This window comes from Duganella sp. GW821-FHT07F09, from assembly GCF_059418705.1.
The window spans coordinates 343,348-398,926 of the sequence record NZ_JBWKQJ010000004.1; the positions used below are offsets into that span (position 1 = coordinate 343,348).

Genomic DNA, 55,579 nt, shown 5'->3' on the forward strand with positions numbered 1-55,579 from the left:
GCATTTCCTCGACGTGGCCGATGAAGTGGGCCTGTACGTGATCGACGAGTTGACCGGCTGGCAGAAATTCTACGACACCGATGTATCGACTCCGCTGGTAAGGGAACTGGTGACGCGCGATCAGCACCACCCGTCGATCGTCTTCTGGGCCAACGGTAACGAGGGCGGCTTCAATCACGATCTGGACAAGCTGTATCCGCAGTGGGATACGCAGAAGCGTCCCGTCATCCATCCATGGGCGAATTTCGGCGGCATCGATACCGCCCACTATCCGACCTACAACTGCTGCGCGGCGTCGCTGTTCCATGGGCGTGATGTCTTCATGCCGACCGAGTTCCTGCATGGGCTGTACGATGGCGGCGCCGGTGCGAGCCTGGACGACTGGTGGAAGGATATGCTGTCCAATCCGCTCAGCGCCGGGGGCTTTATCTGGGCGTTCGCCGACGAGGGTATCGTCCGCGATGACAAGAATGGCGCCATCGACGTCGCCGGCAATCTGGCGCCGGACGGCATCGTCGGTCCTTACCGCGAAAAAGAGGGCAGCTTCTTCGCCGTGAAGAAGATCTGGACGCCGGTATATCTGCCGTTGTCGGAGATGGCCTTCCTGCCGCCTAGCTTCGACGGCAAGATCACGCTGGAGAACCGTTACGATATCGGCAATCTGAATCAGGTGAAGTTGAGTTGGCAGTTGGTGAAGTTCGGCAGCGAGGCGGGCCACAAGGTCGTTGCGAAGGGCAGCGCCAAGGCGCCGGATGTTGCCGCCGGCATGCGCGGCACCACCAGCATCGCCTTGCCGGCCGACTGGGCGCGGCAGGATGCGTTGTACTTCACGGCGACGGACCGCGATGGCCGCGAGATCTACACATGGTCGTGGATGATCGCCAGCGCGCAGCAGGTTGCGCAGCGGATGCAGCCGGCGGGGGTGGCGCCAGGTGCGGCCACGGCGATCGAAGCGGACGACGGCTTCCAGTTGCAGGCTGGCGCGCTGAATGCCGTTATCGACAAGAGCACCGGCTATCTGCGTTCGCTGAAGAAGGGCGATGTGGTGGTGCCGTTGACGAACGGCCCGCGTCTGGTGGCGGGGACGGCTACTTTGAAGAGCATCGCCGCACGACGCGACGGCAACGACGTGGTGGTGCAGGCGGAATACACGGGGAACCTGCGCAAGGTGAACTGGCGCCTCAATGCGGCGGGCACGTTGAGCGTGAACTACGCGTATGGCATGGAGGGCGGCAAGCCCGCCGATGCGCTGGGCGTGACCTTCGACTATCCGGATGCGCAGGTGCAGTCGATGCGTTGGCTGGGACGCGGTCCTTATCGCGTATGGAAGAACCGCACGCAGGGTGTGGAGTTCGATGTGTGGCAGAAGGATTACAACGACACCATCACCGGCTTGTCGTGGAATTATCCGGAGTTCAAAGGCTTCCACGACAAGGTGTATTGGGCGGAGCTGGCAACGAGGAATTTGCCGATCAGATTCGTCAACCATAGCGACGATATCGCTTTGCGGGTGTTCACGCCGAGGGAGGCCAGTGGCGAGGGCTTTGAGCCGAAAGGCACGCATATCGATTTCCCGCCGGGTGATATCTCGTTCCTGAACGCGATTCTGCCGATCGGGACCAAGTTCAATCCGCCGCACGAACTGGGACCGTCGGCGCAGCGGGGGCGCACGCCCAACCTGGGGGCGTGGTTCGAGAATACGATCGATATCGTAATCGGGGACCGTTAAACGATGCGATATCGGACCGTAGGGCGGATTAGCGTAGCGTAATCCGCCATGAGCCGCCGACGGAGCTTGGCGGATTACGGCGTTCCGCCTAATCCGCCCTACGTGTCTCCCAGGTGAATTTTACGTCGCTACAGGGTTTTGGCCAGCCAACTGGCGGTGATGTCGATCACCCGCTTTGCCGCCGGACTGTTGGCCTCGAAAACGTTGAAGACGTGATCCGCGCCATCGATCATCTCCGCCTGCGCCGGTTTGCCCGGCGCGATCCTGATCAAGTCAAAATCGCGCTGCGGCAGATAATCCTTGCTGCCCCGGACCGTCAAAAACGCGCCCCGGTATCCAGCCAGCGCCTTGTCCAGATCCACACCCTTGAAGCTCTCGTAGAATTCCCGTTTGGTGGTGATGGTCTTCCAGCCCGGGATCACCTCCGAGGCGACGCCATCCCGCACCGCCTTCCGCGGCGTCGGCTTCGACATGAAGTACTTATACAAATCGCCGCTGGGCGTCGACCACACCACCATGCTGCGGAACCATTCCGGGTGCTTGCTGCCCACCACCATCGCGGTGGCGCCGCCCAAACTCCACCCCAGCACCGCGCTGTGCGCGATCTTGACGCCGGCCTGCTTCTGCAGGAAGGCGTACGCCGCTTCGGTGTCCGCGACCCGCGTGTCGAGCGTCGAATCGATGTCGCTGCGCATGCGCCCACCCTCGCCACGGAAATTAATCCGCAACGAGGCGATCCCCATTTCCGCCAGCCGCGTGGACATGCGCTTGCTCAGGTCTCCGGCGCCATTCAGGTCGTCGGCGAAACCGTGCAGCATCAGCACCGTGCGTCCGTCCCAGGCGCCATCGGGCGTGACCCATTCTCCGGTGACCTCCGGCGCCACGGCCACCGGCTTGACGGCGGCATGCGACAGGGCGGTAATGCCGCTAAACGCCAGGGCCAGCAAGCCGCGTTGAATGAGCGAGGGGACGCCGCGCGATGGGAGATTGGTTTGCATGTCAGCCTTGGGTCAGGTCTTCACCGCGCAGGAAGGCGGCAATGGTGGGGTTGATCGCGTTGCCGTGGGTGATCGGTCCCATATGGCCGCCGCGCGTTTGCAGCGCGCGGGCGTTGGGCAGCGCGGCCGCCAGTTGCGCGGCCAGCGATCGCGTCGAGGCGGGACTGTGCTGGCCGGACAGCACCAGCGCCGGCATCGTCAGCACGGCCAGATCGGCCAGGGAGACCGGCTCGCCCAGCAGCGCCTGGAAGTCCAGCTTGACCTTGGCGATCTGCGCGACCATCTTGTCCTGGGCCGATGCCGGCGCGGCGTCGAACGCGCCCGGACGGTTCCAGTAGTCGATGAAGATGCGGGTGGCGTCACGCTCCGTGGCGCATGCCATGATGCCGCCGACGACGGTGACGATCTCCACCCGCGCCGCGTCCCGCTCCGGCAATAGGTGGAAGGCGACCGGCTCGAACAATGTCAACGTGCTCACGCGCTGCGGCATGCGGCGCGCCAGGTGCAGCGTGGCGACACCGCCGAACGAATGGCCGACCAGGTGGAAAGTTTCGTCTGGCGCAAGTTGCGCGGCGATGGCCTCGGCGATGGCGTCCGCTTCGTGGGCCAGCGTATGGGTGTATGCTTCGCCCTGGCCGGCGCCCGGCGGATAGGGCGCGGCGCCGTAGCCAAGCAAATCAACTGGGATGCAGCGGAAATCGGGCGTGAGCTGGTCGACAAGTGTCGCCCATTGGGCCTTGGAACTCATGGAGCTGTGCAGCAGGACGATGGCCGGTTTCATAGAGGGCGGGAGAGCGAAACGAAGCGCCGATTATACCGGTTCGCCCCCTTGCCTTGAGAAACCGGCGGCCCGCCCGCATTTAAAGTTTGCCACGGGAAAATGTATTTGTACGCTGGCGTACAGCGGAGAGTCAAGACGAGGGTAAAGTAGAGGGATGGACAATTCAAAAAAAGTCGCCGGTCTGGCCGGCATCGTCAGCGTGTTGTGGATGGGGTTGACCGCCGCCGTCGCGGCCAACCAGAAACGCCTGCTGTTTAACCCTCTCGGCAGCCGCCGCGAGGTGCTCAAGCCTTACAGCACCGGCCACCGCACGCGCCCCATCGTGGTTCGCGCGAAGGACGGCACCCGTCTGTCCGGATGGCTGATGACGCCCCTGGTGGCGGGACAGACGCCGGGCGTGGTTTATTTCGGCGGCCGCTCCGAGGAGGTCTCGTGGGTGGCGCGCGACGCCGGCAAGCTGTTTCCCGGCATGGCGGTGCTGGCGGTGAATTATCGCGGCTACGGCGATTCGCACGGCGATCCGGCCGAGGCCCACTTCGTCGAGGATGGCCGCATGCTGTTCGACTGGCTCAGCGAGCGCCATCACGTCGATCCGGCGCGCATCGCCGTCGTTGGCCGCAGCCTCGGTTCCGGCGTGGCGGTGCAGGTGGCGATGGAGCGCGAGGCCAGCGCCATTGTGCTGATCACGCCCTACGATTCGATCCTGGCGATCGCCAAGCGAAAATTCAGGACGCTGCCGGTGGAGTATGTGCTGCGGCATAAATTCGAGTCGGTGAAGTACGCGCATCAGCTGAAGGCGCCTACCTATGTGCTGCGGGCGGCTTTCGACGATGTGGTGCCCCATTCGCATACCGATCTGCTGGTGCAAAAACTCGGCACCTTGCATGCGGACGAAATCGTGCCCGATTCCGACCACATGAACATTCCGTATCTGGAGGCGACGCAGCAGCGCATCGCCACCTTCCTGGCGAGCCGCTTCAGCGGCCAATTGCCGCAACCGGTCCAGCCGGACCCACCCGGCCAGCCGGTCACCGTCCAGTTGTGATCAGGCGGCGTGGCGCTGCGCGGCCGTCGTGCCGCGCGCCGTCAGCTGCTTGTGCACCCGGCGTAGTCCCATCCACACGGCCAGGATCACCACCGGGACCGCGACGCCTTGCAGGATGTCCGGATTGACCGGCAGGCCGCCGGCCTTCATCGCCTTGCCGGCGTAACCGATCAATCCCAGCGTGTAGTACGAAATCGCCACCGCCGACAGGCCCTCGACCGCCTGTTGCAGCCGCAGTTGCTGGGCCGCGCGCGCGTCCAGCGATTGCAGGATCTTGCGGTTCTGGCGTTCCTGTTCGATGCCGACGCGGGTGCGCAGCAGGTCGTTGCTGCGGGCGATACGCTTGGCCAGCGCTTCCTGCCGCTGCGAGACCGAGGTGCAGGTGTGGATCGCCGGCGCCAGCCTGCGGCCCATGAATTCTGCCAGCGTCGGAATGCCGGTCATGCGCACTTCGCGCAGCTCGTGGATGCGCGCCTGCACCAGGCTGAAATACGCCTGCGAGGCGGCGAAGCGGTAGCTGTTGTTGACCGATAGTTTTTCCAGCCGCGCCGCCAGGCTGGTGATACGGTGCAGCAGGTTCTGTTCCTCGTGCGCGTCGGGGCCGCGCGCGTCCAGCGACTGCGGCATGTCGGCCTGCACCAGCGTCGCGGTCAGGTCGGCCAGCTCGTTTTCGATGCCGTTCAACAGCGGCTGCGAAGCTTCGGCGTGCGGCAGGCCGAGCAGGGCCATCATGCGGTAGTTTTCGATCTCCAGCAGGCGCCCGACCAGGCGGCCGGCCTGGAATTCGCGCAGGCCCAGATCGCGCACGATGAAGCGGCTGAAGCCGTCGGGCTGGATCAGGAAATCGGTCCAGACCTCGGCGCCGCTGCCTACGCTGCTGCCGACCATCGATTTACCTTGAAACAGTTCGGCGATGGCTTGCTCGTCGGCGCCGGCGCTGTCGCCGTTGCGCAGCACGACATGCGAGGCGACGATGATTTTCCCGGCCAGGCCGGCCAGCCATTCCTGCGGCACGTGCTGCAGCGGCATGCTGTCGAACGCCGTGCGGAAGTCCAGTCCCGGCTCGCCGCGCTCGACGAAGGTGTAGGTGGCGAACTCGGTGTGGCATTCCCACTTCAGGCGAAAACGCCCGAAGTCATGGAAGAAGTAGCGCGCCTGCGGATGCGGGCCGGCCACGCCGTAGTGGGTGCACAGCTGCTGCAAAATCTGGTGCTGCGTGCCGCGATGGTATTTTTGGGAGGGCTGATCCTGCTGCACGTAGAGCGCGAAATGGGTCAGGCTTTCCGGTGCCTGCAATTGCAGGAAGGGGCGTGAGTGGATCTCCGCCGACAGCGGCACCCGCATCGGGTGGTTCAATTTGGCGAAATCGGCGGTGGCGCGGTAAGCGAGGGACATGACCTTCTCCGGTGGATCGATATTATTAGTTGTAGAAAAGCCGGATTGTTGCAGTGCAGTATAAGCCAGGCGCGGCGCGGCCACAACCGCGCAGTGCGCATGTCGGTTATGCGTATCGGCGATGTCACCCAAGATGTTACCGGGGAAAACGCTTCCGGGTGATCACTTTTTTGAGGATTGCGATGCTAAGTCGGCGGCGCGTGGGCGGCCAGCGCGTTGGCCGTCGGCTCGCCCTGCATGAAGGCGATCAGGTTGGCGAAGGTGACGGCGGCGATTTCGCGCATCGCTTCGATGGTGAAGAAACCCTGGTGGCCGGTGACCAGCACATTCGGGAACGTCATCAGCCGCTGGAAGACGTCGTCGTCGATGATGTCGCTCGAATGGTCGTGGAAAAACAGGTCGCTTTCCTGCTCGTAGACGTCGATCGCCAGCGCGCCCAAGTGCTTGGACTTGAGCGCGGCGATGACGGCCATCGTGTCGATCAGCGCGCCGCGCGAGGTGTTGACCAGCATCGCGCCGGGCTTCATCAGCGCCAGGCTGGCGGCGTTGATCATGTGGCGCGTGGCGTCCACCAGCGGGCAATGCAGGGAGACGATGTCCGATTGCGCCAGCAACTGTTCCAGCGTGACGCGGGCGGCGATGGCGCCCAGTTGCAGCTGCAACTGCGGCGCCGGATCGCTGACCAGCACCGTGCAGCCGATGCCCTTGAAGATACGGGCGGCGGCGGTGCCGATCTGGCCGGCGCCGACGATGCCGACGGTCTTGCCGTGCAGGGTCATGCCGAGCAGGCCGTCGAGCGCGAAATTGCCCTCGCGGACGCGCGCGTAGGCGCGGTGCGTGCGGCGGTTGAGCGTCATCACCAGCGCCAGCGCGTGTTCGGCCACCGCTTCCGGCGCGTAGGTGGGTACGCGCGCCATGAACATGCCGAGCCGCTCGCCGGCCTGTACGTCGACGTTGTTAAAGCCGGCGCAGCGCAGCAGCACGGCGCGCACGCCCAGCGCATGCAGGGCTTCCAGCACCTCCGCATCGAGGATGTCGTTGACGAAGACGCAGACCACGGCGCAGCCGTGCGCCAGCGGCACCGTGTCGATGGTCAGGCGGTTGGCGAAGTAGACGGCGTCGATCGGCGACGCCGGCGTGGCTTCCACCGCTTCAAGCCGGGCCTCGTCGAGGAAGCGGCGGTCGTAGGGCTGGGCGCTGTAGACGGCGATTTTCATGGACTTGTCGGTTCCAGGTCGGGTACCCACAGCAGCAGGTCGGTGACGCCGATGTCGACGCCCGCCTGGGTCAGCAAGGTGCTGGCCTGACCCCGGTGGTGGGTCTGGTGATTGAAAAAGTGCGCCAGCACGCTGCCGAAGTGCTTGCGGTAGACGTCCCCCTTGGTGCTGCGGTACTCGAAGCTGTGCGCCAGGTCGGCGGCGGCGAGCTGCGGCACCCAGGCGCTGATGATAGCGTCCAGTTGTTCCCGGTGGCGGCGCAGGGTGGGAAGGTCGTCGCTGAAGCTGTGCGACAGCCCGCCGGGCTGCGGCATCCCGCCCATCGCGGACAGCGCCGGGAAATTGGCCGGGTGCGCGGCGAAGCGTTTGAGCCAGATGGTGTCGCCCGCCAGCAGGTGGTTCATGGTGCCGGCGATGGAGCCGAAGAAGGCTTTGCGGTCCGCCGTCAGTTCGCCCGGCGGCAGTTTGGCCGCCGCCGCGTAGAGGTTGCGGTTCATGTCGGCGTTATACCGCGCCAGCAGGACGAAATGTTCGGGCGTGCTCATATGCTCATTCCGCGGCAATCGCGTCGGGATTCGACTGCAGGAAGATGGCATCGTTCACCTTGGACAGCATCTGCGCGCGTTCGAAGTCGCCCATGGACTGGCCGCCGTCTTGCGGGTCCAGCGTCGGCAACAGGTCGCGCGTCATCGCTTTGCCGGATGGCGTGGTGTGGTCGTCCTTCAGCTTGCCGAACATGTACTCCAGTACCCGCGTCGAGCGGCTGGCCTGCATCTCCAGCGAGGCCTTCACCAGCTTGCCCCGGTCGTATTCGATGCTGGTGGTGCTGCTGGCCGATTCGTCGATCATCATGTATTTGTAGTTCTGCGATTGCGGCTCCAGGTCCAGCGCCAAGGTGGCGGTTGGAGAGACCGGCGCGTGGTAGCGCGCCTTCAGGTGCGACTGTTGCTGCTGCGAGAGCGCGAGGTCCATTTGCGAGCGGCCGGAGATCCTGGTTTTTTGCGACAGCTCGTAGGCGAAGCTGTCCTTCTCGGTGGACTTGGCGGGATTGGACGCCACCTCGGTTTGGGTGACGGAGGCGGTGAAGTCGGCCAAGCCGGTGGTGGTCGCGCGATCGCGGTCGGTGAGCAGCATGTCGCGCGGCGCCACCGGCGGCGTGCCGTAGTCGCTGTTCATATCGACCAGCGCGTCCTTGAACATGGTGAGCATGGCGGCGTTGCCCTGGCCGCGCATGCCGGCCTGGTCGACCTGCTGTAGGTAGCGGTTAAGCGCCTTGGCCTGCTGTTCCTTGTTGCCCCAGCTGGCGGGCTGGCTGAGGTCCACGCCGATTCTGGCCACGCCATCCGGACCGCTAAAACTCACCGTGCGCTTGCCGCTGTCGGCATGGAATTCAAGCCGCTGCGTTTCCTTGGGATTGAGCTTGATCTCGCCCTTCAGATCGACCGATGACAGGACCGCGCTGTCGAACTGCGTCAGGCCGGCCAGGTCGACGCGTGGCGGATCTTCTGTCAGGCCATCGACCGCTTTCTGGAAGGCTTCCGACAGCTTGCCCAGCGCTTTGCGTTCCACTTCGTTGAGTTTGCCGCTGCTTTTGGCTTCGACGGCGATGCTGTTGTCGCCGGCGTCCAGCGACAGTTCGACCGTGACGCCGCTGCGGGTGGTGATGGTCAGCCCGATGCGGTTGTCGCCCATGCCGTGCTGCGACACCTGCGACGGCGATACCAGCATGTCGTAGGTATCAGCTTGCACGCCGGTGGGGGCCTGCTGGATCGATTGCGAGAAATCCTCGCCGTCGTAGGCGATCTGTTTCAGCAGCTCGCCGCCGAGGCCCTTGAGGCGTCCCGCCGGCGGCTGATCGGCGAAATTCCGCGCCATCATCGTGCTGGAGGTGCTGCGGGTGCGGTTCTCCCAGACCACCGCCCTGGGCTGCTGCGCATCCTGGCCGCCGCTGAGCGATACGGTGGTCGACGCGCCACCATTGCGGGTGCCGGAGGCCGGGCCGCTGGCGGTCGGGGATGTTGAGCGGGAGGCGGATGCGGTAACGCCAGCCGCCGCATTAGCGGCCGTGTCCCGGTTGAATGGAGTGATGGTGGTCATGAACCCATTATAGAACGGTTCCCCGGCGTTGGACACCGGGGAAGACCGGGCCTCAAACTAGTGCAATCGCACCGGCGGCAGGATTTTTGCGCGCAGCCAGTCCACCAGCGTTTGCGCCGCCATGCGCAAGCCGCCGTGCAGCTGCAACAGGTGTTTTTGGTACATCAGCGCATACAGCAAACTGGCCGCGGCGCCGCCGACGCGGATGCTTTTGCCGGTGAGGGCGCCGGTCAGCACGCCGACCGCCGCCTGCGGTCCGAGCGAGACCAGCGAACCGTAGTCGTGGTAGCGAAACTCCGGCCGTGGCCCGTCGTCGCGGCGCGACAGCAGCTCGGCCAGGAACATCGCCTGCTGGTGCGCGACCTGCGCGCGCGGCGGCGCGGCGCCCTTGATCGGGCAGACGTAGCTGGCGCAGTCGCCGAAGGCGTAGATGCGGCTGTCGCAGGCGGCACGCAGGCTGGAGTCGACCACGATCTGGCGGATGTGGTTGAGCGTCAGGCCAAGCGTCGCGCATAGTTCCGGCGCTTCGACGCCGGCGGCCCACAAGGTCAGGTCGGCGCGATGGGCCGCGCCGGTGGTGTCGATCACCGCGTTGTCGGTGACGTGGGCGACGGCGGTCGCGGTGCGCACGTCGATGCCGAGCGAACGCAGATGGTTGGCCGCGCGCTGCGATTGCAGCGGGTGCAGGTGCGGCAGCAGGTTCTCGCCGCGCTCGATGACGGTGATGCGGATGTCGCGCTCCGGATCGAGCGTGTGCACGCGGTAGTCGGCCAGCGCGCGGGCGCTGTTGCTCAGCTCCGCCGCCAGTTCGACGCCGGTGGCGCCGCCGCCGACGATGACGACGTTGAGTTGTTCCTTGCGCTCGCCGGCGCGGATGCAGCCGTCGACGAAGCGGCGGCGGAAGGCTTCGGCGTCGGCCACGCTGTCGAGGCTCATCGCGTGGCGGGCGGCGCCCGGGACGCTGTAGAAGTTGGTGACCGCGCCGAGGGCCAGCACCAGCTTGTCGTAGCCGATGGTGCGGCAGACGCCGTCGTCCTGCCGGCCGCCGCGCGGGGTGAGGGTGATGGTTTGGTGGGCGCGGTCCACGCACAGCACTTCGCCTTGCAGGAATTCGAAGTCGTGGTCCAGGGCTTGCGCGGTGAAGGCCAGTTCCGTGACCTGCGGGTCGCATTTTCCGGAGGCGACGGTGTGCAGCAGCGGCTTCCAGAAGTGGCCCGGCGAGCGGTCCACCAGCAGGATGCGGGCGCGCTTGCTGGCGCCCAGTGTGTCTCCAAGACGGGTGGCGAGTTCCAGTCCGCCCGCACCTCCCCCTACGATGACGATCGTTTCCATTTTTTTCTCCAGGTTGGTGAGTCGATTGGTGACCGTGGCGGAGCGTGGCCGATTACGGCGTTCCGCCTCTTAAGGCCTACCGGCTAGGTAGGCCGCCTCTTCGATGGGCCCCCGGGGCGGATTGGCGGGCCTCGCCCGCTAATCCGCCCTACGTGCCTCCGTGGTCATGCTGCTTGCTGCTGGTCTTGCTGCTGGTCGGGGGTGTAGGGACTGGAGCGCAGTTCGTTCAGCGCTTCGAAGGTGATGAATTGGCGCGGGCGGACCACGTCGGCGCCGTACGGGGCGACCGAGACCGTCCACAGGCCGGCTTCCTCCGCCGCGCGCAGGCTTGGCACGGCCGTGTCGATGGCGATGGCGTCGCCCGGGCTCACGCCCATCGCGTGCAGCGCCTTGGCGTAGGGGCCGGTGCCGGACGGGCCGTCGAAACCGGCGCCGCCGGTGACGACCGTGAACACGCTGTTGACATGCGCGCCGAAGCTGCTGGCCAGCAGCGCAGAGGTGGCCGGCGCCGGCAAGTCGGTCAGGATGCAGATCTTGCAGCCGGCGGCGATGGCGTCGTCGATCAGCGTGAGCGCGGCCGGCAGCGCCACCGGCGGAGCGTCGACGATCGCCTGGTGGAACTGGCGGTGCTTGTCGGCGTACAGCTCGGCCGCGCGGCCTCGGTCTTTGCTGCGGCCGAACAGTTCGCGGGTGATGACGGTGCCGATGGAGCGGGCATAGCCGTGGGTGGCGGCGGCCGCGCGCAGGGCGGGCGCGGTCCAGCGTATCGACAGGCCGGCGTTGGCGAAGGCCGCGTTGCAGGCCGCCAGGTGCAGCGCTTCGGTGTCGAACAGTACGCCGTCGAGGCCAAGGAAGATCACGTCTATGCTCATATCGTTCCCTCAAAATTTGATCTATCGCATTGACGTAAATATAACGGTAGAATCTACAAAAGAAAAATTAAAGATATTCGATAGTTGATAAGGGAGAGCTTATGTATCACGCCAGTTTCCGCCAGCTGCAATCGCTGGTGTTGGTGGCCCGCCACGAGAGCGTGTCGCGCGCGGCCGAGGCGATGCACGTCACGCAGCCGGCCGTCTCGCTGCAACTGCGCACGCTGGAGGACATCGCCGGCATCGCGCTCACGCGCAAGGTGGGGCGCAACATCCAGCTGACCGCCGCCGGCGAGGTCATGGCCACCTTTTCGGAACGCATCCTGCGACTGCTCGAACAGGCCGGCGACGAGCTGGCGGCGCTGCAGGGCGTCACCAGCGGTACCTTGCGCATCGGCGCCGTCACCACCGCCGAGCATTTGCTGCCGCCGATGCTGGTGCCGTTCACGATCAAGCGGCCGGACGTGCGCCTCAAACTACAGGTGGGGAACCGCTCGGAGATCGTCAACATGCTGGCGCGCCAGGAGATCGACCTGGCGATCATGGGCACGCCGCCGCGCGAACTGCGCACCAACGCGGCCAAGTTCGCGCGGCATCCGATGGCGTTTGTCGCCAGTCCCGCGCACCCGCTGATGAAGAAGAAAAAGATCACGCTCAACGACGTCATGGCCGCCAACCTGATGGTGCGCGAGCGCGGCTCCGGCACCCGCACGGCCGTCGAAAAGCTGCTGCGCGAGGCCGGGCACCCGGCGGAATTCGGCTCCGAGGTGTCGAGCAACGAGGCGATCAAGCGCATGGTATCGGCCGGACTGGGGCTGGGCTTCCTGTCGGTGCACGCCTGCGGGCTGGAGTTCGAGGCCGGCCTGCTGGCGATCCTGCCGATGCAGGAAAATCCGGTGGAGGCGGACTGGCACATCATGCACCTGAGCGGCCAGCCGATTCCGAAAGTGGCCGCGTCGTTCCAGGATTTCGTCATCGAGAACGGCCAGGACCTGGTGCGGCGGGAGCTGGAGAGTTTCTACAAGCTGTTGGGCGGCCAGCGCAAGCCGGCGCGGGCGGCGGCAAAGGCGAGGACGCCCAAGGTCGTATCGGCCAAGTGACCAATACACGTGGGTGCATAGTGTGTGTAACTGTACTGGTACGCGCCAGCACAGTTGCGTCTACAATAAAGCACTGATTCCCACCATCGATTGTCACTGGAAAATTTATGTCGCCCGAACTCTTGCTGCCTTTGTGCACCTTCGCCGCCGTCACGTCGATCACGCCGGGACCGAATAACGCGATGATCATGGCCTCGGGATTGAACTATGGGTTCAAGCGCTCGCTGCCGCATCTGTTCGGCATCACCTTCGGTTTCGCCTTTATGATCTTCGCCACCGGAATGGGCTTGCACGCGGTGTTTGTCCAGTTCCCGATGTTGCAGCTGATACTGAAGTATGTCGGCGCGATTTACTTGCTGTGGCTGGCGTGGAAGCTGGCCAACGCGGCGCCGATGAACGCCGAGCAGGCGGCGCGGTCCAAACCCATGGGGTTTGTCGGCGCGGCAGCGTTCCAATGGGTCAATCCCAAGGCCTGGGTCATGGCCATCAGCGCGATCACCACCTATCTGCCGCAGGGGTTCGGCGCCGTCGATGTGGCGCAGCTGGCGCTGGTGTTCAACGCGGTCGGCACGTTCGGCGTCGGCGCGTGGGCGATGTTCGGCGTGGCGATGCGCCGGCTGTTGCAGGATCCGCGCTCGGTGCGCATCTTTAACGTGGTGATGGCGCTGCTGTTGGTGGCCACGCTGTATCCGATTCTCGTGGGCTGATACCATGGCGGCTTGATTCGAATTTTGAGGAATGCCCATGTCTCGCCGTCTCGTTTCCTCCTTTGTCCGCGCCGCCTTGCTGGCCGCTTCCGTGCTCGCCGCCAATGCCGGTGCCGCCACCTTGCCATCGAACCTGATGTTGCCCGACCCTGTGTTGGCCGCGCGCGGCGTGGCGGAGCGCTGGGTGTTCAGCGTCAAGCTGGAATCGTTTGATTTGAAGGGCCTCGAGCCTTGCCGTCAGATCCTTGCCGAGCGTGGTTATGCGCCGGTGCTGTCGAAGACGGCCAGTTCCACCATGCCCGATCTGCATTTCAAGATCGAGGGTGCCAGGGAATATGCGCTGGCGAGCGAGGAGGCCGACGATACGTTGGCGGCGGTGGTGCGGGCCAAGTGCACGGGTACGCTGGCCTGGACGGTGACGTCGAAGCCGGTCCCGGCCGCGAGCGGCACGGCGCGGTAGGCTGATGCGATAACTAGTGCGGCAGCTTGAGGTGGTGCAAGGTGTCGCGGATCTGGTTCAGGTCGACCGGCTTCTGCGACTGCAACGCCTGCAGATAGCCGCGCGCGTAGCCGATGGTGTCGGCCGCGTCCGGATGCTGCTCGGCCATTTCCTGCAACAGCCGGTCGGCGATGATCAGGTCGTTGTGTTGACCGAGCTCGGACTGGATCGCCGCCAGCGTCTTCAAGTATTGGCGCGAGCCTTTCTGCCGGTACAGCGAGTGGAAAAACTCCAGCGCATAGCGGGCGCGCTTGGCGGCGATGCGGGTGCGGTGGATGGCGTCGGCGTCATCGTCGTCCATGCGGTTGGCGCGCTTGATCAATTGCTTGTGCAGCCGTTGCATCGTCGAGTGGACGAACTTCGGCAGCGGACTGTCGGGCACGTCCGTGGCGATGTGTTGCATCCATACGCCCATCGACAGCAATAGTTGCGTGTAACGGGGCGACAACAGCGCCTTGGCGGCTGTTTTGCGGTAGCCGCGCGCGGCGGCCAGGGCCAGCGCTTGTAGTTCCCGCAGCCCGTTCTTGCCGCCGGGGTTGGACTGGATGCGCGGCAAGGTCGACATCAGCAGCACGTCGGCGTCGCGCGCGGCGCCCAGTTCCGCGCCTAGCCAGGCGATGTCGGCCGCCAGCGTTTCCGGACAGGGCGCGACGTTGTCGAACAGTTTTAGCGCCGAACGCAGGCGGCGCAGGCCGACGCGCATCTGGTGCAAGGTCTCGGGATCGTCGCCGTGGATGACGGCCTCCTCGTTGCGCTGGATGTGTTGCAGGCAGTTGTCGAGGATGGTCTTGAGCGCCTCGCCGACGGTGTTGTCCGGGTCCAGGCTCAGGGCCTGGGCGCGGTAGGGCGCGGTGCCGGTTTGGCGGCATAGCAGATAGCCCCGTTCGGCCTTGCTGATGTTGCTGAGCCGAAGGGGGATTTGCTTGTGCAGTTCCAGCGCGAAGGCGTACAGCGCGGCCGGTTCGCCTTCCTTGAGTTCCAGTTCGATCTCGTTGATGTCGATTTTGCGGCCGTGGCGCTCGATGTGGCCCTGGTCGAGCACCAGCTCGATCGAATTGCCTTCGATTTCCAGATCCCAGGTGTGACGCTCGACCTCCACCAGAAACAGCGGCTCCAGCCGTTCCTTCAGGTCCGGCAGGTCCAGCATGTCCCGCCACTGCGGATCGTTGCCGATCAGCTTGCGCAGGCGGCCCAGGCGCGGCCAGGCACGGTCCACCGGGCATTCCCACTCATTGCGGCTATGCAAGCCGCTTTGCACGCTGCCGCCGGCCTTCATTGTCTGTATCCATTCCTCGCCGACGTTGCGCACGCGCAGGCCGGCGCCGTGGTGCAGGAAATGCAGGTCCGGCGTATCGAAGTAGCGCGCAGTCATCTGTTGCGCGCGCGCGGGACCGCTGGCGTGGGCGGCGATCAGCGGGTGGCGCATCAGCGCCTCGTTGTCGGCGGGGGCGAGTAGTAGTTTGAGTTCGACTTCCATGGCGCCAGTGTAGATGAAAAATCCGGGCTGGCGGCGCACGGCTCTTCCGGGCTTGAGCGAGGTCGAGACTACCGCGAAATAGGCGGATTCCGCAGAACTTGTGCCCAGGCCGGGGTGGCTGCCCGCCAGAAGGCTTCGATCGTGTCGGCCTGGAAATCCATGCCGAGGAAGCGCGCGGCCGGCAGCAGCGCCTGTTGCAGCAGCAAGTCCGGCGGCGCGCCGTTGTCGAAGGCCAGGGCGCCGGTCTGCTTGGATAATTTTTCGCCCAGCTCGTTGACCACCACCGGCACGTGCAGGTAACGCGGCTGCGGCAGGCCGAGCGCCTGTTGCAGATAGATTTGACGCGGGGTCGAGTCGAGCAGGTCGGCGCCGCGCACGATGTCGGTCACGCCCTGGTCGCCGTCGTCGACCACCACCGCCAGTTGATAGGCCCAGAAGCCGTCGGCGCGCTTGATGACGAAGTCGCCCGCCTCGTCGGTCAGGTCCTGGCCGACGCGGCCGGCCCAGCGGTCGTCGAAGCCGATCACGCAGTGCGGCGATTGCGGCACTTTCAGGCGCAGCGCGCGGGCGCTCTTTCCGGGCGCCAGGCCGTGGCGACAGGTGCCGGGGTAGATCAGCGCCTGCGCCTGCCTGCCGGTCAGGCTCAGTTGCGAATCGGCGATTTCCTTGCGGGAGCAGCCGCAGGGGTAGATCAGGTCGCCGAGCCGCGCCAGTGCTTGCTCATACAGGCCGGTGCGGCGGCTTTGCCAGGTGACCTCGCCATCCCAGCGCATGCCGCAGCGTTCCAGCGAGGCCAGGATGTGCCGGTCGGCGCCGGGGACGTTGCGGTCGCCGTCGACGTCCTCGATGCGCACCAGCCACTGGCCGTTGTGTACTTTGGCGTCCAGATAACTGGCCATGGCCGCCACCAGCGAACCGATGTGCAGTGGGCCGGTGGGCGAGGGCGCGAAGCGGCCAATGTAGTTGTCAGCAGTAGCGATGCGGTCGGTCATGACGCCATTTTAACGCGGCGGACTATGCTGCGCTGCGCAATGGATGGCGTTCGGCGGCCTCGGCAAATGTCTTACAATGTGCGCGCGCTAAAGTTAGCCGCATTCTTTAGCCGCCTTCATCATCCACGCCTTCAGGACATCATGCAAAAAATGACCCCATCCTTTGTTGCCTCCGCCTTGGCCATCAGCCTGGCGCTGGCTTTCCCCGCACACGCGGCCAGCGGCAAAACCGCTGCCGTGGTGCAGGAAGCCCCCCTGCGCGCGCACCTCGCGTTCCTGTCCAGCGATTTGCTGGAGGGCCGGGGCACCGGCCAGCGCGGTGCCGACCTGACCGTTTCCTATCTGGAAACGCAGTCGCTGGCGCTGGGCTTGAAACCCGGTAACGGCGACAGCTATCGCCAGGCGGTGCAGATCGCCGGCGTCAAAACGCTGCCGGCGGAAAGCACGCTGAAACTGGAAGCGGGCGGCCAGGCGCTGCCGATCAGCTTTGGCAAGGACTGGGTGTTCGCGCCGGGCGACGCGACCGCCGCGCACAGCTTCAACGCCGACCTGGTGTTCGTCGGCTACGGCATCACCGCGCAGGACGAGCAGTGGGACGATTTCAAGGGCGCCGACCTCAAAGGCAAGATCCTGGTCATGATGGTCAACGATCCGCAGCCGAGCGCCGAGCAGCCGAACCGTTTCAACGGCAAGGGCCTGACGTATTACGGCCGCTGGACCTACAAGTTCGAGGAAGCCAAGCGCCGGGGCGCCGCCGGCGTGCTGCTGATCCATACGACGCCGACCGCGTCGTACGGCTGGAGCGTGATCCAGAACAGCTGGTCCGGCGTGGAGCGCTTCCAGCTGGCGGCCGGCACCCTCGGTACCGAGCTGCAGGGCTGGATCACCGACGACACGGCGCGCACCTTGTTCAAGGCCGCCGGCCAGGATCTGGACGCGCTGCGCACCGCCGCCGAGCGCAAGGACTTCAAGCCGGTGCCGCTGGCCGCCAAACTGAGCGGCGAAATGAAGGCTGCCGTGCGCAAGGTCGAGCAGTTCAACGTTGCCGCCGTGGTGCCTGGCACCGATCCGAAGCTGAAGGATGAAGTCGTCATTTACAGCGCGCATTACGATCACCTGGGCAAGCAAGGCGACACCGGCGACACGATCTTCAACGGGGCGGTAGACAACGCTTCGGGCACGGCCGGCTTGCTGGCGATGGCGCAACAGGCGGTGCGCGCGCCGGCCAAGCGCAGCCAGATGTTCCTGTGGGTCGCCGCCGAAGAGCAGGGCCTGCTGGGCAGCGCCGCGTACGCGACGGCGCCGTTGTGGCCACTGGCGAAGACCGCCGCCAACCTGAACCTCGATAGTCTGAATTTCGTCGGCGCCACGCGCGACATCGGCACCCAGGGCAGCGAGCGCACCGAACTGGGCAAGATGGCCGAGGCCGCCGCCAAGGCCATGGGCATGCACATCGCCAAGGCTGAACCGGATCTGGCCGGCGGTTATTTCCGCAGCGACCACTTCAGTTTCGCCAAGCAGGGTGTGCCGGCGTTTTCGATCGACGGCGGCCGCGAATACATCAAGGATCCGGCCGGCTCCAAGCTGAAGGCGGACGCTTATGGCAAGCGCTACCACCAGGTCAGCGACGAATACGACGCCAACTGGGATCTGTCTGGCATGGTGCAGATGGCGCAGTACACGCTGAACCTGGGCCGCATGATCGCCGACAGCCCGAAGCTGCCTGAATGGAAGGCCGGCGACGCATTCGCCAAGCCGCGCAACGTCAAGTAAGCGCTGGATGTTTTACAGGGAAGCGGCCTTCGGGCCGCTTTTTTTATGGCAGAACTCAATAAAGTTATATCTCGGCGGTCATTATCAGTTTTACCATTGTCTCAATAAGAATATTGGAGACTTCATGAAAACTATCCTGGCCACCGTGCTGCTGGCAGCGAGCGCCTGCGCAAGCGCGCAAACTTTGCTGACGAAGAATTTCGCAGCCGATCCATCGCCGCACTTTTTCGCCGGACAGTACGTCGTCTACGCGACCGACGATCAGAACAACTCGGGCAAGTATTGGGACTCGACCTCATGGCGCGTGCTGACGTCCCCCGATTTGAAGAACTGGAAGGATCACGGTCCGACTTTGCCCGCCAGTATTTTCAAGTGGGCCAGCGCGGATGCCAAAGCATGGGCGCCGGAAGCGGTCGAGCACGGCGGCAAATACTATTTCTTCGCGCCGGTCGGTGGCAAGCAAATCGGCGTGGCCGTCAGCGATAGCCCGATGGGGCCGTTCGTCGATTTGATCGGCAAGCCCCTGGTCGAGACGCCGCGCGACGCCAATGCCGGTGACGAGCCGATCGATCCCGCCGTGTTTATCGATAAGGACAAGCGTGTTTATTTGTACTTTGGCACGCGCGTGCCGAAGGTGGTCGAGCTGTCCGCCGACCTCAAGAGCGCGGTGGGCGGCATCAAGAATGTGGTGGTGGACAAGTTCCCGGCCAAGACCGCGTACGGCGAGGCGCCGTTCCTGCATCAGCACAAGGGTCTGTATTACTTCTCGTTCTCGACCGGCTGGCCGGGGCAGATCGTCTACGCGACCGGCAAGTCGCCGCTGGGGCCGTTTGAGTATCGCGGCGTGCTGATCGACTTCCTGAAGATATCGACCAATCACCAGGCGATACTGGAGCATGGTGGCAGGACGCTGCTGTTCTACCACGACAATGTGCTGCCCGGCGGCGGCGACCATCGCCGCTCGATCCTGATGCAGGAAATCGAATACAGCGCCGACGGCAAGATGCACCGTAAATAAAGCCCAGAAACGTCGAATAACCCCGGAGACACGTAGGGCGGATTAGGCGGAACGCCGTAATCCGCCACCGAGCCGCCAATGTCCTAACCGTCCAGCCCGTGTAGCAATGGTGGACCTGACCCCGGGCTCGCGGGTTCGCGTCGTTAGCGTCCAGCCCGTGTAGCAATGGTGGACCTGACCCCGGGTTCGCTGGCGAAAACGCATAGCGCCACCAGCGGAAACACCAACCCCGCCCACAACACGCCGCGCCATCCGTGCGCGGCGAACATCCAGCCGCCCAGCGACGAGCCGATCGCTCCTCCCATGAAGAACAACGCTATGTAGAGCCCGTTCAAACGCGCGCGTATCTCCGCCGGCAACGCGAAGATCGCCCGCTGCCCCGTCACCAGGCTGGCCGAGACGCCCATGTCCAGCAAGATCGAAGTGAGCACCAGCACGCCCAGATCGACGATACGGTTGGCGTGTATCGCCAGCGGCAGCAGGAACGCCACGGCTCCCAGCGAGAACGCGATAAACGTGGTCGACAGGCTTTTGCCCTGGTCGGCACGCTTGCCGGCGATCGGCGAGGCGACCGCGCCGGCGACGCCGACCAGCGCGAAAATGGCGACGCCGGTTTGGCTGAGGTGGAAGTACGGCCCCGTCAGCTCGAGCGAGACGCTGGTCCAGAACAGGCTGAAGGCGCCGAACATGCAGGCCTGGTAGGCGGCGCGCCGGCACAGGATGGGGGTGCTCTTCAGCAGGTGCCACATCGAACCCAATAGTTCAAAGTAATGCAGGCCGGAGTTCGGATGGCGCTGCGGTAGCCGGGCGCGCAGCAGGAAGGCGAGGGCGGTGGTGGTGACGGCGGAAATGACAAACACGGCATGCCAGTTCAAGGCGTCGGCGATCAGGCTGGCGACGGGACGGGCGAGCATGATGCCCATCATCAGGCCGCTCATGACCTTGCCGACCGTTTGGCCGCGTGTTTCGGGACGCGACATGTGGGCGGCGAACGGCACGACGATTTGCGCGGCGACCGTGCCGAGGCCGATGCAAAAGGCGGCCAGCAGGAACAGGCCGGGATCGCTGATGGCGGAGGTGGCCAGCAAGGCGACCGCGCTGGTCAGCAAAGCGATGAAGATCAGGCGGCGGTTTTCCACCAGGTCGCCGAGCGGGGCGATAAACAGCAGTCCGGCGCAATAGCCGACTTGCGTGAGGGTGACGATCAGGCCGGCGGCGCTTGGGGCGAGGCCGGTGGCGCGGCTGATCGGGCCGATCAGGGTTTGCGCGTAGTACAGGTTGGCGACGATCAGACCGGTCGCGACAGCGAACAGCCAGACCATGCCGGGGGAGAGATCTTGCTGGGCGTGGGACTGGCTCACGGGTGCTCCTTCATTTTGCAGGCGGCAATTCTACCGGCGATCGCAAAATGTTGCTGAGCAAGCTGAAATTGTCATGGAGACACGGACACACGTAGGGCGGATTAGGCGGAACGCCGTAATCGGCCATCGATGTGCCGTCGGCGGCTCATCAATGGCCGATTACGCGCTGCGCGCTAATCCGCCCAACGTGGTTCCTCATGGAATCTACCGTCTATGCCCTTGCTTAAAGGCCGGCCTCGGCGCGCTTCAGTGACTGGTGCACTTCGGCGGTGATTTCATACGAACGCAGCCGGTGCGCGTGTTCGAAGATCTGCGAGGTGATCATCAGCTCGTCGGCACCGGTGCGGTTGATGAACTCCTGTAACTGGCGGCCGACCGTCTCCGGCGCGCCGATCGCGCTGCACGACAGAACGGAGTCGAGCATCGCGCGCTCCGGCAGCCCCAGCGATTCCAGATAGCCCGGTTGCGGCGGCTGCAGCCGCGATGGCTTGCCGGTGCGCAGGTTGACAAAGGCTTGCTGCATCGAGGTGGCGCGCAGGCGTGCCTCCTCGTCCGTGTCGGCGGCGAAGACGTTAAAGCCCAGCATGACATAAGGTTTGGCCAGTTGCGCCGAGGGTTGGAAATTGGCGCGGTACAAGGTCAACGCTTGCATCATCATCTGCGGCGCGAAGTGCGAGGCGAAGGCGAACGGCAACCCCATGTGCGCGGCCAGTTGCGCGCCGAAGGTGCTGGAACCCAGTATCCACAGCGGCACCTTGGCACCTTTACCGGGCACGGCCAGCACGCGCTGGCGCGGCGAGTCGGACATGTAATCTTGTAACTCGAGCACGTCCTGGGGGAAGGCGTCCGCGTCCGTTTCCAGGGTGCGGCGCAGTGCGCGGGCGGTGGTCTGGTCGGAGCCGGGCGCGCGGCCCAGTCCGAGGTCGATGCGGCCTGGATACAGCGCTTCCAGGGGGCCGAACTGCTCGGCGATCACCAGCGGCGCGTGGTTGGGCAGCATGATGCCGCCGGCGCCGACGCGGATGGTCGATGTGCCACCGGCCACATGGGCGATGACCACGGCGGTCGCGGCGCTGGCGATGCCCGGCATGCCGTGGTGTTCTGCCAGCCAGTAGCGCTGATAACCCCAGCGCTCGCCGTGTTGGGCGAGGTCGAGTGTGTTGCGGAACGATGCGGAAGCGTTGCTGCCTTCGGCGATCGGGGCGAGGTCGAGTATGGAAAATGGGATCATGATTAACATATCGGGCCAATCGCACAGCTTTCAATGAAGCCCTTGGCGAGCATGTGGTTTTAGTGAACCCATGTTAAAGCGCCAATATCTTTATTTTTGCACAGCTTTTTTATTATTTCCCTGCTATTTAAGTGTGTTTAATTTGCCGACAGTCGCGCCAAATTTCACAAAAAGTTTTTCTCCAGCGCCTTCCTGATTTACTATTGGAAACAGTAAAGCGCCACGCCGCGCTGCTCCCACTCCTCTTAAATAATGTTATTTCGATGGCATCTCCTGCTATCGTCGGGAATTCGCATGCCTAAGAAACTTGTCATCTTGTTTGCATTGTTGCTCAGTTTTGTCAGCGAAGCCGTGTTCGCGGCGGGTGTGAGCGAGACAAGTTCGCAGCGTCGCGGTCAGTTGTACCGGATTAGTCATGAAGGTAAGGTAAGTTATTTGTTTGGCACCATCCATGTCGGCAAAGATGGTTTTTACCCGCTCGACGCCGAGGCGTCGCGGGCGCTGCTGGCTTCTAACACTTTGGTGATCGAACTGGACATTCGCCAGGATTTGCCGTTCCAGAAGGCGTTGGCCCGTCATGGCCGCTATCCGGACGGCGATGTCGTTCAGAACCATCTGAGCCCGGCCACCTTGAACAAAATGGTCGGGGCGCTGGCCAAGGCGGGCTTGTCGCTGCAGTCGGTGCAGCACTACAAGCCGTGGCTGATCGCCAACCTGCTGGTCGGGTCGGAGCTGGACCTGCACGGATACCGGCGCAGCCAGGCGGTGGAATACGCGCTGCTGGCGGCCGCGCAGAAGCAGGAGAAGACCGTGCAGGAACTGGAAAGCGCCGAATATCAGCTGGGCTTGTTCGACATGCTGGACGCGCGCCAGCAAGAGCAATATTTGGTGGAAAGCCTGGCCGACCTGGCCAGCGGCTCGTCGTTGAAGAAGTCGCAGGCGTTGATCGACGCGTGGAGTTCCGCCGACGCGCCAGGCATCAAGGCGGCATGGCACTCGGCCACCACCGGCGATTCCATTTCGGCCGGCTTCATGCAGCGGGTGCTGCTGGGCAAACGGAATCCTGAAATGGCCGCCAATATCGAACGCATCATGCAGCAGGACAAAGTAGCCTTTGTCGGCGTTGGCCTGCTGCATCTGGTTGGTGACGATGGCCTGCCGCAGTTGCTCAAGCGGCGCGGCTACCAGGTAGAACAGTTGTATTAATAGGGCGTCAGGGTGCCGTTGCTGTAGCGGACCCGGTCCCCTATTTTGTAGCCAGGCATGGAATCGACCACTACCAGCTGACTGCTGCCGTCTTCCATCCGTACGGTGACGCGGTACACCCGGTCGGTCGGCGAACCGCCCATGGTGCCGCCCGCCGCCGCCGCGCCCACCGCGCCCGCGCCCACATCCTGGCGCTGCATCTGATCGATGGCCTGCACCGTTCCGTACGAGGTTTGCGCGGAGCTGGTGTCGCCGGCGGTGCTGCCCATCGTTCCCGTGCTACCGCTGCTGCCGGTAGTCCCCATGCTGCCCGTGCCGGTTCCAGCGGTGCTGCTGCCGGTTTCGCCGGTGCTTGACGTTGCCGTGGTGCCCGGCGCGGTATAGCCGGTGTTGGCACTGGACGAGCTGTCGGACATCCGGTCCGAAGCGCATCCCGCCAACGCCGCCATGCATACAACTGCAACCCATTTATTTTGCCTGGTGATGTACATTTTTTGCCTCCCCGTTGGTTAATCAAAGTGGCCAGCCACTTGGGTGAGAGAGGCGCGATGCTTTTTTGTTCCAGACTATCCCGCCACAATTGATGTACATCAATTGAAACATGCTACCTACAGACAATAATTGTTCGGTATCACTTTAAAGGATATCGATATGTTGACACGCGTGACAGACACTATTATCGAAGAGTTAATCACTCTAGCCTGTGGGGAAAAGCAGGATCCCCGCTGCAGGCATTTGCTCACTCATGCATTGCACGGATTGGTACGCGTGGCCCAAGCCGAGCAACTGCAGCAAATGCGTTTGGATGTGGAGTCGGCGACCGGCGGCGGCAGAAGTTTTCCCGCCGATGTCAGTCCCGATCTTAAGCTTGCGGCTGGGTACGGAAACGCGTCCACAAGGCCCACATGACCAGCGAAGTCAGGAGGGCGGCGTTACAGTCGACCAGCCAATCGGAAACAGCGCCATGGCGGTAGGGCAGGAAGCTTTGCACCAGCTCGTCCACGGCACCCATGGCCGCGATGGTGAGAACGGCCTTGCCGCCGCGTTGTGCCGGGCTGCCCGTGCCGCCGGTAAAGATCAGGAAGGCCAGGCCCGCATAGGCGATCGAGTGCAGCAAGACGCCGGACGCGACCTCGCCGATATCCTGGCGGGCGCCGGGAATCGAGCCGAAAATCAGAATCAGCAGATACAGGAAGATGGCGGTTCGGTAGCGCAGTTTGGCGTGGGATGAAGTCAGAAGTAATTGCTTGATCATAAACCAGACAATACCACGCACTGCGCGAAATGGGGAGTGGTGCACCAGGATCCCGGTGCACCTTTCTTCAGTCATGCCTATCGGTTGCATGTACTTAAGATGTAATGAGTATAGGGCGGCAATATGACGCGGCCATGACAAAAAACAATACCAGCGAAAAAAGGGCAAAAAAAAGCCCGCTGGTTAAAGCGGGCTTAAAACTATTTTCTTGGAGGAGAATAGTGGAGACAGGTGTAATTATGGGCCTGCGTCAGATATGTGTCTAATTGTTGTTTCAGATACCAGACATCAGGCAGGCGCATAACTCTCCATTTAAACGATTTATTTAACGGGGACGGTGTAATTCAAGGCCAGCCGGCCACCGTCGACATACAGCGTTTGTCCGGTCATATAGCTGGCGTCGTCGCTGGCGAGGAAGGCGGCGATCGATGCCACTTCCTCCGGCTCGCCGCAGCGGCCCATCGGCGTGCGCGACAAGATGGTGTTGCGCGCTTCCGGACTGGACATGACCGCTTTCTTCGCCAGTTCCGTCAGGATGGTGCCGGGGCCGATGCCGTTGACGCGGATGCCGTGCGGGATCAGGTTCAGCGACATCACCTTGGTCAGTTGATTGATCGCGCCCTTGGACACCACGTAGGGCACCTGGTTCGGGATCGCCAGCTCGGCGTTGACGCTGGACATATTGATGATGCAGCCGCTTTGCTGCTTGACCATCTCGCGCGCGACCGCCTGGCCGCACAGGAACATCGATTTCAGGTTGATGCGCATGACGCGGTCGAAATCGTCCTCGGTGACATCGAGGAAATCGGCGGCGTGGGTCACGCCGGCGTTGTTGATCAGGATGTCGATACGGCCGAAGGCGGCCATGGTGGCGGCGACCAGCGCGTCGACATCGGCCTTCTGGCTGACGTCGGCGGCGAAGAAGCGGGCCTGCCCGCCCAACGCGGCGGCGGCTTGCTCGCCCTCCGGTTTGATATCGACCAGCATGACTTTCGCGCCTTCGGTGATCAGGCGTTGGGCGCACGCCAAGCCTATGCCTTGGGTGGCGCCGGTCACGATAGCGACTTTTTGGGATAATTTCATAGGAGTGCTTTCTGAGCGTTCGGGGATGGAGGCCAAATTTTAACAGCCCGCCGGTGGCGCGTTACAATAGAGGGTTTGCAACAGATTAAAAGGTGCGTCGTGAATTTCATCAACAAATTGTCTGCCGCGTGGACGGCCAACGACTCCCTGCTGTGCGTGGGCCTGGACCCGGACATGGCCAAGCTGCCGGCCCGGTTCCAGAAGGACCCGCAAGGTATTTATCATTTCTGCCGCGAGATCATCGACGCGACTGCCGACCTGGCCTGCTCGTTCAAGCCGCAGATCGCCTATTTTGCCGCCCTGAGCGCGGAAGACCAGCTGGAAAAAATCTGCGCCTATGCGCGCGAGAACTATCCGCATATTCCGGTGATTATGGACGCCAAGCGCGGTGACATCGGCGCCACCGCGCGCCAGTACGCGCGCGAGGCCTACGACCGTTATGGCGCCGACGCGGTCACCGTCAGCCCGTATATGGGTTCGGATTCGGTTGAGCCGTATATGGAGTGGGCGGATCGCGGCATCATCGTGCTGTGCCGTACCTCGAATGCCGGCGGTTCGGATTTGCAGTTCCTGAACGTGGACGGCAAGCCGCTGTACCAGCACGTCGCGCGCCTGGTGGCGGAGAAGTGGAACGCCAATGGTCAGTGCGCGCTGGTGGTGGGGGCGACCTTTCCGGAGGAGTTGGCGCAGGTGAGGGCGATTGTTGGCGATATGCCATTGCTGGTGCCGGGCATCGGCGCGCAGGGCGGCGATATCGCGGCCACCGTTAAATCGGGCAAGACGGGGGCTGGCGCTGGCATGATGATCAACTCGTCGCGCGCGATTTTGTATGCGGCGCCACAGGCGGGCGAGGATTTCGCGTCCGCCGCGCGCCGTGTGGCGCTGGAGACGCGGGACGCCATTAATCTGCATCGCGGGTGATTGTTGTCGTGGCTATGCGTGCGTCGCCGCGACGCATGCATGGCCGATTACGCTTCGCTAATCCGCCCTACGTGATTTCCCGCGTTTCTGGTGATTCAATCCGTTTTGGGCAATGTTTCCGCCGGCTTCGCCAGGCGCGAGGCGATGAAATCCTCAAATCCCTTCTGTACCAATTCGTAGGTCTTGTCGATATTGCTGGCGACATCGCCACCCAGCACTTTCAGTCCCTCCAGTACATCGCGCGCCTCGCCGAAGCCCTGGTCGACACCCTTTTTCAAGGTATCGACGAACTTGTTGAGCAGCGTCTCTTCATCCACACCCGGGTTCTGCTGCTTGAACGCGTCGTAAAATGCCGTCGACAGCGATACAATGCGGCTCGCGGTGCCTTCCGGTGTATTGTCCTGCGACACGGCGTTCTGGATGGCGTTGTCGCCGAAGTCGTCCTTGAGCGCCTCGTTGATGCCGGTCAGCGCCGTTTTCAGCACGACCGACATCGGTTCGTTGGAAGATTTCAACGATACCGTCAAAGAAGCTTGTACGATGGAAGCGTTAAGTTGCGCCTTGGCCTTGGCGCCGACCGACATCGTGCTCTCGTCCTTGGCCTGGACGTCCTTTGTCTGGAGTGGTGCGGCCTTGGCGGCCGTGCTGCCTGCTGTAACTGAGACGGGAGTAGCCATGATATTGCTCCGGTTGGAATACCCTTGAATTATCGGCAGTTTTTAGAATAACTGTAGCCCCCCTGAATGCGCCTTTATGACCACACAGACTTTTCTCTGGCACGACTACGAAACCTTTGGCGCGCAGACGCGTCGCGATCGCCCGGCGCAATTCGCCGCGATCCGCACCGACGCCGACCTCAACGAGATCGGCGACCCGATCATGTTGTATTGCAAGCCGGCCAATGACTTCTTGCCTGATCCGCAATCTTGCCTGATCACCGGCATCACGCCTCAGCAGTGCCTGGAATGGGGCGTACCGGAGCATAAGTTCGCCGCCACCATCGAGCAGGCGTTTGCCAAGCCGGGCACCGTCGGTGTCGGCTACAACACGATCCGTTTCGACGACGAGATCACCCGCTTCATGTTCTGGCGCAACCTGATCGATCCCTACGCGCGCGAATGGCAGAACCAGTGCGGCCGCTGGGACCTGCTGGACGTGGTGCGGATGACGTATGCGCTGCGTCCGGAAGGCATCGAATGGCCGAAGAAGGCCGACGGCAAGCCCAGCTTCCGGCTGGAGGACCTGGCCAAGGCCAACGGGCTGCTGCACGAGGCGGCGCACGACGCGCTGTCCGACGTGCGCGCCACCATCGCGCTGGCGCGCTTGATCAAGCAGAAGCAGCCGAAACTGTTCGACTTCTGCTTCGCGCTGCACAAGAAGGACCGCGTGGCCGACGAGATCGGCATGCACCTGGCGCCGCAGCTGCGCGCGCCGTTCCTGCACGTGTCGGGCATGTTCCCGGCCGAACGCGGCTGCATCGCGCTGGTGTGGCCGCTGGCGACGCATCCGACCAACAAGAACGAAGTCATCGTATGGGATTGCACCTACGATCCGACCGAACTATTTACCCTGGATGCGGACACGATCCGCACCCGCATCTTCACGCGTGCCGACGCGCTGCCGGAGGGCATGACGCGGCTGCCGGTCAAGAGCATCCATCTGAACAAATCGCCGATGCTGGTGTCTAACCTGAAGACGCTGTCGCCGGCCATGGCGGCCCAGTGGGGTATCGATCTGGAGCAGGGCAAGGCGTATGCCGCGCTGGCCGCGGCCGGGCGCAATATGGATATCGAGTGGGAGCAGGTGTTTTATCGTCCCCCCGGCGCCGAGCTCGATGTCGACGAGGATTTGTATAACGGCTTTATCGGCAAGGAGGATCGCCGTTTGCTGGAGTCCTTGCGCAAGGAGGCGCCGGCGAAGTTGGCGGTGGCGTCACCTTCGTTCGACGATGCGCGCCTGGTTGAATTGCTGTTCCGCTATCGCGCGCGTAATTTCCCGGAGACCTTGTCCGAGCCGGAGATGGAGCATTGGGAACAGCATCGGGCGGCGCGGTTTTACGATGGGGCCGCCGGCGCGCGCAGCATCGATCAGTTCTTTGGCGAGATCGACCATTTGCAGCAGGATGCGGATGAGCGGGCCGAGCAGATTCTGGCCGAGTTGTACGAGTACGTGGAGCTCATCGCCCCGGCGCAGTAAAGACTACGCCAGTTCTTCCTGTACTACCTGATTGCGGCCCAGTTCCTTGGCGCGGTAAAGCGCGGCGTCGGCGGCGGCGATCAGGTCTTGTTCGTTCTGTTGAGGCTGCAATATCGCGACGCCGAAGGAGGCGGTGATGTGCGGCAGCGGCGCGCGCATGTCGCTGAACACCACCGCTTGCTGCATCCGCTCGCACAAGCGCTCGGCGACCGCCAGCGCCACCTTGCGCTGCGTGTCCGGCAGCAGCACCATCATTTCCTCGCCGCCGTAGCGCACGGCGAAATCGGTCGGGCGCAGCGCGCCGCTCAGCACCTGCGCCGCCGAGCGCAAGGCCTGGTCGCCGGCCAGGTGGCCGTGGCTGTCATTGAAACGTTTAAAGTGATCCAGGTCGATCATGATCAGCGCCAGCGGCGAGTTCGAGCCGTGCGCGGTGGTGATCATCGTAGGCAGCAGGTCGTTGAGCCAGGCGCGGTTATACAGGCCCGTGAGGCCGTCGATCATCGACAACTGACGGTAGAACTCGCCCAGTTTCTGGCGCCGGCGCAATTGGGCGTTGGCGGCGCGGATGCGGAACGACAGCAGACGCAGCAGATTGCGTGCCAGCACGTTCGATTCGTCGATCAATTGCCAAACGATCTCCGCTTCGATCACCAGCACATCGCTTTCCTCCAGCGCGGTGATGCTCGACAGATTGGCTTCCTCGTCGAGCACGGATTGCTCGCCCACGCTTTCGCCCGGCAGGATCTTGCTGACGGTGCCGTCGGCCATGCCGGTGCGGGTGTCGGTGGCAACCGACAGCGCGCCGCGCAGCACGATGTAGAGCCGCGCCTTGCTCGAGTCCGTGACCGCTTCGTCCGCTTCCAGCCGCATGATGGGGCAGTGCGCCAGCAGTTTGGCGATGGCGGCGTCATCATTCGCATTGCGCAGCAGCTGCAAGTCGCCGATCTGGTGGGTGGAGGTGCCGAAGGTGCTGATCTGTTTCAAGATAATCTTTCAGTAGCGCAGCGATTTATGCTGGCAGGCATTCTTATGATACTCAAACATCATACCCAAACGAGGGAGCCGGGTCACGTAGTTGTTGCGTGTTGTGGTGTGGAGTGCTTCAATATTGCCATTGCTATCAAGACGGAAAACCTCATGACTTATATCGATGCGCTTGGCACCGAGCACCGGGCGGACCCGAACGCGCGCATCGTCTCGCTGGTGCCGTCGATTACGGAGTTGTTGTGCGATCTCGGTCTGGGCGGGCAACTGGTGGGGCGCACCGGCTTTTGCATCCATCCCGCCGACATTGTGCAGGCCATTCCCAAGGTGGGCGGCACCAAGGATGTCAACGTTGAAAAGATCCGCAAGCTGGCGCCGACGCATCTGGTGGTCAATATCGACGAGAACGAAAAGCCGACCGTCGAGGCGCTGGCCGAGTTTATTCCCAATATCGTCGTCACGCATCCGCTGCGGCCGCGCGATAACCTGGCGCTGGCGCGCTTGATGGGCGGGGTGTTCGGCAGGGAGGAACCTGCCGAGCGCTGGTGCGCGGCGTTCGAGGCGGAGTATGCGTTGTTGCAGGCGGCGCCGAAAGGGCCGCCGCAGACGATGTTGTACTGTATCTGGCAGGACCCGTGGATGACGATTTCGCGCGATACCTATATCGCGCGCATGCTGGAGGAGATCGGCTGGAGCGTGCCGGATCTGGGCGAGGTGCGGTATCCGCAGTTCGTGTGGTCTTCGGAGCTGGTGAACGGTATCGACGGCGTGCTGCTGTCGAGCGAGCCGTATCGATTCACGGAGGCTCATGCGTTTGCGCTGGAGAAGCAGCTGGGCAAGCCGGTGCTGCTGGTCGACGGGGAAATGATGTCGTGGTATGGCAGCCGGTCGGTGCGGGGGCTGCGGTATTTGCGCGAGTTGGCCACGGGCGGGTGAAACACTCTAAAACACGTAGGGCGGATTAGCGCGCAGCGCGTAATCCGCCATGAGCCGCCGACGGAGCTTGGCGGATTACGCTACGCTAATCCGCCCTACGTGTATCCGGGGTGGCGCACCAGCCCCGGGGCGATTACTCGTCTTCGTCCGTATCCGCCGTGGCGACGACCGGATCGGCCGCGTGGCGCTTGTCCTTGTCGTGCAGGCGGCCGAGGGCGCTGTCGAGCGCGCGTTTGAGCTTGTCGGCGGCGCCGCCGATCGATTGGTGCAGGGTGGCTGCGTGATCGCTCACGGCGATAGGCTTGTATCCGGTAACCCGTGCTTCCATCAGGACGCGGTTGTCGCCATCCACTGATTTTTGACCCACGTTGTCGCTCAGGTGCACTTCCACACTGGTGATCTGCTCACCAAAGCGATGAAGCGCGTTGTTCACGACTGATTGCACATGCTCGTCCAGACCCGCGTTGCGATCGATGGTTTTGTCGGAATTAATATTGATCTGCATATGCTTTGCTCCTGTGTTGTTGAACTGCGAATCAATATTACTCCTTTTTGCCTTAGGTTCTCGTTAAGTAGCTAACCGTTGATGAGAGACGCTGCGATATTGATGGAAAGACCGAGAATCGCCAGGTTGTAGAAGAAGCACAGCACCGACTGGCCCAGCACCACCTGGCGCATGCGCCGGCAGCGCACCGTCACGTCCGAGGTCTGCACCGCCACCGAGATCGTGAACGAGAAATACAGGAAGTCCCAATAGTTGGGTTTCAGGTGGCGGTCCGGGAAGCCCAGCGCCGGCTCGCCGCCGGGATGGGTGTAATACAGGTGCGCGTAGTGCGAACAGAACATCACGCCCACCATGAACCAGGAGCCCGTCAAGGTCAGTACCACGAAGCCGTAGTGCATCGCCAGATCGGCATGCGGCGCGTCCTTGAGCGTGGTGAGCTGGGAAACGATGGCGGCCAGGCTGATCATCACGGCGATCGACAAGGTCGCCAGGATCACCGGCCCCTTCTCGTCCTGGCGGCAGGCGGCCCGTTTGATGTCGTGCTGGTCGGCGCGCAGCATCATCCATCCCATCGTCGCCAGGTAGACCCAGACGACCACGTCCCATGCCGTCAGCACGCGGCTGAGCCAGTGCCAATGGCCGGGCAGCAAGGGCAGCACCACGGCCCCGATCACGATGGCCAGGGTCAGGTGGGGGCGGCTATGCGCTATCTTGGGCAGGAATTTCATTTTTTATCCTCGTGCGGGAAGCGGTCCATGCGCGACAGGACCGGGAACAGCCAGGCCCATAGTCCCGTCACGGCCAGGGTGGCGGCGCCGCCGAACAGGATGGCGCGCGTCAGGCCCATCCAGCCGGCGGTGACGCCCGATTCGAACTCGCCCAGTTCGTTGGAGGCGCCAATGAACACCGAGTTGACGGCGCTGACCCTGCCGCGTATCGCGTCCGGCGTTTCGTATTGCACCAGCAGGTGGCGCACGTAGACGCTGATCATGTCGCCGGCGCCCATCAGGAACAGCGCCACCAGCGCGACGATGAAGGTGGAGGTGGCGCCGAGCACCAAGGTGCCCATGCCGAACACCGCCACGCCGCCGAACATCCACATGCCGACCCGGCGCGTGATCGGGAAGAAGGCCAGCGCGATCGAGCACAGCGCGGCGCCGGCGCCGGGCGCGGTGCGCAGCATGCCGAGGCCGGTAGGACCGACGTGCAGCACGTCGTGCGCGAGCGCGGGCAGCAGCGCGGTGGCGCCGCCGAACAGCACGGCGAACAGGTCGAGCGAGATGGCGCCCAGCACCACCGGGCGCGAGCGCACGAAGCGCAGGCCTTCGAGCACCGTGTGCCAGGTGGCCGGTTCGCGGTTGCTCGGCTGTTTGACCGATTTGACCATGCACATCATGACCACGGCTGCCACCAGCAGCGCCGAGGAAATGATATACACCGTTTTCGGCCCGGCCAGGTAGAACAGGCCGCCCAAGGTCGGCCCGAGGATGACGGCCACGTGGAAGCTTGACGAGCTCAGCGCGACGGCCTTGCTGAAGCTTTCCGGCGGCACCAGGTTGACCAGGATGGCCTGCGTGGCCGGCCCCATGAAGGCGCGCGCGCTGCCGAACAGCACCAGCACGGCGAACACGGGCCACACGGTGCCCAGGCCGGCCATGGTGAAGGCGAGCAGGGTGAGCCCGCACAGCAACTGCGCGGCGAGCGCTATGGCGATCAGGTTGCGGCGGTCGTAGCGGTCGGCGGCGTGGCCGGCGATCAGGATCAGCAGCAGGAAGGGCGCGAATTGCGCCAGGCCGATCAGTCCGAGGTCGAACAGATTGTGCGTCATCGAATACACCTGCCAGCCGATGGCGACGTTTTGCATCTGGACGGCGAGGGTGGCGAGGGTGCGGGCGCTTAAGTACAGGGTGAAGTTGCGGTGACGCAGAACGCTGAAACCATTGCTAGCGTTTGAAGAGGCGGTACTGTCTGACATTGGGGCTTTCTGGGAGCGGTGTCCTGGGACTCCGCATCCCAGGCCGCTCCCGGTTGGATGCTGTTACGGTTTGTTGATGTCGGCTTCTGTTGTAAAGGCGTCGGCGTAGAATTCCTCCTCCGGCAAACGGCATTGCGCGACAAAGTCCTGCTTGGCCGAGTCGACCATCACCGGCGCGCCGCAGGCGTACACCTGGTGGCCGGACAGGTCGGGCAGGTCGGCCATGACGGCCGCGTGCACGTAGCCGGTGCGGCCGTTCCAGTTGTCCTCCGGCAGCGCGGCCGAGATCACCGGCACGTACTTGAAGTTGGGCAGGATCGCTTCCCACTGGCGGCATAGCGCGTCCATGTACAGGTCTTGCGGGCGGCGGCCGCCCCAGTACAGGGTCATCGAACGCTGCGAGTCCTGCGCCCGCAGGTGCTCGACGATGGCTTTGATCGGCGCGAAACCGGTGCCGGAGGCCAGCAGCACCATCGGCTTGTCGGTATCCTCGCGCACGAAGAAGGTGCCCATCGGGCCTTCGAAGCGCAGGATGTCGCGTTCCTTCATCGTCGTGAACACTTGGTCGGTGAACAGGCCGCCCGGCATGTGGCGGATGTGCAGGGCCAGCGGCTGGTCCTGGTCCGGTGGCGAGGCCAGGCTGTAGCTGCGGCGCTTGCCGTCGCGCAGCATGAATTCGATATACTGGCCGGCGCGGAATTTCAGCGTCTCGTTGGCCGGCAATTGCAAAGTCATCACCACCACGTCCGGCGCCACTTTTTCCAGGGTCGCGACGCGCGATGGCATCTTGCGGATAGGATAGTCGTCGCTGCCGGCCACTTCGCGCGCTTCGATCACCAGGTCTGCGTGTGCGGTGGCGCAGCAGAACAGCGAGTAGCCGGCCGCTTCGTCTTCCTTGCTCAGCGCGCGCTCCTGGTGGGCCTTGTGCGTGACAGAGCCGGACAAAACCTTGCCCCGGCAGGAACTGCAGGCGCCGTTCTTGCAGCCGTAAGGCAAGCCGACACCGGCGCGGATGGCGGCCGCCAGGACGGTTTCGTCTTCCTCGCAGCTGAATTGGTGGCCGCTAGGCTGTACAGTAATTTGAAACGTCATACAATCCTTCAGATGAAAAACATCAAGCTAATCAATCACGAACTACATTCCCACGCATTCAACCGGCCGCGTCTGCTGATCGTCGGCTGCGGCGACGTCGGCATGCGTCTGGTGCCGCTGCTGCGGCGCCATTTCCGCGTATTCGCCACCACCAGCCAGCCCGAGCGCCGCGCCGAATTGCGCGCGCTGGGCGCCGTGCCGCTGGTGGCCGATCTCGACCATCCCGCCGGCTTGCGGCGCCTGGCCGGGCTGGCCCGATACGTGGTGCACCTGGCGCCGCCGCCGGCCGAGGGCGCGCTGGACCGCCGCACGCGTAACCTGACCGCCATTTTACCTGAGCAAGGCCGCATGGTTTATGTCAGCACCACCGGGGTGTACGGCGATTGTGGCGGAGCGTTGTTCGACGAGAGCCGTCCGGTGGCGCCGCGCAACCCCCGGGCCACGCGCCGGGTCGACGCCGAGGCCGTGCTGCGGCGCTGGGCCGTGCGTGCCGGTTCGGACTTGTCCATCCTGCGCGTGCCGGGGATTTACGGGGCCGAGCGGCTGCCAATCAAGCGCTTGCAACAGGGCACGCCGGCCTTGCTGGCCGCCGAGGATGTGTATACCAACCATATCCATGCCGACGACTTGGCCACGATCATCGTCAGCGCTCTGTTTGGCGGCTTGCCAAACCGTATCTACCACGCCGTCGATGACAGCGATATGAAGATGGCGGAGTATTTCGACGCCGTGGCGGACGCTTTCGGCATGCAACGTCCGCCGCGTTTGCCGCGTGCCGAATTGCAACAGGTGATCACGCCGGCGCTGCTGTCGTTCATGTCCGAGTCGCGCAGGCTGAGCAATGGACGCATCAAGCGGGAATTGGGCGTGCGGTTGCGGTATCCGACGGTGGCGGGGATGTTGGCGGGGATGTGATGCCGGCGGGCGGCAAGGGGGGAAGGCCGGGCCGCCCGGCTTGTCGCTTATTTCTTTGCTTATTTCTTCTGCTGCACCTTGCGCAACTGCTGCTTGCGCTGTGTCTGATTGCGGTTTTGCTTCGCTTCGTAGAGCGCGGTGGCGTCTTTCTTCGCCTGTTCAACCGTGCGCATCTCTTCCTTGTCGTCATGCGCGACAAAATAATCGGCGTCCTGGGCGTCGACCACCAGCTTGATCGCGGCCGCATCGTCGAGGTCGTAGATCTCGTGCAGCAGGGTGGTTACCTCATCGAGGAATTCTTCGTAGGTCATGGGCGCCTTAGTGTTGTTGGATTGCGGTTGTTGGTCCGGCCAGAGGCGGGAAAAACGTCATTTTAAACGACCGGATCATGTCGAGCGTTGCTACTCGCACATAGTGGCGGTGCGGCGCTTGTAGTTGCCCAGCAAAAAGGTGTAAAAAGATACGGAGACTTATACCAGTGCAAGCCCGATGTCAGCTTTCTGTGTCAAACTATTAAGATGACTTGCTTGACGCACATCAAACAAAGCAACGCTTAATGCGATATTGTTGTTATCTCTAAGAGGAGCTCGCGTATGCCAGCCACTTTGCATCCGACCAAAGAGCAGGTCCGTGCCTACATGCAGCTGCGTGAGTGCGACCGCCGTCCACCGCCGACGCCGGAAGAAATCCGTCGTCAGCTGGGCTGGCGCTGCGCGTCCAGCAGTGCGGGCTTCGGCTCGGCCTCGACGATCTTCCTCCCAAGCACCATCGCGCAACTGGCCACCCTGATGGCCGTCGAATGGTGTGTCCTCGCCTCCGGCCTCAGCCGTTCCAACTGAGTTGCTACAAATCTTTACAATGTTTTATACCTTTTCTTGCAACAATTTTCTTACTAGCATAAGAAATAGGTGTAAAATCTATCAAAATCTCACACAAAAACAGCTCGGGTTAGCCGTTCGTTAACAAAAACGTGTATTATCGCGGCTAGGCACTAAAAACCGGCATAAACGTTCGCGTTTTGTAGTGCTTCACTGGTAATTGAGCTAAAAATTTTATTTACCCATGTGTCGTTTTTTTGCGAAAGCGGCCACGAACCTACTTAAACATTATGTCTATCAAAGAAATCACCGCATCCCCAACCTACAATCCGAACCGCGTCCTCGACGCCATCATCGAAAAGCTGCAATTGAAAAACGATGCTGCGTTGTCGCGTGCTCTGGAAGTAGCTCCTCCAGTCATCAGCAAAATTCGCCACAATACCCTCCCGATTGGTGCAACCATCCTGATCCGTATGCACGAGATCAGCGATTTCAGCATCCGCGAGCTGCGCGAACTGATGGCGGCCTGATAGGCGACCAACAAAAAAGACAACGGCGCGCACCTCTCGGTAACGCGCCGTTTTCTTTGGTGGGTCCGGTTTTGGTCGGCCCGCCTGGGTTGGGTTCGCTTACGCTGACGTGCTGATCGTCGTGCCGATGCGCTGGCCGTTGGTGTTCACGATTGGCGCGGGTGCCGCTTGCTGTGGCGGCGGTGCCGGTGGCGCAGCTTGCTCGGCAGGTTTGGGCGCGGCCTGCACCGGCTCCGCCTGACGCGGTGGCGGCGTTGATTGGACTGCGGCGCTGTTTGAGGCGACTGAATTGACGGCCATGATGAGCTCCCAAGACGGTGGAGTTCAGAGTATGCCACTTATTTAATCATGCCGCCTGTCGGTGTTGCTTGTTTTGTGTGGCAACGCCGGCAGGGCTTATGTTGTTGGCGGACCGGAGATGGCGGATTACGCTTCGCTAATCCGCCCTACGTGGTTTAGATGAAAGCTCAGGCTGATGGCCGCCGGGTGCTTCTTAGCTCAGGGTGGGACGGCCGCTGAACAGGCCGGGCTGGTTCGGAACTTTGGCGGCTACTGCCTTCTCCGGGCTGCCGCAAAAAGCAACTTTCTCTTCGGGAGATCCGCAAAACGCGTTGGCCTGTTTCTCGGGCGAGCCGCAGAACGCGTTGGCCTGCTTCTCTGGGCTTCCACAAAATGCGTTCGCTTGTTTCTCTGGCGAGCCGCAGAAGGCGTTTGCTTGTTTTTCTGGCGAGCCACAAAACGCGCTGGCCTGTTTCTCCGGGGAGCCGCAGAAAGCGTTGGCCTGCATTTCCGGCGAGCCGCAGAAGGCGTTGGCTTGGGTGGCGCCTTCGAAGGCACGCTTGGCCGGACGCACATAGGCCTCGCCGAATTCCGCTTCGTACAGTTCCTTCATCCGCTGCCCGATGCGCGCCAGCGCAGCTTCGTCTTCCTCTCCGCGCATGCCGACGTACGGGAAATGGTGCAGGAAGTAGCCGAACACGGCCTCGCAATCGGCGGCGTACTTCATCGTATCGAGGATGTGGTAGTGCCAGAACGTGTCCACGTCGACCAGCGGCGAGGTCTGTTCGTGCGGGTATTTTTTCATCAGCGTCAGGAATCGGCGATATTCCAACTCGATAGCGTTAACATGTTCCAGCGACCAGCCTTCGCCGGATTCTTTATGCATCAGCTTGACCTTAATTGGGTCCAGATCCAGGGCGTTGATGACGTTCATGGACATCTCCTCTAAATTGATACGGGTTAAGAAACATTGCGAGCAAATTGATTTTTGCCTAACTTTGCTTCTTAACATTTGATATTTATCAATGTTGCTGAGGAAATTCCTACACGCCTCTGACTTTTTCCTAGCCAAGGACGAGGCAAACCGGAGGGTATCAGGCGATGACGTTGGCGGTCAGATGGCCGGCGTCGTTGATATCGTTGATATCTTCGTTGGAGGGCGGGGGGACGTGGTCGATCGGTACCGAGATGGCGACCGTGGTGCCGGCGTTGGGGCTGCCGATGATGGAGCAGACGCCTCCGAGCAAGCTGATGCGCTCCTCGATGCCGACCAGGCCGAACGAACCCACCTTGTTGCGATTGCTCGCCCGCATGCCGACACCGTTGTCGGTGATGGTCATGCTCAGCATGCCGCCGGCCTGCCGCAATTCCACCCGGACCAGGCTGGCGTGGGCGTGCTGGACGATATTGCTCAGCGATTCCTGCAGCACGCGGAAGAAGGCGGTGGCGCAATGGTCGTCGATGCGGATGTCGCGCTGGTGCTCGATCAGCTCGCACACCATGCCGGAGCGCTGGCGGAACTGGGCGATCTGCCATTCGACGGCGGCGTTCAGGCCCAGGTCGAGCACGTTCGGACGCAGATCGTTGATGATGTGGCGCACGCTTTTGATGGTGCTGTCTATCTGGCTGAGCGTGCTTTTCGCGCGGGCGTGCAGGCGCGGATGGCGGTGGCGGGTGCGGGTGGCCAGCATGTCCGCCTCGATGCGCAGCACCAGCAGGTTCTGGCCCAGATCGTCATGGATTTCGCGGGCGATGCGCTTGCGTTCCTGCTCCTTGATCTGGTCGGCGTGCGCGGCCAGCCGGCGCAGCTTGTGGTGCGACTGCTGCAGCTTGGCCTGGCTGTCGCGCAATTCCTTGGTCATGACCTTGGCCATTTTGATGGCCCGCATGCGCGACGACGACAGCGTGTGGATCAGCAGGTAGAACAGCAGCGAGCCGATAAAACCGCTCAACATGGCCAGCCACGGCAGGAACAGGTCGAAGCGGCTCGACCAGGCCGCCTTGGGCGCGCTGAAGTGGGCATGCCACTGGCGGCCGTTGAACATCAGCGGCAGCACGATGCCGAACTGGTCGGCCGCACGCACGTGCTCGCCGCCGTTGAGCTTGTTGTCGAATAATAAAGTGGGCGCCAACGAGGCCGAGGAACGGTCGCCGCTCTCGCCGCCGTCGTACAGGCGCAGGCGGACGTCGCGCACCTGCATCTGGTCCATCGCCAGTTGCACCAGGCGCGGCACGCTGAAACCGATGCCGACCGAACCCCGGTAGGCGGCACGGCGCTCCTCGATGTTGGTCAGCGGCATATCCTTGTGGTACAGCGGCAGGCGGATCGCCATGCCGCCGCCCTGGCCGAAGCTGTCCATGTCGATCTGCTTGCCGGAGGTGCTGATCTCGCCGGTGTCGCGCGCGTTGGCCAGGGCTTGCGCGACCGCCGGCTTGTGCGTGATGTCCAGGCCGACCCGCCAGCGGAACGCCGCGATCGGCTCGATCATCGTGATGACGGAATAGTCGGCGCGGCGGCCGGTCGGCTGGATGACATAGTCGGGATAGCCGTTGGCGGTGCCGTCGCCGCTGTGGCGCGATACCCTTTCGAAATCCTCGCGTCGCGCTTCGGGAATGTACTCCGCGTAGTTGATGCTGACGAGCGCGGGAAACTGGGTAGACAGTTTCAATCCGCGCACAAAACGATGGAAGTCTTCGCGTTCGACCTTGCCGCTGGCGTCGAAGTAGCTGGCCGTGGCGCGCAGCACGTCGGCATAGGTGTCGATGCGGGAGCTGATGTGGTACTGGGCGTTGCGCGCCTGGTGCATGAAGCGTTCGCCGGCGTCGTACTCGACCATTTTATAGGCGGCGACATAGCACAGCGCACCCACGCCCAGGGATAGCATGATGCCCGCCCACCAGACGGATTTGGGCGGGGAAAACATTTGTCGCTGTGCCAGCAGTACCTCCATTGCGTTTGCCTTTCAAGCAACTTCTGTCATATTTCGCCCTGCTTGAATATAGAAAATATTACTCATGCGAGTCAAGTAATTTTATAAGTAATGCCATCTGTCCCGGACGCTTTTGCGGCCTTGGGATGAAAAAAACCGGCGCCTCTCGCGGAGGACGCCGGTCTCATGGTCGACAAATGCGCTATTTGGCGACGAAGCTGTCTTTTAGCGTCACGATGCGGTTGAACACCGGTTTGCCGGCGCTCGAGTCGACGCGGTCGGCGACGAAGTAGCCGTGCCGCTCGAACTGGAAGCGCTGGTCCGGCAGGGCGGCGCTCATGCCCGGCTCCAGATAGGCGGTGACCACTTCCTTGGCGTTCGGATTGAGCAACGACAGGAATTCCTTGCCGCCGGCGTCCGGCTGGGCGTCGGTGAACAGGCGGTCGAACAGGCGCACTTCGGCCTGCAGCGCGGTGGCGGCGGACACCCAGTGGATATTGCCCTTGACCTTGTAGTTGTCCGAACCGGGTGTGCCCGACTTGGAGTCCGGGAAGTAATTGACATGGACAGCGACGACTTTACCGTTCTCGTCCTTGTCGAAGCCGGTGCATTCGGTCACGTAGCCGTGGCGCAGGCGCACGCGGCTGCCCGGCTTGTCGTCGATCGGCGGGTAGTAGCGGAAATAGCCCTTGCTCGGCACTTCCATGAAGTCCTCTTCCTCGATCCACAGCTCGCGCGTGATCGGGAAGGTGCGCACGCCCATTTCCGGGTGGTGCGGGTGGACCGGCGACGTGCATTGCTCGCTCTGGCCTTCGGGATAGTTGTCGATGATCAGCTTGAGCGGACGCAGCACGGCGGTGGCGCGCGGCGCCTTCGGATCGAGATCCTCGCGCAGGCAGCCTTCCAGCGTGCTCATGTCGATCCAGCCGTCGGACTTGGTCACGCCGATGCGCTCGCAGAACAGCTGGATCGCCTCCGGCGTGTAGCCGCGCCGGCGCAGGCCGACGATGGTCGGCATGCGCGGATCGTCCCAGCCGCTGACGATGCCGTCCTCGACCAGCTGGCGCAGCTTGCGCTTGCTGGTGACGACGTAGGTCAGGTTCAGGCGCGAGAACTCGTACTGGCGCGGCAGCGGCAGTGTGAAGAAGCCGCCCTCGGCCAGGGTTTCCAGCAGCCAGTCGTAGAACGGGCGGTGGTCCTGGAATTCAAGGGTGCACAGCGAATGGGTGATGTTTTCCAGCGCGTCCGAGATCGGGTGCGTGTAGTCGTACATCGGATAGATGCACCAGGCGTCGCCGGTACGCACGTGGTGGGCGTGGCGGATGCGGTAGATGGCCGGGTCGCGCATGTTCATGTTCGGCGAGGACATGGCGTCCTCGCTGATTTTGGCGCGCAGGATGTGCTCGCCGTCGGCGTATTTGCCGGCTTTCATGTCGCGGAAGATTTGCAGCGATTCCTCGCGCGGACGGTCGCGGAACGGCGAATTCTTGCCCGGTGTGTTGAAATTGCCGCGATTGGCCGCCATATCATCGGCCGACTGGCTGTCGACGTAGGCATAGCCCTTGCCGATCAGGTACTCGGCCATCGCGTACAGCTGGTCGAAATAGTCGCTAGCGTAGTGCAAGTGGTGCTCGACGCCGCCGTCGGCCTTGGGGTAGTCGTAGTCGAACCCCAGCCACTTGACGCTGTCGATGATGGTGTCGACGTATTCCTGCTCTTCCTTGGCCGGGTTGGTGTCGTCGAAGCGCAGGTTGCAGCGGCCCTGGTAGTCGCGCGCGAGGCCGAAGTTCAGGCAGATCGACTTGGCGTGGCCGATGTGCAGGTAGCCGTTCGGCTCGGGCGGGAAGCGGGTGATCACGCTGGGCATGCCTGCGCGCACGTGGGTGCCGGCGGCCTGGTCGTGATCGATGATCGCGCGCAGGAAATTGGACGGTAAGGCGGGCGCTGGGCTGTTTTTTTCGTTGCTCATCTGAAAAGTGGGCTTTGCAAGAGTTCGTGTGAAGGGCATTTTACCGTATCCCCTCCGTGGGCCGAGGGGAAATGCTGCGACGCGGCGGCCCGGCCGGGATTGCCGGTGGTGCGACGGGTATAATTCGCCTTTAATTGTTTCGGCACATGGCCGCGGAGTTTCCAAAATGGAAAATCACTACAACACGCTGGGGATCGCGCCCAACGCCACCGAAGACGAGATCAAAAAGATATACCGTTCGCTGGCGATGCGCTTCCACCCCGACCGCAACCCGGCGCCCGGCGCCGAGGCGCGCTTCAAAAGCATCACCAAAGCCTACGAAATCTTGTCGGACCCGGTCAAGCGCGAGGAATACAACCAAAGCGTCAACCACCGCATCATCATCGATTCGGAAGCCGAAGCCTACCAGTTATGGCGCTCGGTGTTCAACCTGCACGGCACGGTACTGCCGCCAGCATAAACGTTAGCTTGAACCACGGCGCCCGTATGACCACGGTGACACGTAGGGCGGATTAGGCGGCACGCCGTAATCCGCCAAGCGCCGCCAGCGCCCCAAACACACATATATACAGCATCAAAAAACGAAAGCAAGCAATGAGAAAAGTACACCCCGAATTCGCCTATCAATCGCGCGAACTGGAAGGCCAGATCGAAGGCATTCTGGGCGATCCACCCGACCGCAAGAACTACCAGCGCATGATCGACGCGCTGGTGTCCGAGTACGCCAGCGGCGGCGGCATCGAGGATGTCAACATGCTGGCCTTCGCCCTGGTCGACCACCTCGAGTTCAGCGACCCGAAAGGACTGCTGGCCGAAGCCCAGGATTACGAGTTCGGCGACCCGGCCCGCGTGTTCACGATGGCCTCGTGCAAAGGCGAGGCGGCGCAACAGATGTACGCGGCGTTGGAAGAGAACCTGCCGGAGCTGGCGCGCCAGGCCATCATCACCGCCTTCCTGTTCAAGAACCCGCGCAAGTGGGACGACGACGACCAATCGCTGGAACAACTGTCGGCCAACGACGACGGCGACGATATCGCGGACGAAGACAACGCGACCGACGACTTCGCCCAAATGTTCGACAAGGAGGATTAAACCATGTCCGACGAAAACAAAAGCAATCTGCCCGCGCTGAGCAAGCAAGTGACCGAGCTGGTGCTGGCCGGCTCGCTGGGCCACGCCGAGCAAGCCTTCGCCGAAGCGGCCGACCAGTTCGGCGACCTGGCGGTGGTGGAAGTATTGAGCAACATCCCGCCGCAAGTGACGGCGCTGCACATGGCCGGCTTCGACGGCGGCAAGATGTCGCTGGCGACCTTGCTGGTGCCGCCCAAGGCCTGGGCCGACAGCCTGGCCTTCTTCGCCGCGACCTGGCAGGACGACCTGATCGAGGACGACCCGGAGCGCATCGCCGAATCGCTGTTCGCGCACGTGCACGGCGTGGTGTTCTCGACCGACGACGAGGAGCGCCGCAGCGAACTGCTGCAGGCCGCCTCGGCCACCGACCACGGCGCCACCATCTTCGCCATCCTGTTCTCGATGGCGCCGAAGGAGATTCTGGAAGTGGCCGGCGAGATCATCGCCAAGGGCCCATATCTGACCGGCCAGACCTCGTCCGACAACGACGTCGTGCCGCTGGCGATCGCCTTGGCGCAGGCGTCGGAAGACGGCTGGGATCGTTCGCTGTTCGAGCTGTTCCCCGAGTTCCGGCACAGCGCCGACCTGGCCGACGCCGAGTTCAGCGACGACCCGGACGACGAGCCGACCTTCCTGCAGCGCTCGACCAAGGAATTGCTGTACCGCTTGCGCAAGCAGGTACCGTCGACCCGCAGCGCCAAGGCGGGTTCGCGCCGCAGCGTCGGCACCGGCATTTTCTCTTGATGGAACTCTGATCCATGCTGCCAGCACTAGTAGTAGAGAATTTGCCGCGCCTGACGCGGGCGATCCAGCAACTGGCGACCCATCCGGACGATGACGCCGCCTATGCGCTGGCCGATGAATTGACCGGCATCACGGCGATGGTGGCCGAAAAGTTCACCAACGACCGCACCGCCGAAGGCATCCAGAAGGCGTTGCAGTTGACGGTGGGCGGGGTGTCGCTGGGGCTCGATCACGTGATCCCGAACGACACGGATCTGGCCGCGCTCGATTTTCTGATCGAGAACGGCGCCGAGCATGCGTTCCAGATTGGTTTCCGGATGATCAAGGAATTGTCGGCCTTGCCGGAGGATACCCTGGTCGGCGAGTACGACACCGATCCGGTGTATTCGGCGCGGCGCTTGCGCGACTTGTTCATCGAGCTGTGCCAGACCGATCCGAACCAGAACTGGAACGGCGGCGACCGGTATTCGGTCATGCTGAAGCAGCGCAAGGAGGTGCAGGCGATCGTGCGGCTGGCCGGGTGGCTGCGCCGGCACAACACCGAGGGCCCGGTCAGCGATACGGATTTGAATGCCGAGGGCGTGATCGCGCTGGCGATCATCTTCGCGATCGAGGGCGGGGGCAGGGTGGTGGCGCGCACCGGGCAGAAAGAGTTCGAGCGTTTCGTCAAATCGGTGCGCAAGAACAAGCCGGATTATGAGGAGGGCTGGGCGGCGCTGGTGGCCAAGGTGCCTGTGCAGCATCATCCGGTGTTGTTGGACCGGATCGACAGTTATCGCCAGACCTGCACCGTGATTCAGCACATCAAGGGGCGCACCGCGATGAAGACCTTGTTCGCCGAGTTGGAGAATTATGCCGGGTCGGAGTTGGACGCCGATTATTCGTGATTTGACGGATGGGCGGGCCGGCGGCCTCGGATTTAATTCATCCATGGAGACACGTAGGGCGGATTAGGCGGAACGCCGTAATCGGCCATGTGTGGGCCGCCGGCTCGTCGATGGCCGATTACGCTGCGCTAATCCGCCCTACGTGCCTCCGGCGTGTTTACGCGCCGCGATTCATCCGTAATCCGTCACGAGCCGCCAGCGGCCTCACCCGCTGGCGGCCTCCAACGCGATTGCCCTGAACGCCGCCACCAGCGGCGATATCTCGTCCTTGCGCTGCGCCAGCAGCAGCGCCGTGGTCGCATCCTTGTCCGCCAGCGGCCGGTACAGCACCCCGCTCAACCGGATGATGTCGAACGAACTCGGCAACACCGCGATTCCGAACCCCGCCGCCACCAATCCCGCCATCGTCGACGCCTCGCCGGCCTCCATCGCGATCGTCGGCTCGAACCCGGCCGCGCGGCACAGCCGGAAAATCTGCGGGTGGATGCCGGTGCCGGCCGTCTTCGGATACATCACCAGTGGCTGCCCCTCCAGATCGCTGATCCGCAACGTCTCCCTGGCCGCCAACGGATGCTCCTCCGGCAGCACCATCACCAGTGGATCGCGCCGCAACTCGGTCGTCATCACCGCCTCGGGCAGGGCCGACTCCGGCGGCCGCACCAGCCCCAGATCGAGTTCGCGGCCGGCCAGCGCATTGATCTGCGCCAAGGTCGATCGCTCATGCAAGGTCAAGGTAACCCCCGGATAGCGCTGGCGGTAGCGGTTGATGACGGTCGCGAACAGCGGCGTCAGCGGCGTCGAAAACGTGAAGCCGACCCGCAACTCGCCGGCCTCGCCACGCTCGGCGCGCCGCGCCGTCTGCACCGCCTGTTCCGACAGCGACAGCACGCGGCGCGCATCGTCCAAAAACAGTTTTCCCGCTTCCGTCAGGCGCACCCAGCGCTTGCTGCGCTCCAGTAGCTGAGCGCCCACTTCGGCTTCCAGCATCTGGATCTGGTGGCTCAGCGGTGGCTGGCCGATGTGCAGGCGTTCGGCGGCGCGGGTAAAGCTCAGCTCCTCGGCGACGGCGACGAAGTAGCGCAAATGACGTAATTCCACAGCCGAGGCTCCTTTTTGTTATCTTTTTAAAGTATGACTAACGCCTTAAATATATATTGGACAGTCGTACAGCGCAATCCTAAGATGACTTCATCGAGTTTTGCATCGGAACACCAACATGTCTTCAAGCACAGCTTCGGCATCCTCTCTGCCCGTCCCACCGGTACCCTACGCCCCAACGCCGCGTATCGCCGCCGGGAGCGCGGAATTCAAACGCAGCAACCGCGCCATGTTCTTCGGCGGCTTTTCCTGTTTCGCGCTGCTGTACTGCGTGCAGCCGCTAATGCCCTTGCTGTCCCACGAGTTCGCCCTGAGCGCCGCGCAGAGCAGCATGGTGTTGTCGGTGTCGACCGCCGCGCTGGCCTTGTCGCTGGTGGCGTCGAGCGCGATGTCCGAGCGTCTTGGCCGCAAGCCGCTAATGGTCGCGGCGATGGCGATCGCCGCGCTGATGACGATACTGAGCGCCTTCGCCGACAGCTATCCGCAACTGCTGGCGATGCGCGCGTTGCTGGGCGTCGCGCTGGGCGGCATGCCGGCCATCGCCATGGCGTATCTCGGCGAGGAGATCGAGCCGACCTCGCTGGGGCTGTCGATGGGGCTGTACATCAGCGGCAGCGCCTTCGGCGGCATGGCGGGGCGGGTCATCACGTCGGTGCTGAGCGACCATTTTTCGTGGCGGTTGGCGGTGGGCGCGGTCGGGGTGGCCGGCGTGCTGGCGGCGTGGGAATTCTGGCGCAGCCTGCCGGCTTCGCGTCATTTCGTGCCCTCCGGCGGCGGCGTGCGCTCGATGGCCTCCGGTTTCAAACTCCATTTGTCCGATCCGGGCATGCCGTGGCTGTTCGCGCTGGCCTTCCTGCTGATGGGCGCGTTCGTCAGCCTGTACAACTACATCGGCTATCGCCTGCTGGGCGCGCCGTTCGGCTTGAACCATAGCCTGGTCGGCGCCGTGTCGTTCCTGTATTTGCTGGGGATCTACAGCTCGGTCTGGGCCGGGCGCCTGGCCGACCGCTTCGGCCGCCGCCATGTGCTGTGGGCGGTGATGGCCATCATGATCGCCGGCTTGTTGCTGACCTTGTCCAATTGGCTGCCGTTGATCGTGGCCGGCGTGGCGTTGTTCACCTACGGTTTCTTCGCCACGCACTCGGTCGCCAGCAGCTGGGTCGGTCGGCGCGCGACCACCAGCAAGGCGCTGGCGTCGGCGCTGTACCTGTTCTTCTATTACCTCGGTTCGAGCATGATCGGTTCGGCCACCGGCGTCATGTGGGGCCGCGACGGCTGGCCCGGCGTGGTGACGGTGCTCGGCCTGGCGCTGGTGCTGGCGATGCTGGTGGCGTTGCGCCTGCGCCGCCTGGCGCCGCTGGGCGTGGCGGAAAAATAATCAGCGCGGACACTCGGTGTAGCTCCTCCTGCCGTCCGGATGAATGTTGATGCAGTAGGTCAGCAGGGCGGTGATGATTTTGTAGGTGCGGGTCTTGTTCTCGCCGTCCGGCGTGCTGAGCTCCACCATTCTGGCGCCCTGATACCACTTCGGCGGCACCGCCTCGCGGGCGGCGTCGAAGCCGCGTTGCAGCCGGACCTGTTTGCTGTCGGGCGGCGGCAGCGGCTCGGCGATGGGAAAGGTCTTGCGCAATTCCTTGTCGATCTTACCGGCGTCGCGCCTGGCCTGCGCCAGCATGCTGTCGGTGCCGGGCGGCGGCTCGGCCTGTGTTTGTGCGAAGGGATCGTAGGGACCTGGCGCCGGCGCAGCTTCGCTTGCGTTTGCAGCAATTGGCGCTGCCGGCATGCGTTCGGCACTTGGCGAAATCTGTCGAGGCGCGGCGGCTTGCGTTTTGACGCGCGGCGCCGGGGGTGGCGCCACAGTCTGCGCTTCCACTGTCGGCACTGGCAGCAGCCATTGAATCGCGTCGCGCGGCGCGCGTGGCACGTCCGTCACAAGCTGGCTTTGCAAGAGAAAATAAAGCGCCGCGACGTGCGCCACTCCGGTCAGAAGCAAGCCTGGCCAACGGTTTTGGCGTTGTAGTTTCATGGCCGGCATTGTAGCCGCGCCGCTGGCTGCGATTTATCTTTTTTGCAAGTACCGCGCCATAGTCCCCGCGGTCTATTCCGGCGGTTCCCGGCCCTCGTCGCCGGCATGCAGCAGCCGGTGGTATTCAAACGCTTCCTGTATGTTCTCGCGCAAGGTCTGGTCGTCCCATGGCTTGGTGTAGAAGCGGTAGATCTCGCCCCGGTTGATGGCGTTGAGCACCGATTCCAGATCGGCGTAGCCGGACAGGATGATGCGTATCGTGCCCGGGTACATGTTCTTGACCCGGCTGAGGAATTCGGTGCCGTTCATGCCGGGCATGCGCTGGTCGCTGATGACCACCTGCACTTCGTTCATGGCAAGCATGTCGAACGCCTGCTCGGCCGTCTCGGCGCTGAGGATATGGTAGCCGTCGACCCGGAACAGCCGCTTCAGCGACGAGCGGATTGACGATTCGTCGTCCAGCAGCAGCAAGGTTTGCTGTTGGCGCTGCACCGCGCTCAGCTGAGGCGCCAGGGCGCGCTCCTGCCGCAGCAGCTCGGCGAAGTCGTCCGGCAGCAGCGGCCGGCTGAAGAAGTAACCCTGCATCTCGTCGCAGCCATGGCGCCGCAGGTAGGCCAGTTGGGCCTCGGTTTCGACGCCCTCGGCGATCACCTTGAAGCCCAGGCTGTGGCCGAGCGCCAGCACGGAGCGCACGATCGCGGCCACCTTCGGCTCGGTCAGCATCTCGCGCGTGAAGGACTGGTCGATCTTCAGGTAGTCGACCGGGAACTGCTTCAGGTAGGCCAGGCTCGAATAGCCCGTGCCGAAGTCGTCGATCGACAGCGCGATACCGAGCCGCTTGAGTTGCTCGACCACCGCCACCGCCTCGCCGACGTTGTGCATCATCAGGCTCTCGGTCAGCTCCAGCTCCAGGTATTGCGCTTCCAGGCCGCTGTCGGACAATGCCGCCAGGATCTCGCCGGTCAGCGCCGGATCGCGGAACTGGCGCGCCGACAGGTTGACGGCCACCCGCAGCGGCGTCAGCCCGGCGGCCTGCCAGGCCTTGTTCTGCGCGCAGGCGGTGCGCAGCACCCAGCGGCCGATCGCCACGATCATGCCGGTCTCCTCGGCCACGCCGATGAAGCGCGCCGGCGACACCATGCCCATGGCCGGATGATGCCAACGCAGCAGCGCCTCCATGCCCACCACGGCGCCGCTGCGCAAATCGACCTTGGGCTGGTATTGCAGGCTCAGTTCGTTGCGCGGCAGCGCATGGCGCAGCTCGGCCTCGATCATCGTGCGCTCGGCGATGCGCGTGTGCATGGCCGCCTCATAGAACTGGATCTGGTTGCGGCCGGCTTCCTTGGCGCGGTACATGGCGATGTCGGCGTGCTTGAGCAGTTGCTGCGGCTCGGCGCCGTCGTTGGGGTAGACGCTGACGCCGATGCTGCAGGTGACGGTGAACAGTTGCTTGCCCAGCGCCACCGGCGCGCTGACGGCGTCGAGCACGCGCTCGAGCAGGATGGACATGGCGCGGCCGTCGGCGTCCGGCATCAGCAACAGGAATTCGTCGCCGCCGAGGCGGGCGACGGTGTCGCTGGTGTCGAGGCAGGCGCTCAGGCGCGCGCCGATGGTGCACAGCAGCTCGTCGCCGGCCTGGTGGCCTTCGCTGTCGTTGACCAGCTTGAAGTTGTCGAGGTCGATGAACGCGACCCACACGCCGTGGCCGTAGCGCTGGGCGTAGCTGATGGCCTGCGCCATGCGGTCGCCGAACAGCGCGCGGTTGGGCAGGCCGGTCAGCGCGTCGTGGCTGGCCTGGTGCTCCAGCTGTTCCTGGTAGTTGATGGTTTCGGTCAGGTCGGTGAGCACGCAGACGTGGTGGGTGATCTGCGCGCCGGTGTGCACCGGCGCCAGGTGCAGCTGGGTCCACAGCGGCGTGCCGTCGCGATGGTGCGCGCCCATCAGCAACGTCACCTCCTGGCGCGATTGCAGCGCCGCGCGCAGCGCCTCGCCGTCGTCGCTGTGCTGGTCGTGACCGAGCATCAATTCCAGACGCCGGCCATTGGCGTCGGCGCCGCTGTGGCCGAACAGGCGGGCGAAGGAGGGATTGGCGTACTCGATCAGGTCGCCGTCCGGACCGTGCGCGGTGATGACGATGGCGTTGACGCTGGCGTCGAGCGCGCGGCCGCGCAATTGCAGCATCATCTCGTTCTGTTTGCGCTCGGTGATGTCCTCGATCATGCCCAGCACGCCGATGATGTTGCCGTATTGGTCGTGGAACGGCAGCTTGCTGATCAGGAACCAGTGCACCGAGCCATCGGCCAGGGTCATGTGGTCCTGGTAGTCCAGCTGCGGCCGGCCGGTGGCGACGATGGCGGCATCCTCGGCGCGGATGGCCTCGGCGTTGTGCGCCCAAGGCATTTGCTCGTCGCGCTGGCCGGGGACTTGCGAGGTGCTAGCGAGTCCGGCCGCCTTCGCGAACACTTCGTTGCCGCCGAGGTAGTTGCCGTCGAGTCCCTTCCAGAAGATTTGGTGCGGGATCTGGTTGATGACCAGGTTCTTGAGCTCGCGCGAGGCGTGCAGTGCCGCCGCCATTTGCAGTTGTTCGGTGACGTCGTGGGCGACGACGAAGCGCGACGGATGGCCGGCGATGGTCACCGAATGCGACGAGATCTCCACTTCGATGTGGCTGCCGTCGCGTTTGATGTGGGTCCAGCTGCCGGCGCGCTCGGCGCCCCTGCCGGGGGCGGCGGCCAGGTTGCGCTCCAGCCGCTCGAGTTGCTCGGGCGGGCGGATGTCCTTGATCGTCATTTGCAGGAATTCGGCCTCCGTGTAGCCGTAGTGGGCGACGGCGGCGGCGTTGACGACCAGGAACTGTAGCGTTTGCAAGTCATACACCCACATCGGTTGCGGATGGGCTTCGAACAGGTGCTTGAAGCGCAGCCGCGACTCGAACACGTCGTAGTCGTCGAGCGGATACGACAGGCACAGGTAGTGGCCCGGTTGCCGCGGCGTGGCGCGGCGCCATTCCACCGTCTGCGTGACCATGTGCGGCACGCCGCCGGCGCCGACCAGCTCCAGCTCGCCGCGCCAGTAGCCGCGCGCGCGCGCCGTCGGCAGCGCCTCGTCCTTGAGCATGGGCACCGACCAGGTCGCGTACAGCGCGGCGGCCGGCGCCCCGTCGGCGATGGGGCCGAGCGCCGAGCCGGTGTGGCCGTTGAACCACAGCAGGTCGCCGGCCTCGTCGATCGAAAAAGCGAAGTAGGGACTGTGGGCGAAAAACTGCTCCAACGGCGGGGGTTCGGTGTCGCGGAGGTGTGCGGAATACTGGTGGCTGTCCATGTCCGTTCTGGAGGTGCGGGCTTTATTGATTAATACTAACAGATGCGGCCGGGCGTGCGTAGCACAGCTGGCCCATCCGGAAGGAGCGGCGATTTCGAAGACGGTCTGACCTGCGTCAATGAGCGGACGTGGGGGCTGAAACTGGCGTTGGGGCCGAGGGTCGAATCTGCACTGGCACGCCTGTGCCTGATCCTACAGGGGAGGAGTCACCATGCTGCAAACGAACGACATCGGGCACCGGTTCCATTTACTCGAGCAAGCGATAGGCCAGGCGGCGCAGGCGAGTTCCGCCGAGCCCAATCTTCCGAGCGAGCTGCGCGACAGCATCCAGCGCGTGGACCGGCTGTCGGACACGGCACGCGAGATCTTGCTGTCGCAGGACGCCCAGCGCATCCACAAATTGATCCGCGATATGGAATTGATGGCCGAACGCGCGAAGCGGGTGTGCGTCAACATTCCGCAATTGTCCGCGCAGATGAAGGGCTCGGTTACGCACATGCACGGCCAGATCATGGAGTTGAAGCGGGATGTTTTAAGGTGGGGATGAACCGTCGTGTTCCACGTCGGGCGGATTAGCGGGCGAGGCCCGCTAACCGCCCCGGGGCCCATCGAAGGAACGCCCTACCTGCCGGTAGGGCTTGAGAGCCGAAGGCGTAATCGGCCATGCGTGTCTCCACGGTTTTTCAGCGGCATCGTCCAGTGTTTTCAGTCTGGTATCCGTATCACCGCGATCATCTCGCCGATCTCGTCCAGGCCGGTTTCCTCGAAGCCGAAGCTTTGGTAGAACGTCCGCGCGGCGACGTTGCCCGGCTTGTAGCAGATCGTGATCAGCTTGACGTCCGGCTTGGCCTTGAGCTCGTCGAGCAGCAGTGCCATCGCGCGCCGGCCTATGCCTTTGCCCTGCCGGGGGAAATCCACCATGAAGCGGTAGATACCGTACTCGCCGGGATTGTCGTTCGACTGGCGGTCGTACAGCAGGAAGCCGGCCGGCTCACCGTCGCAATAGATGCCGCGCGGGATGTAATCGGCGTAGAACTTGGCCTGCGCGATCGAGAAGGCATTGCTGGCGATGAAATCGCGCTGGTGGTCGGGCAGCTCCATCTCTATGAAGGCTTCGAAGTTGTGTCCGGTAATTTCTTCCAATGTTACGTTGCTGCTCATGCTTAAAGAACTCCTTTGTTGCGCAGGGTGGTGATATCGGCGTCGCTGTGGCCGAGCAAATCGCGCAGCACCTCGTCGGTGTGCTGGCCCAGCAGCGGCGGCGGCAAGGTCGACGCGTCGTCGGCCGGCGCGCCGGACATGCGCATCGGGCTGCGCACCAGCTTGACCTTGCCGGCGGTCGGGTGCGGCACTTCCATCACCAGTTCGCGCGCCAGCACCTGCGGATTTTCATAGACATCGTCGAGGTTGTTGATCGGGCCGCAGGGCACGCCGACCGCTTCCAGCTTGTCGATCCAGAAATCGCGGCTGTGCGCCAGCACCATGGCGGCCAGCAGCGGCACCAGCTCGTCGCGGTTTTTCACGCGCAGCGGATTGGTGGCGTAGCGCTCGTGGAAGGCCAGGTCGCCGCGCCCGCCCACTTCGACGAACTTTTGATACTGGCCGTCGTTGCCGGTGGCGACGATGATGTAGCCGTCCGCGCAGGCGAAGGTTTGATACGGTACGATGTTCGGATGCGCGTTGCCCCAGCGCTTGGGCGGCTTGCCGCTGTTCAGGTAGTTGCTGCCCATGTTGGCCAGCATCGCCACCTGCACGTCCAGCAGCGCCATGTCGATGTACTGGCCGTTGCCGTCGCGGTCGCGCTGGGTCAGCGCGGCGAGGATGGCGATGGTGGCGTACATGCCGGTCATCAGGTCGGTCAGCGCGACGCCGGCTTTTTGCGGGCCGCCGCCGGGCAGGTCGTCGCGCTCGCCGGTCACCGACATCAGCCCGCCCATGCCCTGGATCAGGAAATCGTAGCCGGCGCGGTGCGCGTACGGGCCGTCCTGGCCGAAACCGGTGACCGAGCAGTAGACCAGGTCCGGCTTGATGGCCTTGAGCGAGTCGTAATCGAGGCCGTAGCGTTTGAGCTGGCCGACCTTGTAGTTCTCCAGCACGACGTCGCAATGCTGGACCAGCTCGCGCAGCAGCGCCTGGCCCTCGGCGCTGGCGATGTCCATCGTGACCGAGCGCTTGCCGCGGTTGGCGGCCAGGTAGTAGGCAGCCTCGGTGGTGTCGTTGCCGTCGGCGTCCCTGGCGTAGGGCGGGCCCCAGGCGCGCGTGTCGTCGCCGGCGCCGGGACGTTCGATCTTGATGACGTCGGCGCCCAGGTCGGCCAGGTTCTGCGAGCACCACGGTCCGGCTAGCACCCGGCTCAGGTCGAGCACGCGGATATGGCTTAACGCTTTTTGAGCTGTCATGATATGTCTAACCTTTTGAGTAATCCTATCAGGCCGCCAGTGTAGTGTCTGGGCGGCATTCGTGATAGGGTTGGAGTTGGTTTTATAACAAATATTTATCCGCTGGAGGCAGAGCTATGTGGCCGTATCCTAAAATTGTTGCACATCGCGGCGGCGGAACGCTGGCGCCGGAAAACACGATCGCCGGCCTGCGCGCCGGCCTGGCCTACGGCTTCCATGCCGTCGAGTTCGACGTGATGCTGTCGCGCGACGGCATCGGCATGGTGATGCACGACGCCGACTTCGGCCGCACGGTGGCGGGCCGGGGCAGCGTGCCGGACACCGACGCCGTCGACCTGGCCACGATGGACGCGGGCGCCTGGTTCGGCCAGCAGTTCAAGGACGAACCGGTGCCGTACTACACGCAGTTCATCGACTACTGCAAGGTCCAGCGCATCTGGATGAACGTGGAAATCAAGCCGGCCGACGGTTTTGAAGTGGAGACGGGCCGCTGGGTGGCCAGGGTGACGCGCGACAGCTATGCCGACGAGATCGCCGCAGGCGACCCTGCCGCCGTCCCCTTGTTGTCGTCGTTCAGCTTCGACGCGCTGGCGGCCGCCCGCGACGCCGCCCCGGACCTGCCGCGCGGCTACCTGTTGGACCGGATTCCGGACGACTGGCAGGCGCAGGCGCGCGAATTGGCCGCAGTCGCCATCCACACCAACCACAAGCATTTGACCGGCGAACTGGCGCGGGCGATCAAGGCCGCCGGCTATGGCTTGTTTTGCTACACCGTCAACGATCCCGAGCGGGGCAGGGAGATCCTGTCCTGGGGCGTGGACGGCTTTTGCACCGACCGCATCGATTTGATCGGGCCAACGTTTGCCTAACAGCCAGCCCGGCAACCCTTCCCCTGGCGGGGTCATATATAATCAACCCTTTGCATTTGCCAGCTACCCTGCTCACGACATGAAATCAACTGAAATCCGCGAGAAATTCCTCAAGTTTTTTGAATCCAAGGGTCATTCGATTGTCCGTTCCAGCTCCCTGGTACCTGGCAACGACCCGACCTTGCTGCTGACCAATAGCGGCATGGTGCAATTCAAGGACGTGTTCACCGGCACCGACAGCCGCCCGTACACCCGCGCGACGTCCGTGCAGCGCTGCGTGCGCGCCGGCGGCAAGCACAACGATCTGGAAAACGTCGGCTACACCGCGCGCCACCACACCTTCTTCGAAATGCTGGGCAACTTCAGCTTCGGCGACTATTTCAAGCGCGACGCCATCAACTTCGCCTGGGAACTGCTGACCAAGGTCTACGGCCTGCCGGCCGACAAGCTGACCGTCACCGTCTACATGGAAGACGACGAGGCCTACGACATCTGGGCCAACGAAGTGGGCGTGCCGAAAGAGCGCATCATCCGCATCGGCGACAACAAGGGTTCGCGTTACGCTTCGGATAACTTCTGGCAGATGGCCGACACCGGCCCGTGCGGTCCGTGCACCGAGATTTTCTACGACCACGGCGCCGACATTCCAGGCGGCCCGCCAGGCTCGCCGGACGAGGACGGCGACCGCTTCATCGAAATCTGGAACCTGGTGTTCATGCAGTTCAACCGCGATGAAGCGGGCGTGATGCACAAGCTGCCGAAGCCGTGCGTCGACACCGGCATGGGCATGGAGCGCCTGGCCGCCGTGCTGCAGCACGTGCATTCGAACTACGAGATCGACCTGTTCCAGGCCCTGATCAAGGCCGCCGCGCGTGAAACCGGCGCCACCGACCTGGAAAACAAGTCGCTGCGCGTGATCGCCGACCACATCCGCGCCTCCGCGTTCATGATCGTCGACGGTGTCATTCCGGGCAGCGAAGGCCGCGCCTACGTCCTGCGCCGCATCATCCGCCGCGCGCTGCGCCACGGCCACAAGCTGGGCCAGACCAAGCCGTTCTTCTACAAGCTGGTGGCCGACCTGGCGATCGAGATGGGCGGCGCCTATCCGGAGCTGGAAGAAGCCAAGGACCGCGTCGCGCAAATGTTGAAGGCCGAGGAAGAGCGTTTCGGCGAGACGCTGGAAACCGGCATGAAAGTGCTGGAAGCCCAGCTGGCCAAGGACAGCACCGGCATCGACGGCGCCACCGCCTTCACGCTGTACGAAACCTACGGCTTCCCGCCGGACCTGACGGCCGACATCTGCCGCGAACGCAACATCACCTTCGACCAGGAAGGCTACGACGCCGCCCTGAAGGAAAGCCAGGAGCTGTCGCGCAAAGGCGGCAAGTCCATCAAGGACAGCAAGGTCGAATACTCGGGCGAGAAGAACAAATTCGTCGGTTACGACAACCTGAGCCACGCCACCAGCAAGATCGTGGCGCTGTACACGGGCGGCACCTCGGTGAAAGAACTGACGGCCGGCCAGTCGGGCATCGTGGTGCTGGACACCACGCCGTTCTACGCCGAGTCGGGCGGCCAGGTCGGCGACCAGGGCGTCATCAGCGCCGGCGCCGCCGCGTTCAACGTCGACGACACGCTGAAGATCCAGGCCGACGTGTTCGGTCACCATGGCACCTTGGCCGCCGGTTCGCTCAAAGTCGGCGATGCGGTCAGCGCCGACGTCGACCAGGGCAAGCGCGCGCGCACCATCCGCAACCACTCGGCGACCCACCTGATGCACAAAGCCCTGCGCGAAGTGCTGGGCGGCCACGTGGCGCAAAAGGGCTCGCTGGTCGACGCCGACAAAACGCGTTTCGACTTCAGCCACAACGCGCCGCTGACGGCCG

General features: G+C 63.5%; 52 protein-coding genes (2 of these 52 running past the window's edge). 22 read left to right on the top strand and 30 right to left on the bottom strand.

The features are described 5' to 3' along the window. Window positions 1-1,729: the 3' portion of a glycoside hydrolase family 2 TIM barrel-domain containing protein gene (locus tag AC07P1_RS12945; RefSeq protein ID WP_494696192.1), read on the top strand. It extends 1,046 nt beyond the left edge of the window; the window shows 1,729 of its 2,775 coding nt (coding positions 1,047-2,775); its start codon lies off the left edge, out of view; the stop codon is at window positions 1,727-1,729. Window positions 1,730-1,857: 128 nt separating this feature from the next. Here the strand turns inward: AC07P1_RS12945 and AC07P1_RS12950 are convergent, their stop codons facing one another. Both AC07P1_RS12950 and AC07P1_RS12955 read right to left on the bottom strand, forming a co-directional pair. Further along, window positions 1,858-2,727, bottom strand: a complete 870-nt coding sequence (locus tag AC07P1_RS12950) for an alpha/beta hydrolase family protein (protein WP_494696193.1) — start codon at window positions 2,725-2,727, stop codon at window positions 1,858-1,860. A gap of 1 nt (window position 2,728) precedes the next feature. Then, window positions 2,729-3,508 carry an alpha/beta fold hydrolase gene (locus tag AC07P1_RS12955; protein ID WP_494696194.1) on the bottom strand — a complete coding sequence of 260 codons (780 nt, stop codon included), beginning with the start codon at window positions 3,506-3,508 and terminating at the stop codon, window positions 2,729-2,731. Window positions 3,509-3,662: 154 nt separating this feature from the next. On the opposite strand from AC07P1_RS12955, the gene AC07P1_RS12960 reads away from it, so the two are divergent. After that, window positions 3,663-4,553: an alpha/beta hydrolase gene (locus AC07P1_RS12960; RefSeq protein WP_494696195.1), complete on the top strand. Its 891-nt coding sequence runs from the start codon at window positions 3,663-3,665 to the stop codon at window positions 4,551-4,553. Here the strand turns inward: AC07P1_RS12960 and AC07P1_RS12965 are convergent, their stop codons facing one another. The 6 genes from AC07P1_RS12965 to AC07P1_RS12990 all read right to left on the bottom strand — a co-directional run bounded on the left by AC07P1_RS12965 (window position 4,554) and on the right by AC07P1_RS12990 (window position 11,466). Then, entirely contained in the window at window positions 4,554-5,948 is a 1,395-nt protein-coding gene (locus AC07P1_RS12965) for a DUF3422 family protein (RefSeq protein ID WP_494696196.1), read from the bottom strand. 185 nt (window positions 5,949-6,133) lie between these two features. Further along, complete coding sequence (locus AC07P1_RS12970; protein ID WP_494696197.1) at window positions 6,134-7,165, bottom strand: 2-hydroxyacid dehydrogenase; 1,032 nt, start codon at window positions 7,163-7,165, stop codon at window positions 6,134-6,136. Continuing rightward, the gene (locus AC07P1_RS12975; RefSeq protein ID WP_494696198.1) at window positions 7,162-7,710 is read right to left on the bottom strand and encodes a DinB family protein; all 549 of its coding nucleotides are present in this window, start codon (window positions 7,708-7,710) and stop codon (window positions 7,162-7,164) included. The genes AC07P1_RS12970 and AC07P1_RS12975 overlap by 4 nt, the downstream gene beginning before the upstream one ends. 4 nt (window positions 7,711-7,714) lie before the next feature. Then, window positions 7,715-9,262 (bottom strand): hypothetical protein, encoded by a 1,548-nt coding sequence (locus AC07P1_RS12980; RefSeq protein WP_494696199.1) that lies wholly within the window; start codon window positions 9,260-9,262, stop codon window positions 7,715-7,717. A 57-nt stretch (window positions 9,263-9,319) separates the two neighbouring features. Then, on the bottom strand, window positions 9,320-10,594 hold the full coding sequence (locus tag AC07P1_RS12985) for an NAD(P)/FAD-dependent oxidoreductase (protein ID WP_494696200.1): 1,275 nt from the start codon (window positions 10,592-10,594) through the stop codon (window positions 9,320-9,322). Between the two features lie 164 nt (window positions 10,595-10,758). Continuing rightward, window positions 10,759-11,466: an HAD family hydrolase gene (locus AC07P1_RS12990; RefSeq protein WP_494696201.1), complete on the bottom strand. Its 708-nt coding sequence runs from the start codon at window positions 11,464-11,466 to the stop codon at window positions 10,759-10,761. Window positions 11,467-11,567: 101 nt separating this feature from the next. Between AC07P1_RS12990 and AC07P1_RS12995 the strand changes: the two genes are divergently transcribed. The 3 genes from AC07P1_RS12995 to AC07P1_RS13005 all read left to right on the top strand — a co-directional run bounded on the left by AC07P1_RS12995 (window position 11,568) and on the right by AC07P1_RS13005 (window position 13,733). Further along, entirely contained in the window at window positions 11,568-12,566 is a 999-nt protein-coding gene (locus tag AC07P1_RS12995; RefSeq protein ID WP_494696202.1) for a LysR family transcriptional regulator, read from the top strand. Between the two features lie 107 nt (window positions 12,567-12,673). Further along, complete coding sequence (locus tag AC07P1_RS13000; RefSeq protein ID WP_494696203.1) at window positions 12,674-13,273, top strand: LysE family translocator; 600 nt, start codon at window positions 12,674-12,676, stop codon at window positions 13,271-13,273. A gap of 37 nt (window positions 13,274-13,310) precedes the next feature. Then, window positions 13,311-13,733: a hypothetical protein gene (locus AC07P1_RS13005; RefSeq protein WP_494696204.1), complete on the top strand. Its 423-nt coding sequence runs from the start codon at window positions 13,311-13,313 to the stop codon at window positions 13,731-13,733. 13 nt (window positions 13,734-13,746) lie between these two features. Here AC07P1_RS13005 and AC07P1_RS13010 read toward each other — a convergent pair whose 3' ends face one another. Beyond that, complete coding sequence (locus AC07P1_RS13010) at window positions 13,747-15,288, bottom strand: CYTH and CHAD domain-containing protein (RefSeq protein WP_494696205.1); 1,542 nt, start codon at window positions 15,286-15,288, stop codon at window positions 13,747-13,749. A 29-nt stretch (window positions 15,289-15,317) separates the two neighbouring features. Then, window positions 15,318-16,241: a tRNA glutamyl-Q(34) synthetase GluQRS gene (gluQRS, locus tag AC07P1_RS13015; RefSeq protein ID WP_494696206.1), complete on the bottom strand. Its 924-nt coding sequence runs from the start codon at window positions 16,239-16,241 to the stop codon at window positions 15,318-15,320. A 141-nt stretch (window positions 16,242-16,382) separates the two neighbouring features. Between gluQRS and AC07P1_RS13020 the strand changes: the two genes are divergently transcribed. Together AC07P1_RS13020 and AC07P1_RS13025 are read left to right on the top strand one after the other, a co-directional pair. Beyond that, entirely contained in the window at window positions 16,383-18,014 is a 1,632-nt protein-coding gene (locus AC07P1_RS13020; RefSeq protein WP_494696207.1) for a M28 family peptidase, read from the top strand. 124 nt (window positions 18,015-18,138) lie between these two features. Next, the gene (locus AC07P1_RS13025; protein ID WP_494696208.1) at window positions 18,139-19,032 is read left to right on the top strand and encodes a family 43 glycosylhydrolase; all 894 of its coding nucleotides are present in this window, start codon (window positions 18,139-18,141) and stop codon (window positions 19,030-19,032) included. Between the two features lie 143 nt (window positions 19,033-19,175). On the opposite strand, the gene AC07P1_RS13030 is transcribed toward AC07P1_RS13025, so the two are convergent. Then, complete coding sequence (locus AC07P1_RS13030) at window positions 19,176-20,354, bottom strand: MFS transporter (RefSeq protein WP_494696464.1); 1,179 nt, start codon at window positions 20,352-20,354, stop codon at window positions 19,176-19,178. A gap of 262 nt (window positions 20,355-20,616) precedes the next feature. Then, window positions 20,617-21,624, bottom strand: a complete 1,008-nt coding sequence (locus AC07P1_RS13035; RefSeq protein ID WP_494696209.1) for an LLM class flavin-dependent oxidoreductase — start codon at window positions 21,622-21,624, stop codon at window positions 20,617-20,619. 294 nt (window positions 21,625-21,918) lie between these two features. On the opposite strand from AC07P1_RS13035, the gene AC07P1_RS13040 reads away from it, so the two are divergent. After that, window positions 21,919-22,830 carry a TraB/GumN family protein gene (locus tag AC07P1_RS13040; RefSeq protein ID WP_494696210.1) on the top strand — a complete coding sequence of 304 codons (912 nt, stop codon included), beginning with the start codon at window positions 21,919-21,921 and terminating at the stop codon, window positions 22,828-22,830. Here the strand turns inward: AC07P1_RS13040 and AC07P1_RS13045 are convergent. The 3 genes from AC07P1_RS13045 to AC07P1_RS13055 all read right to left on the bottom strand — a co-directional run bounded on the left by AC07P1_RS13045 (window position 22,827) and on the right by AC07P1_RS13055 (window position 25,168). Further along, the gene (locus tag AC07P1_RS13045) at window positions 22,827-23,279 is read right to left on the bottom strand and encodes a hypothetical protein (protein ID WP_494696465.1); all 453 of its coding nucleotides are present in this window, start codon (window positions 23,277-23,279) and stop codon (window positions 22,827-22,829) included. The two genes, AC07P1_RS13040 and AC07P1_RS13045, sit on opposite strands and share 4 nt — an antisense overlap. A 413-nt stretch (window positions 23,280-23,692) precedes the next feature. After that, on the bottom strand, window positions 23,693-24,160 hold the full coding sequence (locus AC07P1_RS13050; protein ID WP_494696211.1) for a VanZ family protein: 468 nt from the start codon (window positions 24,158-24,160) through the stop codon (window positions 23,693-23,695). A 246-nt stretch (window positions 24,161-24,406) separates the two neighbouring features. After that, window positions 24,407-25,168, bottom strand: coding sequence for an SDR family NAD(P)-dependent oxidoreductase (locus AC07P1_RS13055; protein ID WP_494696212.1), 762 nt, complete (start codon window positions 25,166-25,168; stop codon window positions 24,407-24,409). 99 nt (window positions 25,169-25,267) lie between these two features. Between AC07P1_RS13055 and pyrF the strand changes: the two genes are divergently transcribed. Continuing rightward, entirely contained in the window at window positions 25,268-26,089 is an 822-nt protein-coding gene (gene pyrF, locus AC07P1_RS13060; RefSeq protein ID WP_494696213.1) for an orotidine-5'-phosphate decarboxylase, read from the top strand. Between the two features lie 95 nt (window positions 26,090-26,184). Here pyrF and AC07P1_RS13065 read toward each other — a convergent pair whose 3' ends face one another. Further along, window positions 26,185-26,766, bottom strand: coding sequence for a DUF5610 domain-containing protein (locus tag AC07P1_RS13065; protein ID WP_494696214.1), 582 nt, complete (start codon window positions 26,764-26,766; stop codon window positions 26,185-26,187). Window positions 26,767-26,842: 76 nt separating this feature from the next. On the opposite strand from AC07P1_RS13065, the gene sbcB reads away from it, so the two are divergent. Beyond that, complete coding sequence (gene sbcB, locus AC07P1_RS13070) at window positions 26,843-28,285, top strand: exodeoxyribonuclease I (RefSeq protein WP_494696215.1); 1,443 nt, start codon at window positions 26,843-26,845, stop codon at window positions 28,283-28,285. A gap of 3 nt (window positions 28,286-28,288) precedes the next feature. On the opposite strand, the gene AC07P1_RS13075 is transcribed toward sbcB, so the two are convergent. Next, window positions 28,289-29,269: a GGDEF domain-containing protein gene (locus AC07P1_RS13075; RefSeq protein ID WP_494696216.1), complete on the bottom strand. Its 981-nt coding sequence runs from the start codon at window positions 29,267-29,269 to the stop codon at window positions 28,289-28,291. Between the two features lie 153 nt (window positions 29,270-29,422). On the opposite strand from AC07P1_RS13075, the gene AC07P1_RS13080 reads away from it, so the two are divergent. Beyond that, the gene (locus AC07P1_RS13080; protein ID WP_494696217.1) at window positions 29,423-30,205 is read left to right on the top strand and encodes a helical backbone metal receptor; all 783 of its coding nucleotides are present in this window, start codon (window positions 29,423-29,425) and stop codon (window positions 30,203-30,205) included. A 133-nt stretch (window positions 30,206-30,338) separates the two neighbouring features. Here the strand turns inward: AC07P1_RS13080 and AC07P1_RS13085 are convergent, their stop codons facing one another. The 4 genes from AC07P1_RS13085 to AC07P1_RS13100 form a co-directional block, all read right to left on the bottom strand. Continuing rightward, window positions 30,339-30,710 carry an HPF/RaiA family ribosome-associated protein gene (locus AC07P1_RS13085; protein WP_494696218.1) on the bottom strand — a complete coding sequence of 124 codons (372 nt, stop codon included), beginning with the start codon at window positions 30,708-30,710 and terminating at the stop codon, window positions 30,339-30,341. Between the two features lie 71 nt (window positions 30,711-30,781). Then, window positions 30,782-31,438 carry a DUF1345 domain-containing protein gene (locus AC07P1_RS13090; protein WP_494696219.1) on the bottom strand — a complete coding sequence of 219 codons (657 nt, stop codon included), beginning with the start codon at window positions 31,436-31,438 and terminating at the stop codon, window positions 30,782-30,784. Continuing rightward, the gene (locus AC07P1_RS13095) at window positions 31,435-32,685 is read right to left on the bottom strand and encodes an MFS transporter (RefSeq protein WP_494696220.1); all 1,251 of its coding nucleotides are present in this window, start codon (window positions 32,683-32,685) and stop codon (window positions 31,435-31,437) included. Before AC07P1_RS13095 ends, AC07P1_RS13090 begins: the two co-directional genes overlap by 4 nt. 63 nt (window positions 32,686-32,748) lie before the next feature. Further along, window positions 32,749-33,777 carry a CDP-6-deoxy-delta-3,4-glucoseen reductase gene (locus AC07P1_RS13100; protein ID WP_494696221.1) on the bottom strand — a complete coding sequence of 343 codons (1,029 nt, stop codon included), beginning with the start codon at window positions 33,775-33,777 and terminating at the stop codon, window positions 32,749-32,751. A 12-nt stretch (window positions 33,778-33,789) separates the two neighbouring features. Between AC07P1_RS13100 and AC07P1_RS13105 the strand changes: the two genes are divergently transcribed. Beyond that, window positions 33,790-34,692: an SDR family oxidoreductase gene (locus tag AC07P1_RS13105; protein WP_494696222.1), complete on the top strand. Its 903-nt coding sequence runs from the start codon at window positions 33,790-33,792 to the stop codon at window positions 34,690-34,692. A 59-nt stretch (window positions 34,693-34,751) separates the two neighbouring features. Here the strand turns inward: AC07P1_RS13105 and AC07P1_RS13110 are convergent, their stop codons facing one another. Next, window positions 34,752-35,003: a hypothetical protein gene (locus AC07P1_RS13110; RefSeq protein WP_363503693.1), complete on the bottom strand. Its 252-nt coding sequence runs from the start codon at window positions 35,001-35,003 to the stop codon at window positions 34,752-34,754. Window positions 35,004-35,285: 282 nt separating this feature from the next. Between AC07P1_RS13110 and AC07P1_RS13115 the strand changes: the two genes are divergently transcribed. Beyond that, window positions 35,286-35,531 carry a hypothetical protein gene (locus AC07P1_RS13115; RefSeq protein ID WP_494696223.1) on the top strand — a complete coding sequence of 82 codons (246 nt, stop codon included), beginning with the start codon at window positions 35,286-35,288 and terminating at the stop codon, window positions 35,529-35,531. 269 nt (window positions 35,532-35,800) lie between these two features. After that, the gene (locus AC07P1_RS13120) at window positions 35,801-36,040 is read left to right on the top strand and encodes a hypothetical protein (protein WP_008445950.1); all 240 of its coding nucleotides are present in this window, start codon (window positions 35,801-35,803) and stop codon (window positions 36,038-36,040) included. Between the two features lie 493 nt (window positions 36,041-36,533). Here the strand turns inward: AC07P1_RS13120 and AC07P1_RS13125 are convergent, their stop codons facing one another. From AC07P1_RS13125 to AC07P1_RS13135, 3 genes are all read right to left on the bottom strand, one after another. Continuing rightward, window positions 36,534-37,253 carry a glycine-rich domain-containing protein gene (locus AC07P1_RS13125; RefSeq protein WP_494696224.1) on the bottom strand — a complete coding sequence of 240 codons (720 nt, stop codon included), beginning with the start codon at window positions 37,251-37,253 and terminating at the stop codon, window positions 36,534-36,536. Between the two features lie 160 nt (window positions 37,254-37,413). Further along, entirely contained in the window at window positions 37,414-39,204 is a 1,791-nt protein-coding gene (locus AC07P1_RS13130; RefSeq protein ID WP_494696225.1) for a CHASE domain-containing protein, read from the bottom strand. A 247-nt stretch (window positions 39,205-39,451) separates the two neighbouring features. Next, window positions 39,452-41,218 carry a glutamine--tRNA ligase/YqeY domain fusion protein gene (locus tag AC07P1_RS13135; RefSeq protein ID WP_494696226.1) on the bottom strand — a complete coding sequence of 589 codons (1,767 nt, stop codon included), beginning with the start codon at window positions 41,216-41,218 and terminating at the stop codon, window positions 39,452-39,454. A 166-nt stretch (window positions 41,219-41,384) separates the two neighbouring features. Here AC07P1_RS13135 and AC07P1_RS13140 point away from each other — a divergent pair, with 166 nt between their 5' ends. The 4 genes from AC07P1_RS13140 (at window position 41,385) to AC07P1_RS13155 (ending at window position 43,980) form a co-directional block, all read left to right on the top strand. Then, the gene (locus tag AC07P1_RS13140) at window positions 41,385-41,678 is read left to right on the top strand and encodes a J domain-containing protein (RefSeq protein ID WP_494696227.1); all 294 of its coding nucleotides are present in this window, start codon (window positions 41,385-41,387) and stop codon (window positions 41,676-41,678) included. Window positions 41,679-41,812: 134 nt separating this feature from the next. Then, a complete protein-coding gene (locus AC07P1_RS13145; RefSeq protein ID WP_494696228.1) occupies window positions 41,813-42,310 on the top strand; it encodes a hypothetical protein in 498 nt (165 codons plus the stop codon). A 3-nt stretch (window positions 42,311-42,313) separates the two neighbouring features. Beyond that, on the top strand, window positions 42,314-43,093 hold the full coding sequence (locus AC07P1_RS13150) for a hypothetical protein (RefSeq protein WP_315220669.1): 780 nt from the start codon (window positions 42,314-42,316) through the stop codon (window positions 43,091-43,093). 14 nt (window positions 43,094-43,107) lie between these two features. Beyond that, a complete protein-coding gene (locus AC07P1_RS13155; RefSeq protein WP_494696229.1) occupies window positions 43,108-43,980 on the top strand; it encodes a hypothetical protein in 873 nt (290 codons plus the stop codon). 204 nt (window positions 43,981-44,184) lie between these two features. Here the strand turns inward: AC07P1_RS13155 and AC07P1_RS13160 are convergent, their stop codons facing one another. Beyond that, window positions 44,185-45,078: a LysR family transcriptional regulator gene (locus AC07P1_RS13160; protein ID WP_494696230.1), complete on the bottom strand. Its 894-nt coding sequence runs from the start codon at window positions 45,076-45,078 to the stop codon at window positions 44,185-44,187. A gap of 118 nt (window positions 45,079-45,196) precedes the next feature. Between AC07P1_RS13160 and AC07P1_RS13165 the strand changes: the two genes are divergently transcribed. Continuing rightward, window positions 45,197-46,456 carry an MFS transporter gene (locus tag AC07P1_RS13165; protein WP_494696231.1) on the top strand — a complete coding sequence of 420 codons (1,260 nt, stop codon included), beginning with the start codon at window positions 45,197-45,199 and terminating at the stop codon, window positions 46,454-46,456. On the opposite strand, the gene AC07P1_RS13170 is transcribed toward AC07P1_RS13165, so the two are convergent. Then, the gene (locus tag AC07P1_RS13170) at window positions 46,457-47,104 is read right to left on the bottom strand and encodes a hypothetical protein (protein WP_494696232.1); all 648 of its coding nucleotides are present in this window, start codon (window positions 47,102-47,104) and stop codon (window positions 46,457-46,459) included. Window positions 47,105-47,176: 72 nt separating this feature from the next. Then, a complete protein-coding gene (locus tag AC07P1_RS13175; RefSeq protein WP_494696233.1) occupies window positions 47,177-50,425 on the bottom strand; it encodes an EAL domain-containing protein in 3,249 nt (1,082 codons plus the stop codon). Between the two features lie 211 nt (window positions 50,426-50,636). On the opposite strand from AC07P1_RS13175, the gene AC07P1_RS13180 reads away from it, so the two are divergent. Then, complete coding sequence (locus AC07P1_RS13180; RefSeq protein ID WP_494696234.1) at window positions 50,637-50,972, top strand: hypothetical protein; 336 nt, start codon at window positions 50,637-50,639, stop codon at window positions 50,970-50,972. A 158-nt stretch (window positions 50,973-51,130) separates the two neighbouring features. Here AC07P1_RS13180 and AC07P1_RS13185 read toward each other — a convergent pair whose 3' ends face one another. Next, window positions 51,131-51,586 carry a GNAT family N-acetyltransferase gene (locus tag AC07P1_RS13185; protein ID WP_494696235.1) on the bottom strand — a complete coding sequence of 152 codons (456 nt, stop codon included), beginning with the start codon at window positions 51,584-51,586 and terminating at the stop codon, window positions 51,131-51,133. A 2-nt stretch (window positions 51,587-51,588) separates the two neighbouring features. Continuing rightward, entirely contained in the window at window positions 51,589-52,824 is a 1,236-nt protein-coding gene (locus tag AC07P1_RS13190) for a CaiB/BaiF CoA transferase family protein (RefSeq protein WP_494696236.1), read from the bottom strand. Between the two features lie 116 nt (window positions 52,825-52,940). Between AC07P1_RS13190 and ugpQ the strand changes: the two genes are divergently transcribed. Continuing rightward, entirely contained in the window at window positions 52,941-53,693 is a 753-nt protein-coding gene (gene ugpQ, locus AC07P1_RS13195; protein WP_494696237.1) for a glycerophosphodiester phosphodiesterase, read from the top strand. A 79-nt stretch (window positions 53,694-53,772) separates the two neighbouring features. Beyond that, window positions 53,773-55,579 carry the 5' portion of an alanine--tRNA ligase gene (gene alaS / locus AC07P1_RS13200; protein ID WP_494696238.1) on the top strand. It continues 812 nt past the right edge of the window, so 1,807 of the gene's 2,619 nt are visible here — the first part of the coding sequence; it begins with the start codon at window positions 53,773-53,775; the stop codon falls past the right edge of the window.

What these genes read in the sequence shown, in the direction of transcription:
- AC07P1_RS12950 (WP_494696193.1), bottom strand. Translation starts at nt 2,727, where the DNA reads ATGCAAACCAATCTCCCATCGCGCGGCGTCCCCTCGCTCATTCAACGC.
- AC07P1_RS12955 (WP_494696194.1), bottom strand. Translation starts at nt 3,508, where the DNA reads ATGAAACCGGCCATCGTCCTGCTGCACAGCTCCATGAGTTCCAAGGCC.
- AC07P1_RS12960 (WP_494696195.1), top strand. Translation starts at nt 3,663, where the DNA reads ATGGACAATTCAAAAAAAGTCGCCGGTCTGGCCGGCATCGTCAGCGTG.
- AC07P1_RS12965 (WP_494696196.1), bottom strand. Translation starts at nt 5,948, where the DNA reads ATGTCCCTCGCTTACCGCGCCACCGCCGATTTCGCCAAATTGAACCAC.
- AC07P1_RS12970 (WP_494696197.1), bottom strand. Translation starts at nt 7,165, where the DNA reads ATGAAAATCGCCGTCTACAGCGCCCAGCCCTACGACCGCCGCTTCCTC.
- AC07P1_RS12975 (WP_494696198.1), bottom strand. Translation starts at nt 7,710, where the DNA reads ATGAGCACGCCCGAACATTTCGTCCTGCTGGCGCGGTATAACGCCGAC.
- AC07P1_RS12980 (WP_494696199.1), bottom strand. Translation starts at nt 9,262, where the DNA reads ATGACCACCATCACTCCATTCAACCGGGACACGGCCGCTAATGCGGCG.
- AC07P1_RS12985 (WP_494696200.1), bottom strand. Translation starts at nt 10,594, where the DNA reads ATGGAAACGATCGTCATCGTAGGGGGAGGTGCGGGCGGACTGGAACTC.
- AC07P1_RS12990 (WP_494696201.1), bottom strand. Translation starts at nt 11,466, where the DNA reads ATGAGCATAGACGTGATCTTCCTTGGCCTCGACGGCGTACTGTTCGAC.
- AC07P1_RS12995 (WP_494696202.1), top strand. Translation starts at nt 11,568, where the DNA reads ATGTATCACGCCAGTTTCCGCCAGCTGCAATCGCTGGTGTTGGTGGCC.
- AC07P1_RS13000 (WP_494696203.1), top strand. Translation starts at nt 12,674, where the DNA reads ATGTCGCCCGAACTCTTGCTGCCTTTGTGCACCTTCGCCGCCGTCACG.
- AC07P1_RS13005 (WP_494696204.1), top strand. Translation starts at nt 13,311, where the DNA reads ATGTCTCGCCGTCTCGTTTCCTCCTTTGTCCGCGCCGCCTTGCTGGCC.
- gluQRS (WP_494696206.1), bottom strand. Translation starts at nt 16,241, where the DNA reads ATGACCGACCGCATCGCTACTGCTGACAACTACATTGGCCGCTTCGCG.
- AC07P1_RS13020 (WP_494696207.1), top strand. Translation starts at nt 16,383, where the DNA reads ATGCAAAAAATGACCCCATCCTTTGTTGCCTCCGCCTTGGCCATCAGC.
- AC07P1_RS13025 (WP_494696208.1), top strand. Translation starts at nt 18,139, where the DNA reads ATGAAAACTATCCTGGCCACCGTGCTGCTGGCAGCGAGCGCCTGCGCA.
- AC07P1_RS13030 (WP_494696464.1), bottom strand. Translation starts at nt 20,354, where the DNA reads ATGGTCTGGCTGTTCGCTGTCGCGACCGGTCTGATCGTCGCCAACCTG.
- AC07P1_RS13035 (WP_494696209.1), bottom strand. Translation starts at nt 21,624, where the DNA reads ATGATCCCATTTTCCATACTCGACCTCGCCCCGATCGCCGAAGGCAGC.
- AC07P1_RS13040 (WP_494696210.1), top strand. Translation starts at nt 21,919, where the DNA reads ATGCCTAAGAAACTTGTCATCTTGTTTGCATTGTTGCTCAGTTTTGTC.
- AC07P1_RS13045 (WP_494696465.1), bottom strand. Translation starts at nt 23,279, where the DNA reads ATGGCGGCGTTGGCGGGATGCGCTTCGGACCGGATGTCCGACAGCTCG.
- AC07P1_RS13050 (WP_494696211.1), bottom strand. Translation starts at nt 24,160, where the DNA reads ATGACTGAAGAAAGGTGCACCGGGATCCTGGTGCACCACTCCCCATTT.
- AC07P1_RS13055 (WP_494696212.1), bottom strand. Translation starts at nt 25,168, where the DNA reads ATGAAATTATCCCAAAAAGTCGCTATCGTGACCGGCGCCACCCAAGGC.
- AC07P1_RS13065 (WP_494696214.1), bottom strand. Translation starts at nt 26,766, where the DNA reads ATGGCTACTCCCGTCTCAGTTACAGCAGGCAGCACGGCCGCCAAGGCC.
- sbcB (WP_494696215.1), top strand. Translation starts at nt 26,843, where the DNA reads ATGACCACACAGACTTTTCTCTGGCACGACTACGAAACCTTTGGCGCG.
- AC07P1_RS13080 (WP_494696217.1), top strand. Translation starts at nt 29,423, where the DNA reads ATGACTTATATCGATGCGCTTGGCACCGAGCACCGGGCGGACCCGAAC.
- AC07P1_RS13085 (WP_494696218.1), bottom strand. Translation starts at nt 30,710, where the DNA reads ATGCAGATCAATATTAATTCCGACAAAACCATCGATCGCAACGCGGGT.
- AC07P1_RS13090 (WP_494696219.1), bottom strand. Translation starts at nt 31,438, where the DNA reads ATGAAATTCCTGCCCAAGATAGCGCATAGCCGCCCCCACCTGACCCTG.
- AC07P1_RS13095 (WP_494696220.1), bottom strand. Translation starts at nt 32,685, where the DNA reads ATGTCAGACAGTACCGCCTCTTCAAACGCTAGCAATGGTTTCAGCGTT.
- AC07P1_RS13100 (WP_494696221.1), bottom strand. Translation starts at nt 33,777, where the DNA reads ATGACGTTTCAAATTACTGTACAGCCTAGCGGCCACCAATTCAGCTGC.
- AC07P1_RS13105 (WP_494696222.1), top strand. Translation starts at nt 33,790, where the DNA reads ATGAAAAACATCAAGCTAATCAATCACGAACTACATTCCCACGCATTC.
- AC07P1_RS13110 (WP_363503693.1), bottom strand. Translation starts at nt 35,003, where the DNA reads ATGACCTACGAAGAATTCCTCGATGAGGTAACCACCCTGCTGCACGAG.
- AC07P1_RS13115 (WP_494696223.1), top strand. Translation starts at nt 35,286, where the DNA reads ATGCCAGCCACTTTGCATCCGACCAAAGAGCAGGTCCGTGCCTACATG.
- AC07P1_RS13120 (WP_008445950.1), top strand. Translation starts at nt 35,801, where the DNA reads ATGTCTATCAAAGAAATCACCGCATCCCCAACCTACAATCCGAACCGC.
- AC07P1_RS13125 (WP_494696224.1), bottom strand. Translation starts at nt 37,253, where the DNA reads ATGAACGTCATCAACGCCCTGGATCTGGACCCAATTAAGGTCAAGCTG.
- AC07P1_RS13130 (WP_494696225.1), bottom strand. Translation starts at nt 39,204, where the DNA reads ATGCTATCCCTGGGCGTGGGTGCGCTGTGCTATGTCGCCGCCTATAAA.
- AC07P1_RS13135 (WP_494696226.1), bottom strand. Translation starts at nt 41,218, where the DNA reads ATGAGCAACGAAAAAAACAGCCCAGCGCCCGCCTTACCGTCCAATTTC.
- AC07P1_RS13140 (WP_494696227.1), top strand. Translation starts at nt 41,385, where the DNA reads ATGGAAAATCACTACAACACGCTGGGGATCGCGCCCAACGCCACCGAA.
- AC07P1_RS13145 (WP_494696228.1), top strand. Translation starts at nt 41,813, where the DNA reads ATGAGAAAAGTACACCCCGAATTCGCCTATCAATCGCGCGAACTGGAA.
- AC07P1_RS13150 (WP_315220669.1), top strand. Translation starts at nt 42,314, where the DNA reads ATGTCCGACGAAAACAAAAGCAATCTGCCCGCGCTGAGCAAGCAAGTG.
- AC07P1_RS13155 (WP_494696229.1), top strand. Translation starts at nt 43,108, where the DNA reads ATGCTGCCAGCACTAGTAGTAGAGAATTTGCCGCGCCTGACGCGGGCG.
- AC07P1_RS13165 (WP_494696231.1), top strand. Translation starts at nt 45,197, where the DNA reads ATGTCTTCAAGCACAGCTTCGGCATCCTCTCTGCCCGTCCCACCGGTA.
- AC07P1_RS13170 (WP_494696232.1), bottom strand. Translation starts at nt 47,104, where the DNA reads ATGAAACTACAACGCCAAAACCGTTGGCCAGGCTTGCTTCTGACCGGA.
- AC07P1_RS13175 (WP_494696233.1), bottom strand. Translation starts at nt 50,425, where the DNA reads ATGGACAGCCACCAGTATTCCGCACACCTCCGCGACACCGAACCCCCG.
- AC07P1_RS13180 (WP_494696234.1), top strand. Translation starts at nt 50,637, where the DNA reads ATGCTGCAAACGAACGACATCGGGCACCGGTTCCATTTACTCGAGCAA.
- AC07P1_RS13185 (WP_494696235.1), bottom strand. Translation starts at nt 51,586, where the DNA reads ATGAGCAGCAACGTAACATTGGAAGAAATTACCGGACACAACTTCGAA.
- AC07P1_RS13190 (WP_494696236.1), bottom strand. Translation starts at nt 52,824, where the DNA reads ATGACAGCTCAAAAAGCGTTAAGCCATATCCGCGTGCTCGACCTGAGC.
- ugpQ (WP_494696237.1), top strand. Translation starts at nt 52,941, where the DNA reads ATGTGGCCGTATCCTAAAATTGTTGCACATCGCGGCGGCGGAACGCTG.